Origin of the sequence: Otariodibacter sp. (assembly GCF_029256985.1) — a bacterium.
GTDB lineage: Bacteria > Pseudomonadota > Gammaproteobacteria > Enterobacterales > Pasteurellaceae > Otariodibacter.
Window position 1 is genome coordinate 1 of the sequence record NZ_JARIDQ010000008.1, and the last position, 45461, is coordinate 45461.

At 35.4% G+C, this 45461-nt stretch carries 49 protein-coding genes and 3 tRNA genes; 43 read left to right on the top strand and 9 right to left on the bottom strand.

Features of this window, described 5'->3' with window-relative positions; translation table 11 throughout:
- Positions 1-84 precede the first annotated feature (84 nt).
- On the top strand, positions 85-426 hold the full coding sequence (gene erpA, locus Q1J40_RS00860; protein ID WP_363321845.1) for an iron-sulfur cluster insertion protein ErpA: 342 nt from the start codon (positions 85-87) through the stop codon (positions 424-426).
- Positions 427-509: 83 nt separating this feature from the next.
- Here the strand turns inward: erpA and Q1J40_RS00865 are convergent, their stop codons facing one another.
- Positions 510-1415, bottom strand: a complete 906-nt coding sequence (locus tag Q1J40_RS00865; protein WP_301098154.1) for a 1,4-dihydroxy-2-naphthoate polyprenyltransferase — start codon at positions 1413-1415, stop codon at positions 510-512.
- 180 nt (positions 1416-1595) lie between these two features.
- On the opposite strand from Q1J40_RS00865, the gene Q1J40_RS00870 reads away from it, so the two are divergent.
- The 10 genes from Q1J40_RS00870 to Q1J40_RS00915 all read left to right on the top strand — a co-directional run bounded on the left by Q1J40_RS00870 (position 1596) and on the right by Q1J40_RS00915 (position 10669).
- Entirely contained in the window at positions 1596-1922 is a 327-nt protein-coding gene (locus Q1J40_RS00870) for a DMT family transporter (protein WP_301098155.1), read from the top strand.
- 44 nt (positions 1923-1966) lie between these two features.
- Positions 1967-2710, top strand: coding sequence for a tRNA (N6-threonylcarbamoyladenosine(37)-N6)-methyltransferase TrmO (tsaA, locus tag Q1J40_RS00875; RefSeq protein WP_301098156.1), 744 nt, complete (start codon positions 1967-1969; stop codon positions 2708-2710).
- A gap of 62 nt (positions 2711-2772) precedes the next feature.
- Positions 2773-3504, top strand: a complete 732-nt coding sequence (locus Q1J40_RS00880; RefSeq protein WP_301098157.1) for an SIMPL domain-containing protein — start codon at positions 2773-2775, stop codon at positions 3502-3504.
- A 6-nt stretch (positions 3505-3510) separates the two neighbouring features.
- Positions 3511-3669 carry a hypothetical protein gene (locus Q1J40_RS00885; RefSeq protein WP_301098158.1) on the top strand — a complete coding sequence of 53 codons (159 nt, stop codon included), beginning with the start codon at positions 3511-3513 and terminating at the stop codon, positions 3667-3669.
- Positions 3670-3774: 105 nt separating this feature from the next.
- The gene (slyD, locus tag Q1J40_RS00890; RefSeq protein WP_301098159.1) at positions 3775-4311 is read left to right on the top strand and encodes a peptidylprolyl isomerase; all 537 of its coding nucleotides are present in this window, start codon (positions 3775-3777) and stop codon (positions 4309-4311) included.
- Between the two features lie 19 nt (positions 4312-4330).
- Positions 4331-5860, top strand: coding sequence for a threonine ammonia-lyase, biosynthetic (gene ilvA, locus Q1J40_RS00895; RefSeq protein ID WP_301098160.1), 1530 nt, complete (start codon positions 4331-4333; stop codon positions 5858-5860).
- A gap of 92 nt (positions 5861-5952) precedes the next feature.
- Positions 5953-7287, top strand: a complete 1335-nt coding sequence (glmM, locus tag Q1J40_RS00900) for a phosphoglucosamine mutase (RefSeq protein WP_301098161.1) — start codon at positions 5953-5955, stop codon at positions 7285-7287.
- A 110-nt stretch (positions 7288-7397) separates the two neighbouring features.
- Complete coding sequence (gene rpiA / locus Q1J40_RS00905) at positions 7398-8057, top strand: ribose-5-phosphate isomerase RpiA (RefSeq protein WP_301098162.1); 660 nt, start codon at positions 7398-7400, stop codon at positions 8055-8057.
- Positions 8058-8084: 27 nt separating this feature from the next.
- On the top strand, positions 8085-9317 hold the full coding sequence (gene serA, locus Q1J40_RS00910; RefSeq protein WP_301098163.1) for a phosphoglycerate dehydrogenase: 1233 nt from the start codon (positions 8085-8087) through the stop codon (positions 9315-9317).
- Between the two features lie 116 nt (positions 9318-9433).
- Positions 9434-10669: a DUF2254 domain-containing protein gene (locus Q1J40_RS00915; RefSeq protein ID WP_301098164.1), complete on the top strand. Its 1236-nt coding sequence runs from the start codon at positions 9434-9436 to the stop codon at positions 10667-10669.
- A gap of 61 nt (positions 10670-10730) precedes the next feature.
- Here the strand turns inward: Q1J40_RS00915 and Q1J40_RS00920 are convergent, their stop codons facing one another.
- Positions 10731-12026 carry a hypothetical protein gene (locus Q1J40_RS00920; protein ID WP_301098165.1) on the bottom strand — a complete coding sequence of 432 codons (1296 nt, stop codon included), beginning with the start codon at positions 12024-12026 and terminating at the stop codon, positions 10731-10733.
- A 237-nt stretch (positions 12027-12263) separates the two neighbouring features.
- Positions 12264-12707: a peptidoglycan-binding protein LysM gene (gene lysM, locus Q1J40_RS00925; RefSeq protein WP_301098166.1), complete on the bottom strand. Its 444-nt coding sequence runs from the start codon at positions 12705-12707 to the stop codon at positions 12264-12266.
- A gap of 97 nt (positions 12708-12804) precedes the next feature.
- On the opposite strand from lysM, the gene Q1J40_RS00930 reads away from it, so the two are divergent.
- The 6 genes from Q1J40_RS00930 to Q1J40_RS00955 all read left to right on the top strand — a co-directional run bounded on the left by Q1J40_RS00930 (position 12805) and on the right by Q1J40_RS00955 (position 18916).
- Positions 12805-13263 (top strand): DIP1984 family protein, encoded by a 459-nt coding sequence (locus Q1J40_RS00930; RefSeq protein WP_301098167.1) that lies wholly within the window; start codon positions 12805-12807, stop codon positions 13261-13263.
- A 306-nt stretch (positions 13264-13569) separates the two neighbouring features.
- Positions 13570-14007, top strand: coding sequence for a DNA polymerase III subunit chi (locus tag Q1J40_RS00935; RefSeq protein WP_301098168.1), 438 nt, complete (start codon positions 13570-13572; stop codon positions 14005-14007).
- Between the two features lie 31 nt (positions 14008-14038).
- Positions 14039-14776, top strand: a complete 738-nt coding sequence (locus Q1J40_RS00940; protein ID WP_301098169.1) for a Fic family protein — start codon at positions 14039-14041, stop codon at positions 14774-14776.
- A gap of 44 nt (positions 14777-14820) precedes the next feature.
- Positions 14821-17685 (top strand): valine--tRNA ligase, encoded by a 2865-nt coding sequence (locus Q1J40_RS00945; protein WP_301098170.1) that lies wholly within the window; start codon positions 14821-14823, stop codon positions 17683-17685.
- A 70-nt stretch (positions 17686-17755) separates the two neighbouring features.
- Positions 17756-18652: a hypothetical protein gene (locus Q1J40_RS00950; RefSeq protein WP_301098171.1), complete on the top strand. Its 897-nt coding sequence runs from the start codon at positions 17756-17758 to the stop codon at positions 18650-18652.
- A 63-nt stretch (positions 18653-18715) separates the two neighbouring features.
- Complete coding sequence (locus tag Q1J40_RS00955) at positions 18716-18916, top strand: cysteine hydrolase family protein (RefSeq protein ID WP_301098172.1); 201 nt, start codon at positions 18716-18718, stop codon at positions 18914-18916.
- 24 nt (positions 18917-18940) lie between these two features.
- Here the strand turns inward: Q1J40_RS00955 and Q1J40_RS00960 are convergent, their stop codons facing one another.
- The 5 genes from Q1J40_RS00960 to hemL all read right to left on the bottom strand — a co-directional run bounded on the left by Q1J40_RS00960 (position 18941) and on the right by hemL (position 24485).
- Complete coding sequence (locus Q1J40_RS00960) at positions 18941-19171, bottom strand: zinc ribbon domain-containing protein (protein ID WP_301098173.1); 231 nt, start codon at positions 19169-19171, stop codon at positions 18941-18943.
- Position 19172: 1 nt separating this feature from the next.
- Positions 19173-19940 carry a 2-succinyl-6-hydroxy-2,4-cyclohexadiene-1-carboxylate synthase gene (gene menH / locus Q1J40_RS00965; protein ID WP_301098174.1) on the bottom strand — a complete coding sequence of 256 codons (768 nt, stop codon included), beginning with the start codon at positions 19938-19940 and terminating at the stop codon, positions 19173-19175.
- A 3-nt stretch (positions 19941-19943) separates the two neighbouring features.
- Positions 19944-21650, bottom strand: coding sequence for a 2-succinyl-5-enolpyruvyl-6-hydroxy-3-cyclohexene-1-carboxylic-acid synthase (menD, locus tag Q1J40_RS00970; protein WP_301098200.1), 1707 nt, complete (start codon positions 21648-21650; stop codon positions 19944-19946).
- Between the two features lie 154 nt (positions 21651-21804).
- Positions 21805-23010 (bottom strand): tryptophan synthase subunit beta, encoded by a 1206-nt coding sequence (trpB, locus tag Q1J40_RS00975; protein ID WP_301098175.1) that lies wholly within the window; start codon positions 23008-23010, stop codon positions 21805-21807.
- A 188-nt stretch (positions 23011-23198) separates the two neighbouring features.
- The gene (gene hemL, locus Q1J40_RS00980; protein WP_301098176.1) at positions 23199-24485 is read right to left on the bottom strand and encodes a glutamate-1-semialdehyde 2,1-aminomutase; all 1287 of its coding nucleotides are present in this window, start codon (positions 24483-24485) and stop codon (positions 23199-23201) included.
- Positions 24486-24636: 151 nt separating this feature from the next.
- On the opposite strand from hemL, the gene wecA reads away from it, so the two are divergent.
- From wecA to Q1J40_RS01020, 8 genes are read left to right on the top strand one after another with little or no spacing between them, the layout of a single operon-like run.
- Positions 24637-25701: a UDP-N-acetylglucosamine--undecaprenyl-phosphate N-acetylglucosaminephosphotransferase gene (gene wecA, locus Q1J40_RS00985; RefSeq protein WP_301098177.1), complete on the top strand. Its 1065-nt coding sequence runs from the start codon at positions 24637-24639 to the stop codon at positions 25699-25701.
- An 11-nt stretch (positions 25702-25712) separates the two neighbouring features.
- Positions 25713-26552 carry a transporter gene (locus Q1J40_RS00990; protein ID WP_301098178.1) on the top strand — a complete coding sequence of 280 codons (840 nt, stop codon included), beginning with the start codon at positions 25713-25715 and terminating at the stop codon, positions 26550-26552.
- Positions 26542-27681 carry a non-hydrolyzing UDP-N-acetylglucosamine 2-epimerase gene (wecB, locus tag Q1J40_RS00995; RefSeq protein ID WP_363321844.1) on the top strand — a complete coding sequence of 380 codons (1140 nt, stop codon included), beginning with the start codon at positions 26542-26544 and terminating at the stop codon, positions 27679-27681. Before Q1J40_RS00990 ends, wecB begins: the two co-directional genes overlap by 11 nt.
- A gap of 1 nt (position 27682) precedes the next feature.
- Positions 27683-28963: a UDP-N-acetyl-D-mannosamine dehydrogenase gene (gene wecC / locus Q1J40_RS01000; protein WP_301098179.1), complete on the top strand. Its 1281-nt coding sequence runs from the start codon at positions 27683-27685 to the stop codon at positions 28961-28963.
- Positions 28960-29655 carry a dTDP-4-amino-4,6-dideoxy-D-galactose acyltransferase gene (gene rffC / locus Q1J40_RS01005; RefSeq protein ID WP_301098180.1) on the top strand — a complete coding sequence of 232 codons (696 nt, stop codon included), beginning with the start codon at positions 28960-28962 and terminating at the stop codon, positions 29653-29655. Before wecC ends, rffC begins: the two co-directional genes overlap by 4 nt.
- The gene (gene rffA, locus Q1J40_RS01010) at positions 29649-30791 is read left to right on the top strand and encodes a dTDP-4-amino-4,6-dideoxygalactose transaminase (protein WP_301098181.1); all 1143 of its coding nucleotides are present in this window, start codon (positions 29649-29651) and stop codon (positions 30789-30791) included. The genes rffC and rffA overlap by 7 nt, the downstream gene beginning before the upstream one ends.
- Positions 30784-32049, top strand: coding sequence for a lipid III flippase WzxE (gene wzxE / locus Q1J40_RS01015; RefSeq protein ID WP_301098182.1), 1266 nt, complete (start codon positions 30784-30786; stop codon positions 32047-32049). Before rffA ends, wzxE begins: the two co-directional genes overlap by 8 nt.
- Positions 32046-33131: a TDP-N-acetylfucosamine:lipid II N-acetylfucosaminyltransferase family protein gene (locus Q1J40_RS01020; RefSeq protein ID WP_301098183.1), complete on the top strand. Its 1086-nt coding sequence runs from the start codon at positions 32046-32048 to the stop codon at positions 33129-33131. Before wzxE ends, Q1J40_RS01020 begins: the two co-directional genes overlap by 4 nt.
- A 29-nt stretch (positions 33132-33160) precedes the next feature.
- Here the strand turns inward: Q1J40_RS01020 and Q1J40_RS01025 are convergent, their stop codons facing one another.
- Positions 33161-33574, bottom strand: coding sequence for a MerR family transcriptional regulator (locus Q1J40_RS01025; protein WP_301098184.1), 414 nt, complete (start codon positions 33572-33574; stop codon positions 33161-33163).
- A 118-nt stretch (positions 33575-33692) separates the two neighbouring features.
- Here Q1J40_RS01025 and Q1J40_RS01030 point away from each other — a divergent pair, with 118 nt between their 5' ends.
- The 18 genes from Q1J40_RS01030 to Q1J40_RS01115 all read left to right on the top strand — a co-directional run bounded on the left by Q1J40_RS01030 (position 33693) and on the right by Q1J40_RS01115 (position 45270).
- On the top strand, positions 33693-34382 hold the full coding sequence (locus tag Q1J40_RS01030) for a DUF4198 domain-containing protein (protein ID WP_301098185.1): 690 nt from the start codon (positions 33693-33695) through the stop codon (positions 34380-34382).
- Positions 34382-34849 (top strand): HI_1622 family ECF transport-associated protein, encoded by a 468-nt coding sequence (locus Q1J40_RS01035; protein WP_301098202.1) that lies wholly within the window; start codon positions 34382-34384, stop codon positions 34847-34849. The genes Q1J40_RS01030 and Q1J40_RS01035 overlap by 1 nt, the downstream gene beginning before the upstream one ends.
- A gap of 16 nt (positions 34850-34865) precedes the next feature.
- A complete protein-coding gene (cbiM, locus tag Q1J40_RS01040; protein WP_301098186.1) occupies positions 34866-35477 on the top strand; it encodes a cobalt transporter CbiM in 612 nt (203 codons plus the stop codon).
- On the top strand, positions 35474-36109 hold the full coding sequence (locus Q1J40_RS01045) for an energy-coupling factor transporter transmembrane component T family protein (protein WP_301098187.1): 636 nt from the start codon (positions 35474-35476) through the stop codon (positions 36107-36109). Before cbiM ends, Q1J40_RS01045 begins: the two co-directional genes overlap by 4 nt.
- On the top strand, positions 36106-36738 hold the full coding sequence (locus Q1J40_RS01050) for an energy-coupling factor ABC transporter ATP-binding protein (RefSeq protein ID WP_301098188.1): 633 nt from the start codon (positions 36106-36108) through the stop codon (positions 36736-36738). The genes Q1J40_RS01045 and Q1J40_RS01050 overlap by 4 nt, the downstream gene beginning before the upstream one ends.
- Before the next feature lie 115 nt (positions 36739-36853).
- Entirely contained in the window at positions 36854-37156 is a 303-nt protein-coding gene (ureA, locus tag Q1J40_RS01055) for an urease subunit gamma (RefSeq protein ID WP_301098189.1), read from the top strand.
- 12 nt (positions 37157-37168) lie between these two features.
- Complete coding sequence (gene ureB / locus Q1J40_RS01060) at positions 37169-37483, top strand: urease subunit beta (RefSeq protein WP_301098190.1); 315 nt, start codon at positions 37169-37171, stop codon at positions 37481-37483.
- On the top strand, positions 37483-39204 hold the full coding sequence (ureC, locus tag Q1J40_RS01065) for an urease subunit alpha (protein WP_301098191.1): 1722 nt from the start codon (positions 37483-37485) through the stop codon (positions 39202-39204). Before ureB ends, ureC begins: the two co-directional genes overlap by 1 nt.
- A 62-nt stretch (positions 39205-39266) precedes the next feature.
- A complete protein-coding gene (gene ureE / locus Q1J40_RS01070; protein WP_301098192.1) occupies positions 39267-39851 on the top strand; it encodes an urease accessory protein UreE in 585 nt (194 codons plus the stop codon).
- Complete coding sequence (locus Q1J40_RS01075; protein ID WP_301098193.1) at positions 39836-40531, top strand: urease accessory protein UreF; 696 nt, start codon at positions 39836-39838, stop codon at positions 40529-40531. Before ureE ends, Q1J40_RS01075 begins: the two co-directional genes overlap by 16 nt.
- A gap of 33 nt (positions 40532-40564) precedes the next feature.
- Positions 40565-41200, top strand: a complete 636-nt coding sequence (gene ureG, locus Q1J40_RS01080) for an urease accessory protein UreG (RefSeq protein WP_301098194.1) — start codon at positions 40565-40567, stop codon at positions 41198-41200.
- Positions 41201-41254: 54 nt separating this feature from the next.
- Positions 41255-42052 (top strand): urease accessory protein UreD, encoded by a 798-nt coding sequence (locus Q1J40_RS01085; RefSeq protein ID WP_301098195.1) that lies wholly within the window; start codon positions 41255-41257, stop codon positions 42050-42052.
- A 229-nt stretch (positions 42053-42281) separates the two neighbouring features.
- Positions 42282-42767 carry a PM1805 family lipoprotein gene (locus tag Q1J40_RS01090; protein WP_301098197.1) on the top strand — a complete coding sequence of 162 codons (486 nt, stop codon included), beginning with the start codon at positions 42282-42284 and terminating at the stop codon, positions 42765-42767.
- Positions 42768-42815: 48 nt separating this feature from the next.
- Positions 42816-44138, top strand: coding sequence for an ECA oligosaccharide polymerase (wzyE, locus tag Q1J40_RS01095; protein WP_301098198.1), 1323 nt, complete (start codon positions 42816-42818; stop codon positions 44136-44138).
- Positions 44131-44856 carry a lipopolysaccharide N-acetylmannosaminouronosyltransferase gene (gene wecG / locus Q1J40_RS01100; RefSeq protein ID WP_301098199.1) on the top strand — a complete coding sequence of 242 codons (726 nt, stop codon included), beginning with the start codon at positions 44131-44133 and terminating at the stop codon, positions 44854-44856. Before wzyE ends, wecG begins: the two co-directional genes overlap by 8 nt.
- Positions 44857-44988: 132 nt before the next feature.
- Positions 44989-45065, top strand: a tRNA-Arg gene (locus Q1J40_RS01105).
- A gap of 31 nt (positions 45066-45096) precedes the next feature.
- Positions 45097-45172, top strand: a tRNA-His gene (locus Q1J40_RS01110).
- 21 nt (positions 45173-45193) lie between these two features.
- Positions 45194-45270, top strand: a tRNA-Pro gene (locus tag Q1J40_RS01115).
- Positions 45271-45461: the final 191 nt, after the last annotated feature.

The window sequence follows — 45461 nt, forward strand, 5'->3', positions numbered from 1 at the left end:
TTGTCTTACATCAAATTCTTGATTGAATCTAGCACTTGTTACATAATAGATGAATAAATTTTAATTTTTATATAGGTGTATATGATGAGTGATATAAATGTGCCGATTATTTTTACAGATGCGGCCGCCAATAAGGTTAAAAACCTAATTGAAGGGGAAGATAATCCAAACCTACGATTAAGGGTATATATTACTGGTGGCGGTTGCAGTGGCTTCCAGTATGGTTTTACTTTTGATGAACAAGTGAATGATGGTGATTTAACTATCGAAAATCAGAGTGTAGGACTAGTAGTTGATCCAATGAGTTTACAATACTTAATTGGGGGAACTGTAGATTATATTGAAGGGTTAGAAGGTTCTCGTTTTGTTGTTAATAACCCTAATGCAAGTTCTACATGCGGATGTGGTTCTTCATTTAGCGTATAAAAATCAATTTATCTTATTTAAAAGACCGTCTGTATTGTGGGGTACAAGCGGTCTTTTACTTTATTTATTTTGCAAATATTGATTTACAGTGAAATACCTAATCCAAATAATAAATTGGTGAGTAAAGCTAAGGCTGCCATTTGTCCTAAAAAAGGACGTAGCTCTGTTGGTTCCTTGTGTTTATAAACAGTTTTACCTTGCTTGATAAAAATTGGTGTAGTTAATAAAAATAAGTAGTTATAAATATGTTCAAAGTGGAATACTACAAAGAGTAGGTAAGAGAATATCGCTAGACCAAGTAAAATAACATGGTAAATTCGCCCATTATCTCGACCAATACGTACGATCAACGTATTTTTTCCTGCCGCTTTGTCTTGATAAATATCTCTTAAATTGTTGATATTGAGAACGGCAACAGCGAGCAAACCACATCCTAATGCAGGCAGAAAAATCTGTGTAGGTAAAGTATGTGCTTGTAAATAGAAAGTCCCCCCTACTGCAAGAAACCCAAAGAAAATCAGAACGGAAACGTCACCTAATCCTATGTATCCATAAGGTTTTTTCCCTACAGTATAAGTAATTGCAGCAATAATGGCCAGAATACCAAGAATAGTGAAAACGACGAGATCTTGCCAACTTTCATATGAATACCCAATCAAAAAGGCGCCAGAAATTAAGCTTAATATCGCAAGAATAATCAATGCAGTTTTTAGCTGACTACCTGTAATTTGACCTTGTTGGATTGCTCTTAATGGACCTATACGTTGTGCAGTATCAGATCCCTTGACATGATCGCCATAATCATTCGCAAAATTAGATAAAACTTGTAGTAATAAAGTGGTTAATAAAGCTAACAATGTTGTTATTCCGTTAAATTTACCCACCCAACCAGCTAAGGCAGAGCCAACTAAAACAGATGCTAAGGCAAGAGGCAGGGTTCTTGGGCGAGCGGTACTTAACCAAACGGAGAAAGTAGAAGACTTTTTCATATCAATACATTTACTCATTTTTATATAGTTTTACTTTTAAAGCAGGGTATATTATTACACAATACGAAAAATCTTTTTGATCTTTTATGGAAAAACTTTAAATTTATATAAAATAGTGAGATAAATTTGTTACATTTAATCTTCTATTTAAAAGATTAAGAAGAGGTGAAATTGTAGAAAATGAATTGGATATTATTAATCATAGCAGGGTTATTTGAAACAGCTTTTGCGACTTGCCTTGGTAAAGCAAAGGAATCGATTGGAGTAGAAATGATTTACTGGTATATAGGATTTTTGGTTTGTTTACTTATCAGTATGTCTCTTCTCGTTAAATCTACTCAACAATTACCCATTGGAACGGCTTATGCTGTTTGGACAGGTATAGGTGCAGTTGGGACGGTATTAATTGGGATTTTTCTATTTAAGGAACCCGCTACGTTTTGGCGATTGTTTTTTCTTACTTCGTTAATTGCCTCTATAATTGGCTTAAAGGTAGTTTCTCACTAATATAAATAAGATTTTTTGATCTTATATGGAAAACCTTTTAATTTATGCAAAACACTATTCAACCAGTAATATTTAATCCTATTGGTATTGTTGAAACACCCTATGGTGAAAAATTTGCTGTACCTCGGCAGCCTAATTTAGTTACAGAAGGGAAGGGGATTTTACGATTATTACCTCCTTATAATACTGCTGATGCAGTTAGAGGATTAGAACAATTTAGTCATATTTGGCTGATTTTTCAATTTGACAAAGTACCGGATAGAAATTGGCATGCTACAGTTCGACCACCTCGTTTAGGAGGGAATGAACGAATAGGGGTATTTGCCAGTCGAGCAACCCATCGTCCTAATCCTATCGGGTTATCTAAAGTTGCGTTGGAAAAAGTGGAAATCAATGGGGGCGAGGTTCTTCTTCATTTGGGGAGTGTTGATTTAGTTGATGGAACACCTATTTTAGATATTAAACCTTATGTAGTTTATGCAGATAGTGAGCCACAAGCTCATTCTGGATTTGCACAACATAAACCAATCGCTAAATTAGACGTTATTTTTTCAAATTCTGCTTTACAAGCGGTAAGTTTAAGTCCTTATTTTGCAAAATTTAATATTCAGGAACCACTAGAGTTTATTCGCCAAGTGATTGCACAAGATCCACGTCCTGCTTATCAACAAGGTAAGATAAGTTCTCGAGTATATGGTATGCATTTAGCGAACCATAATATTCTATGGAAAATCAATGAGCAAAAGCCCAATGTAGCAGAAGTGCTTAAGGTTACTTCATTGAATTAATTCAACTTATATTACTCTAAGTTTGAATATGATTTACCGATACTAATACTAAGGAATTTATAATGAAATTGCACCAATATCTCTCAATCTTACCGCTTGCATTGACAATGATGGATGTATCAGCAGAAGTTACTCAGCCTGTTAATCAGGTAATTGATAAACAAGGATCTATTTTTCATTTTTCCACAAAAGTAACACGTACAGTAGAAAAAGATTTGATGCGTGCACAAATTTATAGTCGCCAATCAGGGAAGAGCTTGTTAGATATAAAGAAAAAAGTATCTGTTAATCTCAATAAAGTACTGGAGAGCATAAAACAATACTCATCAATTAATGTATCGACCACTGGTATTAGTAATCGTGTTGATTATGATGATAAAGGAAAAGCCAAAGGTTGGGTTGCCGAGGGGCAAATTGTCCTCCAAAGTAAAGATTTTGAGATAATGGCTAAGGTATTAGAAACATTAGGTAATGATGTCGCAATTGATTATGTGAATTTTAGTATTTCACCCGAAAAAAGAGCATCATTAGAGGACGAAATGACAGTTGAGATCATTAATCAATTCAAACATAAAGCAGAAGTGATTCAACAAAGTTTACAAGCTAAAAATTATGTATTAAGTGAAATTACTTTAAATACTCCAAATAGTGGAGGACAATATCAACGCTCAATGCCTGTTATGTATGCAACAAAATCATTGTCTGCAATGGAAGATGATTCATTACCTTTAGAGGCAGGAACAGGTGAATTATCTGCTACAGCTTCAGGCAAAATTATTTTTAATCAGGAATAATGAATAATGAAGTACTTTGAGAGTGTATTTATAGTTATATTTTGTTTTTTATTGAGTGGATGTTTAGTTACAACTGTTGTTGGTGGGGCAGTATCTGCGGCAAGTACTGCTGTTGGAACAGCTGTTGATGTTGTTGATGCCGTTACACCAGATATTACGGATTAAATGTGATTTAATCTTTAACAAGCGGTAACTTTGTTAGGAAAATTTGCAAATCACGTATAACCCGATACAATGTTTACCGTTTTTATTTTTACCTAAGGAATTTATATGAAAATCGAAAAAAATGTTGTACCAAGTATTGCTTACCAAGTTCGTACTCAAGATGGCGTATTGGTTGATGAAGCACCAGTAGAGCAACCCCTTGAGTATCTACATGGTCATAATAACCTTGTTATTGGTCTAGAAAATGCATTAGAAGGCAAAACTGTTGGTGAAACGTTTGAAGTTCGAGTAAAACCAGAGGAAGGTTACGGTGACTATAATGAAAATATGGTTCAACGTGTACCGAAAGATGTATTCCAAGGGGTTGATGAATTAGAAGTCGGTATGCGCTTTATTGCAGATACTGATGTTGGTCCATTACCTGTTGTAATTACTGAGATTGATGGTAATGAAGTGATAGTTGATGGAAACCATATGTTAGCTGGTCAAGAGTTATTATTTAGTGTTGAGGTGGTTGCAACACGTGAAGCGACATTAGAAGAAATTGCTCATGGACATGTTCATCAAGCAGAAGCAGGTTGTTGTGGTGGCGATCATGATCATGAACACGGTCATCACTGTGGTTGTGGACATAATCACTAATTAAATACTGGTATAACTCATGGATAATGAGACATTTCTACAAACAGGCACGGATTATCTCCGTGCTATTCTAAGTTCAAAAATTTATGATCTTGCCCAAGTGACTCCATTACAAAAAATGGAAAAACTTTCTGATCGTTTGGGTAATCAAATTTATATCAAAAGAGAAGATCGTCAGCCGGTACATAGTTTTAAAGTACGTGGTGCCTATGCAATGATCTCAAGCCTTTCTACTGCACAAAAAAATGCAGGTGTTATTGCTGCCTCAGCAGGTAATCATGCACAAGGGGTAGCTCTTTCAGCAAAGCACTTAGGCTTAAGAGCCTTAATTGTAATGCCTCAAAAAACACCCTCAATTAAAGTTGATGCAGTGCGTTCTTTTGGTGGTGAAGTGTTGCTTTATGGCGCAAATTTTGATGAAGCAAAAGCAAAAGCAATAGAGCTTTCCCAAGAGTTAAATATGACCTTTGTTCATCCATTTGATCACCCTTTAGTGATTGCAGGACAAGGTTCAATTGGCTTGGAATTATTACAACAAAGCAATCATCTTGATTATGTTTTCGTTCCAGTTGGTGGTGGCGGCTTAGTCGCTGGAATTGCTGTGCTTATTAAACAATTAATGCCAGAAATTAAAATCATTGGGGTTGAAGCAAAAGATTCTGCATGCTTATATTCCGCATTAAAAGCGGGAGAGCCGATTGAATTAGATCGTGTTGGCTTATTTGCTGATGGCGTAGCTGTAAAACGTATTGGTGATGAAACCTTCCGTTTATGTCAGCAATATATTGATGATGTGGTTTTAGTTGATAATGATGAAGTGTGTGCGGCACTCAAAGATGTATTTGAAAATGTGCGTGCAATAGCAGAGCCTTCTGGTGCGTTATCATTGGCAGGTTTAAAAAAATACGTTAAACAACATCAGATAGAAAATAAAAATCTGACTTGCATTCTGTCTGGTGCAAATATGAATTTTCACACTTTGCGCTACGTTTCGGAACGTTGTGAAATTGGTGAAAAACACGAAGCGCTATTGGCCGTTACAATTCCAGAGCAAAAAGGAAGTTTCTTGAAATTCTGTGAAATTATTGGTAATCGTGCCGTAACCGAATTTAATTACCGTCATGCAGATGATAGTAAAGCTTGCATCTTCGTTGGGGTGAGAGTAAGTGGGCATAATGAGAAAATAGATATTATCAAAAGCTTACAAAATAATGGCTATGATGTGGCCGATCTTTCCGAAGATGATATTGCTAAAACACATATTCGCTATATGGTTGGTGGACGTACTTCTATGATACCAAACGAACAATTGTATAGCTTTGAGTTCCCTGAGCAAAAGGGAGCTTTACTTCACTTCTTAAAGACTTTGAGTAAGTGGGATATTTCGCTTTTTCATTATCGTGCCCATGGTGCGGATTATGGCGATATCTTAGCGGCATTTGTAATGGATGATCAGCAAAAATCAATCTTCAATGAAGATTTACAACAATTAGGCTATCGCTATCAAAATGTGAGTGAAAGTCCAGCTTATCAATATTTTTTAAAATAAATTTTATAAATCTACAAGCGGTCAGTTATTTAATAAATTTTGCAAAAAATAGAAAATAATAGATCGCTTGTCATAATAAAAGAGGCAATTTTATGGCAGAACGTAAATATTTTGGGACTGACGGTGTACGTGGTAAAGTCGGACAATTCCCAATTACTCCTGATTTCGCATTAAAGCTCGGATGGGCAGCAGGAAAGATACTGGCAACTCAAGGCTCTAAAAAAGTGTTAATTGGTAAAGATACACGTATTTCAGGCTATATGTTGGAATCTGCTTTAGAAGCAGGTCTAGCTGCGGCAGGATTATCTGCAGCTTTTACAGGACCAATGCCTACACCAGCGATTGCCTATTTAACCCGTACATTTCGTGCTGAAGCAGGAATTGTGATTTCTGCATCACATAACCCTTATGATGATAATGGAATTAAGTTTTTCTCGACTGCTGGAGAAAAATTACCTGATGAGGTAGAAGAGGCGATAGAGACATTACTTGAGCAACCAATGGATTGCGTAAGTTCTGCTGAATTGGGACGAGCAAGTCGTATTACAGATGCTGTAGGGCGTTACATTGAATTTTGTAAAAGCACCTTTCCAGCTCATTTAAGTTTAGATGGCTATAAAATTGTTGTAGATTGTGCCAATGGTGCAACTTATCATATTGCCCCTAATGTTATGCGAGAACTTGGTGCAGAAGTTATCGAAATTGGTACTCGCCCAGATGGTTTAAACATCAATGAAAAATGTGGTGCAACAGATATTAAAGCACTTCAAAATGTGGTGATTGAATCTGGAGCAGATGTTGGTTTAGCCTATGATGGTGATGGAGATCGTCTTATCATGGTCGATCATTTAGGTAACAAGGTTGATGGTGATCAGATCTTATTTGTTATTGCTAGAGAAGCACTACGTGCTGGTAAATTGCAAGGTGGTGTTGTAGGTACTTTAATGAGTAATATGAGCCTTGAAATTGCTTTAAAAAGTTTAGCGATCCCATTCGTGCGTGCCAAAGTGGGTGATCGCTATGTGCTTGAACAAATGAAAGAAAGAGGTTGGAAATTAGGTGGTGAAAATTCAGGGCATATTATTGTACTTGATAAAAATACAACAGGAGATGGTATTATTGCATCACTTGAAGTATTAAGTGCAATGGCTAAAAATAAATTAAGTTTGAATGAGCTAGTAAAAGCCGTACCATTATTCCCACAGGTACTGATTAATGTCCGTTTTGATGGTGGAGATAATCCACTTGAATGTGATGAAGTTAAAGCTGTTGCTAAAGAAGTTGAACAACGTTTAGCTGGAAAAGGTCGAATCTTATTGCGTAAATCTGGTACTGAACCACTTATTCGTGTCATGGTTGAGTGTGATGATGGCGAAATAGCCCAACGTTGTGCAGAAGAAATTGCTGAAGTAGTAAGACGTAATTAATCCTATTATCAAGCGGTCATTTTTGCTAAAAATTTTGTAAAACTGACCGCTTGTCTCTTTGCACTTTTATATTTAGAATTTAACGCAAACGTTTGCTTTTAGGAGAGCGTATGGATCAGTTAGAAATGAAAAAAATTGCAGCTCGTGCCGCATTAAAATATGTTAAACCAGATACTATTGTTGGCGTAGGTAGCGGTTCAACGGTAAATTGTTTTATTGAAGTATTGGGTGAAATGGCTCATCAAATTAAAGGAGCTGTTGCAGCATCAAAAAATTCAGAAGAATTATTAAAAAAACAAGGTATTGAAGTTTTTAATACGAATGAAGTTTCAGGATTAGATGTTTATATTGATGGAGCAGATGAAATTACGCCACAGGGCTATATGATTAAAGGTGGTGGAGCTGCTTTAACTCGCGAAAAAATTGTAAGCTCTCTCGCTAAAAAATTTATTTGTATTGTGGATGAAAGTAAACAAGTAGATGTTTTAGGTTCAACTTTTGCATTGCCTGTTGAAGTGATTCCAATGGCTCGCTCTTATGTTGCTCGTCAGTTAGTAGCATTAGGTGGCTCGCCTGAATACCGTGAAAATGTTGTGACTGATAATGGTAATGTGATTTTAGATGTGTATAACTTCAAGATTTTAGAACCATTAAAAATGGAACACACGATCAACAATATTGCAGGTGTTGTGACTAACGGAATTTTTGCTCAACGTTATGCAAATGTTACTATTGTTGGAACCCCAGAGGGTGCCAAAATTCTCGAATAATAATAAAGATGTAAATCAGGAAATAATATGGCAAACAAAGTTTCATTAGATAAATCAAAAATCAAATTTGTACTGCTTGAAGGCATTCATCAAAATGCAATTGATACTCTAAAAGCAGCAGGTTATACCAATATTGAATATCACAAAAAAGCATTAGATGGCGAAGAGTTAATTAATGCAATAAAAGATGCTCATTTTCTCGGTATTCGCTCTCGCACTTTTTTAACAGAAGAAGTGCTATCACATGCTAATAAACTCATTGCAATTGGTTGCTTTTGTATTGGAACAAACCAAGTCAATTTGGAAGTGGCTAAGCGTCGAGGAATCCCTGTATTTAACGCACCATTTTCTAATACACGTTCAGTTGCAGAGTTAGCGCTAGGTGAAATTCTGCTACTAATGCGTCAAGTCCCTAAAGCAAATGCTGAGGTTCATCGTGGTCTTTGGAATAAATCTGCCGCGGGTGCGAATGAAGTGCGTGGTAAGAATCTTGGGATTGTCGGTTATGGTCATATTGGATCACAGTTGAGCGTATTAGCTGAAGCTGTTGGGATGCGAGTTTATTTTTATGATATTGAAAATAAATTACCGTTAGGTAATGCACATCAAATTGGTTCTCTTGATGAGTTGCTTGCAATGAGTGATGCGATTTCACTTCATGTCCCAGAAAATGCTTCCACAAAAAATATTTTAAATGCTACAAATTTACCTAAAGTAAAACAAGGAGCAATAATTATTAATGCAGCTCGTGGTACTGTTGTTGATATCGATGCATTAGTTGATGTGTTGAAATCAGGTCATATTAGAGGAGCTGGCTTAGATGTATTTCCAACAGAACCTGCATCAATTAATGATCCTTTCGAATCTCCATTACGTGAATTTGATAATGTCATCTTGACCCCACATATTGGCGGTTCAACATCAGAAGCTCAAGCAAATATTGGTTCTGAAGTAGCAAGTAAGTTTGTAAAATACTCTGATAATGGCTCAACATTATCTGCCGTTAATTTCCCAGAAGTTTCGTTGCCGGAACATCATGGAACAAAACGTTTATTGCACATTCATACCAATAAGCCGGGTATTTTAAATAAAATTAACCAAATATTTGTTGATGCTGATGTAAATATTGCTGCTCAATTCTTACAAACTGATCCTACAATTGGTTACGTGGTTATTGATGTTGAATCAGAGCATACTGAGGATGCATTAAAACGTTTGAAGGCAATTGACGGTACTATCAAAGCTAGAGTGTTGTACTAAAAATTTCTTTATATACAATAAATACTTCAATATCAACTAATTATAAGGTGTTATTGGGGTATTTTTCTTTTATATAAACATATTCTGAATTTATTGAATTAAAGGAGAATAACATAATGATGTACCAGTGGCTTTTAGCATTTAATAAACCGAGTAATAGGCTATGGGTTACTCCTGCTTATTGGGCGTTATTAACTGTTATTTTTGTTTTATCATTGAGATTTGGGACACGTTTTTTTACAGAAGATATTTTTCCTGATATTTCTCATGATACATTAAGTAACTTACTTAATATTATTGCTTCAAGTATGCTAGCGGTTAGCACTTTTTCATTGTCTATTATGGTTTCAGCCTTTTCATCAGCGGCTAATAGTGCAACTCCTAGAGCGACGGATTTAGTAATGGGAGATGAGCATACTCGAACAGCAATTACCAGTTTTATTTGCGCCTTCATTTACGCAATTATTGCACAAACGGCTTTAGGTATGGGATTTTATGGGCAAAATGGGCGTTTTATTTTATTTATCAGCACTATTGCTGTACTTACTTACCTCATTGTTACTCTTATTCATTGGGTTTATACCTTGTCTCAACTAGGGCGATTAAGAAATACATTAACTAAGATTGAAAAGGTCGCATCAGATGCTTTGCAGACTTATCGCAGTCATCCTCAAATGGGGGCAACTTGGCAAGGAAATTTGACTTCTCGTGCGAAAAGTTTAAGTGCGGGAGTGAGCGGTTATTTAACTCACATTGATGTACAAACACTACAAAATAAAGCTGAAGATGCTAATTGTTATATTCATATTAATGTTCGACCTGGTGAGTTGATTGCACCAGATACTATTCTGTGCTTTATTGAAGGTAAGTTTGATGAACCTGAATCAATCAGACATAGTTTTGTATTTGATCAACAGCGAACTTTTGCTCAAGATCCTAATTGGGGAATGATTGTATTGAGTGAAGCTGCTCAAAAAGCACTATCACCGGGGATTAATGATCCTGGTACAGCAATCAATGTTATGATGATTATGACTTCTTTGTTGCTTAAAGATACCGATAAAGATAAGAACACTAAGAATTTTGATCGAATATCAATAAAATCAATTGATTGTGGTGAATGGATTAGAGATGCTTTTGCTCCTATTTCACGTGATGGTGCTACTATTTTAGAAGTAAATTTAGTGATGCAAAAAATGTTAGCAAGTATCTGGCGGAATGCACCGGAGCAAAAACTTTCTCAGGCTGCTTTTGATATGGCAGAATATGCGTTGGAAAGAGCAGTACAGCAAATTGGTTTTAAACCTGATGTGGAATTACTTAAACAAAAGCATAAGTCATTATTTCCATAGCTGTAGATTCGTCTTCACAAAAATAGGCACTTTTAAGTGCCTATTTTTACATAATCCATAATTATGCAATATTACTAGGTACTTCTGCACCATTTTCAATATTTAATCGTTGGCTATTTTTCCCTTTCACAAGAATTTGTCCAACACTCATTGAATGAATTTTGCCACCTTGTTTTACTTCAAGAGCGGTCACTTCATCTCCTAAGGTTTGTAAATTTCCAGCGATATTAATTTCTTCCGCTTCACCACCAGATTGAATAGAAAGTGCTGTTGGTTTTAATGTAAAAATTACACCTTTCACTAATGATTCACCTTCGCTACCATGAGTAGTGATATCCCCATGAACTGTTAATTTACCAATTTTTCTGCTTAATTGAATACCAATAGAACCATCGCCGTAAGTAGCAATATTATTGAATTCAATATTATCTACCGTCCCATCATATTGATTGTAGCCTCTTGCTCCCATACCATAGGTTGCAACATTGCCTTTTACCACAAAGTTACCGACTTTACCGAAGTTCACAAAGCCGATACCGCTTGGACCATAAGAGAGAATATCTTTTTCAGATAACCAATTCTCAACTGTTCCCCAAGTATCTAGTACCATATCATTTACACCATAAGTCACAATGTTATCATGATGAATTAACTCTTTAACAATTGCGCCATAAACAATAAATACACCTGCAGTAATAATATCAGGTACACCAAATGGAAGCTTACCGTTTGAATAAACTGCTTGAGTAGTAATACGATCAGCAACAACTTGACCACCCTCATCTCCAAAACCCGAAACAAATAAACCAGATCCCAATACAGGCGCATTTTTGCGACCGATAGTGATGTTATCAATTGTAAGATCGATACGGCTATCTTTTTGGCTATTAAAGTTATAAACCGTTAAAGCACCTTGGTAAACATTTACACCGTATTTTTGTGGCTGTTCAGGATAGTGACGAGCGTCACAAGCAATAATATCAATATCTTTTAGAGCTAATTTTGCAGATTTTGTACCGGAACGAGTAATGAATGAGAATTGACCTGTAAGTGTAAGATTTTCAAAACTGAACTCACCTAAATCGTCTTCCTGTAATATGTTATAGATTGCTCTTTGATTAGGTTCTGCTTGAATATTTAAGTGACTAATTTTATTGTTCTTTGTTAGTGCAACACCATCTGTACGAGAAAATGCTAATGTAGGCAGTTCGCCATTTTCTTGTGGTTTACCTTGCAAAGTCGTATTGGGTGGAAGGGTAAATGAATTGCTTACTAGAATGTTTCTACCGATAGTGATTTCTTTGTCACCATTTAAGATAGCTTTGACGAGATCTTGGTAGTTGTTAATTGTTTTCATTGTGGGACTCCTGTAATTATTTATAAATAGTTAGAGTGAAATGAGATGCCAGCCTATATTGAAAGGTGATGATTTACCAATTTGGCAGGAATCAAAACAGGTAAGCAATATTTAATACGTTAGTACATATTATTTAAAGGTAAGTTCAAGAAAATATTAGGAATTAACAATAATAGAAGATGTTCGCCTAGTAAAAATACGGTAAACGAACATCTTATGCACAATATAATTGTGGGATTATAAATTTTTAGGAATACGGATCTTCTGACCTGGGAAGATTTTATCCGCATCTTTGATGACTTCTTTGTTTGCTTCAACGATGGCTGTGTACTTAGCACCATTACCATAAGCTTTTTCAGCAATTTTCCAAAGTGTATCACCTTTTTCTATTACATAAAATTCGTCATCGGCTGCTAATGTCTCACCGTTTTCAAGTTTGACTCCATCAATATTTACATTGTTGATGCCTGCAATATTTCCTGCCATCAATACAGCTTTCTCAACAGCTGCTGCAGTTGAAGCTACGCCACTAATCTTTGCTGTACCATTTTCGACGGTAACTTTTACATCTTCAACACCCGGATTGTCTTCAGCTAAATGTTCAGTAACAGCTTTTGACGCATCTTCTTCTTTATCAAATAATTTTTTACCGATATCGGCAACAAAATCAAATAAACCCATTATTAAAGTCCTCTTATAAAAATACATTTTTTAGATTGAAATTATTCAATCAATTGATTAGATTACTCTAATTTAGAGAAGTTCCAAAGAGAAAAATATGAAACTTGCAGAAGCTTTGATAGAACGTGCAGATTTACAACGCCGTTTATTACAACTCAATCAACGTTTACAACAAAATGCTCAATATCAAGAAGGTGAAAAACCAACAGAAGATCCGAATGAATTGTTGTTGGAATATAGTGCTGTAGCTGAAAAATTAAAACAACTAATTGTTAAGATCAATTTAGCTAACAACAGTATCCAACTTGCGAATGGATTGGCAATGGTTGAAGCATTGGCAGAGCGAGATTTACTTAAAGCAAAACATTCTATGCTCATCAATCTTGCTGATGCAGCAATGCCAGAACAAACACGTTATAGTCGTAGTGAGATTAAGAGTTTGTCTGCAGTGAATGTTAAAGAAATAAGAAAACAAGCTGATGATGTGGCAAAAAAACATCGTGAATTAGATACGCAAATTCAACAAGCAAATTGGCTTAATGATATTGAATACTAAATAAGTAAAAAATTAGTGTAGCTATTATTTTAAGGCGAATACAAACCCTCGCTTAGGGAAAAAGCATAAATAGCAGAAACGAAGGGCAGTTTCATTTTTTGAACAGTGTAGCCTTGTACATGTTATTCTGTATTGATACGGCGTAAATTGTATAACCTTGTATTGATTAAAATAATAGTGAGGGTGGGATAGGGGATCAAGCGGTCAGATTTGCAAAATAATTTGCAGATCTGACCGCTTGTGTTTTCAATTTATTGATTATTCCGCTAAAATTGACCACTTATTTTTATCTAATTAGGATTTGCAGTGAGACAGGTGATTTTCTATTTACTCAGTCAGCACAATGAGGGTGAGCTATCCGCTCAAGCATTGCTTGCGTGTGATTTAGCTGCCAATGCTTGGCGACAAGGTAAGCGTGTTATCATCACTTGTGAAACAGAAGAACAGGCCTTATTGATTGATGAAGCGCTATGGGCAAGAGATCCCGATGATTTTGTGCCACACAATTTATCAGGCGAAGCGACGACTTATGCTACACCAATAGAAATATCATGGAAAGGTAAGCGTAATGCGCAACGTCGAGATGTATTGATTTCATTGCAAAAAGAATTGCCTGAATTTATCAACAGCTTTAATCAGATTATTGATTTTGTTCCTGTTGATGAAGCAGAAAAAGCACAAGCTAGAGAACGTTATAAGCAATATCGTCAGTTGGGATGGCAGTTGAGTACAGAACAACAATGAATCCAGTATCGTATATATAAAGATTCTTCAAATGAATATATTAGAAAAAATTGATGAACTAAAAAATAAATTAACACAATTGCGACCTCTTTCAATGGAAGAGGTCAAGCGTTTGCGTGAAGAGTTTATTATTGAAAGTAGTTATAATTCTAATGCCATTGAAGGAAATACGATTACGCTAAGAGAAACTGTCCTAATCTTAAAAGAAGGCATAACCATTGCAGAAAAACCAATTAGAGAACATTTAGATATTATTGGTTTTAAAGATGCATTTAATTATATTTATGAATTAGTTGCGAATAACGAATCCTTATCAGAACAGGTAATTAAAGATATTCATTCATTGGTATTAATGAATAGTGCTGAAAATCGAGGTATATATCGAAAAATTCCTGTAAAAATATTAGGGGCTGAAAACGAAACAACAGCACCTTACTTAATTGCAGAAAAAATGGCGGAATTAATTGTCATTTATCACTCTAAACTGACCGCTTGTCATCCACTCGAAGCTATTACTTGGTTACATTTAGCTTTTGAGAGTATCCATCCATTTATTGATGGAAATGGGAGAACGGGACGGTTGCTATTAAATTTTGAGTTATTAAAACAAGGGTATTTGCCTGTTGATATCAAGTTCTCAGATCGGGCAAAGTATTATCAATGTTTTGATGATTACCATAAAAATAATCAAGATATTCGTTCGCTACTCAGCTTAGTTAGCCATTATGAATTGAATGAGCTAGAACGGTATTTACAAATATTAGTTTAATTAACGAATCATTAATATTAAGCGTTTTAAAAAAGAGAAAACCAATGACTAAACAATTTGAAATGGCAGATAGATTTGATTCTTCTGCAGTAGAACAAGCACTTTATAAACACTGGGAAGAACAAGGTTATTTTAAACCTTCCCTTGATACCTCAAAACCGGGATATTGCATTGCGATTCCGCCACCGAATGTAACAGGTAGCTTACATATGGGACACGCTTTCCAACAAACATTAATGGATACCTTGATCCGTTTTAATCGTATGGAAGGTAATAATACCCTATGGCAAGCAGGTACAGACCACGCAGGGATTGCAACACAAATGGTGGTTGAGCGTAAGATTGCCGCAGAAGAAGGTAAAACTCGCCATGATTACGGACGTGAAGCGTTCATCAATAAAATTTGGGATTGGAAAGCCCATTCAGGTGGCACAATCAGCCAACAAATGCGTCGTTTAGGTAACTCGGTCGATTGGGAGCGTGAACGCTTTACAATGGATGAAGGCTTATCTAACGCAGTGAAAGAAGTCTTTGTTCGTTTGCACGAAGAAGGCTTAATTTATCGTGGGAAACGCTTAGTAAACTGGGATCCAAAATTACGTACCGCTATTTCTGATTTAGAAGTAGAAAACAAAGAGAGTAAAGGTAGTCTTTGGCATTTCCGCTATCCGCTCGCAAATGGAGCAAAAACGGCTGAAGGAAAAGATTATTTAATCGTTGCGACCACTCGTCCTGAAACAATGTTAGGCGATACAGCAGTGGCGGTGCATCCAGAAGATGAACGTTACCAAGATCTCATTGGTAAAACCGTGATGTTGCCATTAGCCAATCGTGAAATTCCTATTATTGCTGATGATTATGTGGATCGTGAATTTGGAACGGGTGTAGTAAAAATTACGCCTGCTCACGACTTTAACGACTACGAAGTGGGTAAACGTCACAATCTACCATTGGTTAATATTTTAACCTTAAATGCAGATATTCGTGATGAAGCAGAAATCTTTGGCTATAACAACAAGCCAATTGACAATTACCCTGCATTAATTCCCAACGATTATAAAGGCTTAGAACGTTTTGCTGCTCGTAAAAAAATCGTGGCTGATTTCGATGCTTTAGGTTTATTAGAAGAAATTAAACCACATGATCTCAAAGTGCCTTATGGCGACCGTGGCGGTGTGCCAATTGAACCAATGCTCACAGATCAATGGTATGTGAGCGTAAAACCACTTGCAGAAGTGGCGACTAAAGCAGTAGAAGATGGCGAAATCCAATTCGTACCAAAACAGTATGAAAACCTTTATTTCTCTTGGATGCGTGATATTCAAGACTGGTGTATTTCTCGTCAATTATGGTGGGGACATCGTATTCCTGCTTGGTACGATGAAGAAGGTAATATTTATGTGGCACGCAATGAAGAAGAAGTTCGTCAAAAACATAATTTACCTGCCGATCTCGTATTAAAACAAGATGAAGACGTATTAGATACGTGGTTCTCTTCAGGCTTGTGGACATTCTCTACATTGGGTTGGCCAGAGCAAACACCAGAATTAAAAATGTTTCACCCGACCGATGTATTGATTACGGGCTTTGACATCATTTTCTTCTGGGTTGCACGTATGATTATGTTTACGATGCACTTCATTAAAGATGAAAATGGTAAACCACAAGTACCATTCAAAACTGTGTATGTAACGGGCTTGATTCGTGATGAACAAGGTCAAAAAATGTCGAAATCAAAAGGGAATGTACTTGACCCAATTGATATGATCGATGGTATTAGCCTTGAGGCTCTTCTCGAAAAACGTACTGGTAATATGATGCAACCGCAACTTGCTGAGAAAATTGCCAAAGCAACTCGTAAAGAGTTTGCGGACGGTATTTCAGCACACGGTACAGATGCCTTACGCTTTACATTAGCTGCATTGGCAAGCAACGGACGCGATATCAACTGGGATATGAAACGTTTAGAAGGTTATCGTAATTTCTGTAATAAATTATGGAATGCGAGCCGTTTTGTACTCACCAATGAAAAATTGGATCTGAATGAGGGTGATGTTGAATATAGCTTAGCGGATCGTTGGATTAAATCTGAATTTAACCGTACGGTTGAGGCATTCCGTTCAGCATTGGCTCAATATCGTTTCGATCTTGCAGCGAATGCAATTTATGAATTTACTTGGAACCAATTCTGTGACTGGTATTTAGAGCTAACTAAACCGATTTTTGCACAGGGTACAGACGCACAAAAACGTGGTGCAAGCCGTACGCTTGTTCAAGTATTAGAGCAATTATTACGTTTAGCTCATCCAATTATGCCATTCATCACTGAAGAAATTTGGCAAAAAGTGAAAGGCTTTGCAGGCGTATCAGGCGATACCATTATGTTACAACCATTCCCTCAAGTTGATACGGCTAGCCTTGATGAAGAGGCAGAACAACAAATCGGTTGGATTAAAGAAGTAATTACTGCAGTGCGTAATATCCGTGCAGAAAGTAATATCGCTCCAAGTAAACCATTAGATCTGTTATTACGTCACGTCAGTGATGAAAATCGCAAAATTTTGGTAGAAAACGACCGCTTGTTAAAAACCTTAGCTAAACTTGAAACTATCCAAGTATTAGGTGCTGATGAAAAAGCCCCACTTTCTGTTACTAAGTTAGTTGGCAAAGCGGAATTATTTGTGCCAATGGCAGGCTTTATCAACAAAGACGCTGAACTCGCCCGTTTAAACAAAGAGATTGAAAAAATCCAAGGTGAAATTAAACGGATAGAAAACAAACTCAGCAATGAAGCCTTTGTTGCCAAAGCCCCAGAGCAAGTGATTGCGAAGGAAAAAGAAAAAATGCAAGGCTATCAAGAAGGACTAGAAAAACTGAGAATGCAGTTTAGCGAAATTGAAGCGTTGTAGGATGTTTTGAAAAATGCGGTCAGATTTATTTGACCGCATTTTTTTGTATAATATAGTTTAGGAGAATGTAATGAAAAGTATTTCTTTTGGTAGAATTTTTCTAAAAAAAGATTCTTTGAATGTATCGTCGGAATTAAAGCTATGTAAGAAGAATATTGGGTTTCTTAATCCTATTTTAAAGCAAACAACGGCAATTCAACAAAATGAAGATTTTTCTTCAATGATTGTTACTTTTTTTTATGGAAGCAGATTTGAAAAAACATTGTGTTATGAAGAATTATCTACATTAGCAGAATTATATACGTCAAAGGAAATATTAAAAAAAGATTTAAAAATTACGTCAGATAATTGCTTGAGTAGGATTGTGATAGCAACGGATGTAAAAGAAAATATTGATAATAATCTTTTAAAAAATTGTTCTTGGTATATTAGAAATTCAGAGACTTTGAAGGTAGAAGATTTTACATTACAAAATAATGAATTTAGATCTATTGATGGTAGAGGAATGGTTTTATTAACCAAATATCCTGATGATGAGCGGTACCAAGCTTGTCGTGGGATATTTCTAACAATGTTAGGATTAGCCTATTATTTAGCATTACAACAAGTCAGTGAAGAATTAGCATTCGTCTTAAAGGATACAAATAATATTGAAGAATTAAATAAACTCTATACTGAGGCAACTGTTTTTAATGCTCGCTATTATTTTCATAATCCTATTGAATTTTCTCGTTATCCAACATTCCAAGCATGGGAAGAGGTAAGAAATACTTATCAACTAGCAATAAAGAATAAAGAAGTTATCTCTCAATTAGGTCAAGTACACGGTATTATCAGTCGTATTCAAGAAAAAGTAGAACAACAGGATAATGATAGGAAAAATTTAAAACTGACTTTACTTGGTATAGTACTTTCATTATTTGGTCTTGTAGAAGTTATAGATACTCTGATAAATTGGTTTGAATAGCTTTTTATCGGATATGAGAATAATTAATTAAAGAATATGTAAATTAAAAAATGCAGAAGAAAATTGCGTTGTTATCTTAGAAAAATGGCGGGGAATTATGGTTATGTGACCTATCTGATTTCTGATGCGACGGCAACTTTTGATCGTATTGGGGTGAATGGCGAGCATTTTGATGCAGAACTTATCCATCAAACCACGTTAGCTAATCTACACAATGAGTTTGCTCAGGTTGTTGAGACAAAAACACTTTTAGCGATGGTATAAAGTTTAATAGTGCGTTATTTCGTTTTAACTAAATAATACGCTCGATAACCCAATCACCAATACAAAGATGAGCAACCAAATTAAATGAAATTTAATGCTTTTGCGATTAATTTCTGCATTTTCTTTACGACGCTGTTCGAGCTTTTGTCTATAAATTTCTAAATCGGCTTCTTTAAATGAAAAACCACAATGTAGACATTGTTCAATGGAATCGCTAATTTTTTTCCGACACTCTGGGCAATGATGTAATGCCATATTATTTCCTATTGATAATGTTAAGTAATGAATTTGCAAAACGTTCTGGACTTGCTTGATGAGTATTGTGTCCCACGTTATCGATTAATTGATAGGGTAGCTTGTATTGTTTTGCCATGTTTTTAAATTTTTCGTCTTTTTCGCCAATAAGGAAATGAATAATGCTCTTATTCCACGAGTAATTACCATAAAAATTTTGTTTAGCTAGACTGGTTGCTTCAAGCATAGGGGCGATCTGTTTTCCCTCATTATTTTTTTGCCTTTTTTCGATTAGATCTAACCGCTTGTCAGGATCTAAATTGGCGAACACAGGTTGTTGATACCACTCTTTTAAAACATCACTGAAATTTTCTGTGCGAAAACGTTCAGCCCAAGCTTTATCATTATTCCAGCGTAATGCTTTTTCTTCATCAGTTTTCAAACCGATATTTGCACCTTCAAGGATTATGCCTAATAAGTTAGAGGGTTTCAGTTGAATGGTATAGTCAAGAGCAATACGTCCTCCAAGTGAGTAACCGACTAACCAAAATGGTTGTTGAGCTAATAGATGATTGAGCGTTTTGTCTAAAATAGCTCTCATTTCTTGAAAATCTTGGCAGTGAATATTTTTACTGAAAGCGTGAAAAGGAAGATCGAGAGTAAGCGGTCGGATATTCGGAATATTTTGCAAATATTGAATCACTCCAACCCAATCTTGTTGAGAACCCAGTAACCCGTGGAGAAATACCACGGGTGTACCTGATGTTTTATGCCATTGATAAGCGAGCATATATTAATCAATGTGTGCGCGAGAGATCTGTTCTAATAAGGATTTAAATAGGCTACTACCTTCTTGATCATTGACTTTGATCTCAACGATCGTAACGCCTTTTCGAACATAAGCTTGTTTCAATTTAGTGCTTAAATCTGCCCAAGTATAAGGGCGAAGATAATCTAAACCAAACATCGCTGCAATTTGAGAGAATTCTAAATTGTGTGATAAACGGTAGTATTTTTCTTTAACCTTGGGATCGACTGGTAAAATATCAAAAATCGCACCACCATTGTTATTAATCACAAATAAAATGGTAGGTACTGTGATTTGACGAAAGAGTGCAACAGAATTGAGATCGTGTAATGCAGATACATCGCCAATAAATCCGATAGTTGGAACCCCACTCCCCTTAGCGACACCAGCCATGGTTGCAATTAAGCCATCAATACCACTTGCTCCACGGTTTGTGTAAACAGGGTAGCCTTCAGGTAATTTGCATAATGCATCCACTAAACGCACAAATAAACTATTACCCAAGAACAGATTACCATTAGTTGGTAATACACGTTCAATATGGTGGGCAAGGGCTGCTTCGTTTAGATTACCACCGACTTGTTTCTCAATAAAATCTGCACAGAATTGAGATAATGCGAGAGGTTCAAGTAACCACGGTTTTTGACGAAGAGGGGGATGGACTCGTGTAAAGTGATGAGCCTTAGCCACAAAGCGAGTTTGATGATGAGCATTTGGATTGAGATAATCTTGCGATTCTTCTACCAGCCAATATTCACCTTTAAATGCAGTTAAAAATTTATTGACTCGTTTGCTAACGATTTGTGAACCAAATTGCACCACGATATCTGCTTGTAATAGACGCTGTTCAACAGTGTTATTTGATAACCAAATATCTGCATAAGGTAAGTTGGTTTCAACACCCGATTGAACATCCGTAATTAAACACCAACCGAGTGTTTCCGCCCATGATTTTAATCCCATACCTTGTTCTAGTGGAAGTTTACCTACAACAACGACACCACGTTTAGTTCGCCAGTAATCCCAATGTTCGTGCATTAATACGTCTTTTTGATTTGCTTGGCGATCTATCCATTGTGCCTTTGGCTGATTTAACCAACGGTGAATTGGCGCAAGCCAAGGATCTTGTTCAATTGCTTGTTCATCGGCTTCATATAATGGTTCTGCAAAAGGCGCATTGATATGAACAACGCCACTTTGTTGAGTTTGTTTCACACAAGCTTGTTCAACTACAGAAACAAGCCAGTTAGCACTAAAATCTGGATTCGGTTTCGGTAAATTCAACGATGCAACAGTGTATTCACCAAAAATATTTTGTTGTTGAATAGCTTGGTTTGCTCCGCAACCAATAAGTTCTGGCGGACGATCTGCGGTTAATACAATTAATTTATGATGTGTAAGTTGAGCTTCAATAATCGCAGGAAATAAATTTGCCACTGCTGTACCTGAAGTCACAATAATTGCAACAGGATCTTTCGTTGCTTTTGTTAAGCCAAGGGCATAAAAAGCAAGGCCTCTTTCATCGAAATGAGTATGACATTCTGCTAAATTTTGATTTTCTAAGTGTAAAGCTTCTAATGTCAATGGAGTAGAGCGTGAACCAGGGGCAATGCAAAAATGTTTGACTCCATATCTAAGTAGGGCATTCAATACAACTCTAGCCCAAGAACGGTTAAAGGTGCTGGTATTTATCATCATTTTCTTCCCTTTAATTTTGTAAAATATAAGCGGTTAGATTGTAACAAATTTTTGCAAAAATAAGATCGAATTTAACCGCTTATTGAAAATAAATCCAGTATTATGTCATAAATTCTATAAGAATACGTCGTATGACTATTTTTAGAAATTAAAGGTTAATTTGGGTTAAGACAAAATCAATATCTTTATCACCACGTCCTGATAAATTAACTAATAAACGTTTTTCTGGTCCAAGTTCGTTAGCTCTGCGTAGAGCATAAGCAACGGCGTGGGAGCTTTCTAATGCTGGAATGATACCTTCTTCACGAGATAGACGAAGGAAAGCATCTAAACATTCTTTATCAGTAGCAATTTCATATCGACCTCGACCAGTATCTTTTAAATAACAATGTTGGGGACCAACGCCAGGGTAGTCTAATCCAGAGGCAATAGAATGAACTTCTGAAGGGGTCCCATCTTCTTCTTGTAGATAATAACAATTAAAGCCTTGGATATTACCGAATTTACCCAATGAAAGTGTCGCTGCATGACGTCCTGCTTTGTCTAATCCTTCCCCAGCAGGCTCTACCCCAACAAGTTCTACTGATGATTCATCGATAAACGCATTGAATAACCCAATGGCATTGGAACCACCACCAACACAAGCAATCACTTCATCAGGTAATCCGCCGTATTGACTTTCAAATTGAGCTTTGGCTTCATGGCCTACGATGCTTTGGAAATAAGCCACCATTTCTGGATAAGGAGCAGGGCCTACAACAGATCCAATGGCAAACATACTGTCGTCTAATTGCTCCATATAAGAGGCAAAAGCACTATCTACTGCTTCTTTTAGTGTGCCAGCCCCTTCCGATACGGGAACTAATTTTGCACCTAAAATTTTCATACGAGAAACATTAGGATGCTCTTTTTGAATATCCACTACTCCCATGTGAATTTCGCATTCTAAGCCAAGTAATGCTGCAGCGGTGGCTAAAGCGACCCCATGCTGACCAGCACCAGTTTCTGCAATTACTTTTTTCTTACCCAATTTTTTAGCTAATAAAACTTCACCAATACAGTGATTGATTTTATGAGCGCCAGTGTGGTTGAGATCTTCTCTTTTTAGAAAAATTTGTGCACCTGATTGAGAAAGTGTTCTTGCGTGATAAATAGGACTTGGTCGTCCGACAAAAGTAGCCTGAAGACGTTTCATTTCAGCGATAAATTCTTCATCATGGATAATTTGGTGAAACCCTTCTTCTATTTCTGCTAATGCTTTGACTAGAGTTGGATGTTGAATTTTTCCTCCATGTTTCCCGATATTGCCGTTTTGATCTGGAGTGATAAATGGATTAAGTGATTCTTGAGTCATATTTCTTCCTTATAATTTAGTACTATTAAACTACTTTAATAGTACAATGGTATTTTAAAAGACTCAATAGCTGAGTGAAATTTTTATTAAATTTAATGAATTGATAATATATAACATAAAGGTAAGTAATGGTTTATGTCATAACTTACCTTTATTAATTAGGATAGATAAGAAATTTAAACTTTAATTTAGTTATTCATTTCTGCAAAAACTTGATCTGCCATAGCGAGAGTATAAGTAATATCTTCTTCACTATGGGCTAAAGACATAAAGCCAGCTTCAAAAGCGGATGGTGCTAGATAAATACCTTTATCTAGCATTTTATGGAAGAAGGTATTGAATGCGGTAACATTGCATTTCATAACATCTTGATAGCTTTCTACTTTATCTTGCTCGGTAAAGAATAAACCAAACATTCCACCTGCATATTGAGCTGTGAATGGAATGTTATGTTTAGTCGCTAATAATTTTAAGCCTTCCGCTAACATTTTAGTTTTGTCGGCAAGTAATTGTTCATTGCCTGATTTTGATAATTCCGTTAAACAAGCTAATCCAGCAGACATAGCTATCGGGTTACCCGATAATGTACCTGCTTGGTAAACTGGACCTGTTGGAGCAATGTATTCCATAATTTCTTTTTTACCACCAAAAGCACCGACAGGCATTCCACCACCAATAATTTTACCAAGAGTAGTTAAATCAGGGGTTACACCATAATAACTTTGTGCGCCACCTAATGCGACACGGAATCCAGTCATCACTTCATCAATAATAAAGACTGTACCGTATTGGGTGCAGAGTTCACGCAAGCCTTGTAAGAATCCTTCTTTTGGCGGAATACAGTTCATATTACCCGCTACAGGTTCAATAATTAAGCAAGCAATTTCATTTGGATATTGTTCAAAAGCTTGTTTCACTGATTCAAGATTATTGTATTCACAAGTAAGTGTGTGTTTAGCAAAGTCGGCAGGTACACCGGGAGAGCTTGGTTGTCCTAAGGTTAATGCTCCAGAACCAGCTTTAACTAATAATGAATCCGAGTGTCCATGATAACAACCTTCAAATTTGATGATTTTATCTCGTTGAGTATAACCACGTGCAAGGCGAATGGCAGACATTGTCGCCTCAGTACCAGAGCTTACCATTCTGACCAGTTCGATTGAGGGAACAAGTTTACAGACGAGTTCAGCTAATTCAATTTCGATCGCAGTTGGCGCTCCAAAGCTTAATCCATTAGGTACGGCTTTTAGCACTGCATCAATAATAGCGGGGTGGTTATGTCCTAATACCATCGGCCCCCAAGAGCCAACGTAATCAATATAGCGTTTTCCTTCACTATCAGTAATGTATGCTCCTTTGGCTTTTTCTATAAATACTGGTGTTCCCCCTACGCCCTTAAACGCTCTAACAGGTGAATTTACGCCACCAGGGATAACTTTTTGTGCTTTTTGAAAAAGAGAGAGTGATGATGTCATGGATTGTTTCCTTTCTTACTATTGATAGTAGATATTGTACTTTAAAAAGTAATAAATAAGGCTTATTTGGTGAAAAAAATTGAGAGTTTTGCTGATTATGCTATGCTTTCAGCCATTTTGATAGGTCATTTATAAGGATGAAACCTAGTCTATGTGGCTCACATTTCTTGTTGTATTTATTACATCCTTTGTTGCATTAATTGTAATGCGACCAGTGGCGGAATGGATAGGTTTAGTAGATAAACCTAATTTTAGAAAACGTCACCAAGGAGTGATTCCGTTAATTGGAGGGATAGCTTTATTTTTAGGAAATTTAGCATTCTATTTAATGCAATGGGATCAGATGCGGTTTCCTTTGCTCTACTTAAGCGCAGTAACTATTTTATTGATTATCGGTGTATTGGATGATCGCTTTGATATTAGCCCTTTGTTACGTGCAAGTATTCAAGCCATACTAGCTGGAGTTATGATATATAGTGGTCTTTCGATTGCAAGTTTAGGACAGTTAATTGCACCCTTCAGTTTAGAGTTAGGAGCGATTGGTGTGGTGCTTACTGTCTTTATCACTATTGCCATTATCAATGCCTTTAATATGATTGATGGAATAGATGGGCTACTTGCAGGCTTATCGAGTGTCAGCTTTGCAGGTATCGGCACACTTATGTGGTTAGATGAACAATATACTTTAGCTTATTGGTGCTTTAGTATTATTTTTGTGTTGTTACCTTATGCAATGTTCAATCTCAGTCTATTTGGTGCAAAATGGAAAGTCTTTATGGGAGATTCTGGTAGCACTTTAATTGGTTTCACTATTATCTGGATTTTACTGTTAAGCACTCAAGGACAAGGACATCCTATCAGCCCAATTACTGGTTTGTGGTTAATAGCAGTACCTCTTATTGATATGGTAGCCATTATTTTTAGACGATTGAAGAAGGGAAAGAGTCCCTTTAGACCAGATAGACTGCATATTCATCATTTAATGATGAGAGCAGGACTAACATCTAGACAAGCTTTAGTTGTTATAACGTTAGGTTCCGCAATTTGTGCTACATTGGGTGTGTTAGGAGAGATATATTATTGGAATCAATGGGTTATGTTTGTTGGTTTCATCTTTTTATTCTTTTTATATTCTTATTCTATTGCACGGGCATGGCGAATTACCCGTTTTATTCGTCGCTATAAACGCAGAATTAAGAAATCTAAATCTAAATAGAGAATTTATTTATGACAGAGCAAGCAACATATCAACCTGAAAGTCGAGTTGCTATTTTTTTTCGTAGCTTTTTTTTACTTATCTTATTTGTTGTTATTGGCGGTGGAATTGGGTGGGGTATTGCCACAAATCAACCACCTCAATGGAAAGTGACTGCTAAATTTGAACCGCCTAAGGTGGTAAATTTAGGTAATTATTATGATTTAGCTAGTACTTATTTATTACTACAAGGAGGCTCTACTGGTTTGGAGTCAACGGATAAAGTTATTGAAGAGCAGAGTTATAATGAATTTAAACGTAGCTTAAATTCACCAGATATTTTACAACAATTCTTACTACAAAATGATCAAGTAAATAAGTTAGCTAAAAATTATAAAGTTTCAATTGAAACAATGTCACAGCAACTTTTTGGACAATTTCAATTTAAAGATAAAGAGAATGTATTATCATTTTCATTTGATAATGCTGAGCTAAGTTATCAGATCTTGAATGATTATATTCAGTTTGTGACAGATCAAACTCGTTCTATATTAAATGGAGAATTAGTCGCTAAATGGCGAGTGCTATTTCAACAAGTTAAACTGGCAGCTGAAACAAACTTGGGGGCTATTCAACAAGGTAATCAAGTTGTTCAGCAAGATTGGGCGGGTAAATTAACCCTTATGCGTTCAGCGCAGCCACTTGATGATAAATTGGTACCATATCACTTTGTACAAAGCCCTGTGATGCCTTTATCACCATATTCTCCAGATAAACTATTATGGACAATGCTTGGAGCATTGGGTGGATTATTATTGGGTTTTTTTGTTATTTCTATTTCTAGTTTTTTTGCCAACGCTAATGAATCGTAAAATAAGAGTCCTAACCGTTTTTGGGACTCGACCTGAAGCAATCAAGATGGCTCCTGTGGCAAAATTGCTCACGCAAGATAGCCAATTTGAAACAAAAATTTGTGTCACGGGACAGCATCGCCAAATGTTAGATCAAGTATTAAATTTATTTGATCTCTCTCCTGATTTTGATCTTGATATTATGAAGAAAGGGCAGGATTTATCTGATATTACCGCCCAGATTTTATGTGATTTAAAAGTTGTATTAATAGAATTTAATCCAGACTTAGTGTTAGTTCATGGTGATACCACCACGACCTTTGCTACAACGCTAGCCAGTTATTACCAGCAAATACCTGTTGGGCATATTGAAGCAGGATTAAGAACAGGGAATTTGTATTCGCCCTATCCAGAAGAAGCGAATCGCCGTTTGACAAGTGTATTAGCAAAATACCATTTTTCGCCAACCACAAAGGCAAAACAAAATTTACTTGTAGAGGGAGTCAGCGAGAATAAAATTTGGGTAACAGGCAATACGGTTATAGATGCTTTATTTTCAGTTTTGCAAAAAATTCAAGATAACTTACCGCTTGCTAAAAAACTGGCAGAGCATTATTCATTTTTAGATGAAAACAAACGAATAATTTTAGTTACGGGACATCGTCGAGAAAGTTTTGGGCAAGGTTTTGAGCAGATTTGTTTAGCCTTAGCTAAAATAGCTCAAGCTCATCCTGATGTACAAATTGTCTATCCTGTTCATTTGAACCCAAATGTTTTAGAGCCTGTTAAACGCTTGCTCTCGAATATTGATAATATCTTTTTAATTGAACCGCAAGAATACCTTGCATTTACTTATTTAATGAATAAGGCTTATCTGATTTTAACCGATTCAGGTGGGATTCAAGAAGAAGCCCCATCTTTAGGTACACCCGTATTAGTGATGCGAGAGACCACCGAAAGACCAGAAGCAATAGAAATGGGGACGGTCAAACTTGTCGGGATAGATACTGATGAAATTATTCGATCCGTAAATCTATTGTTAGAAAACAATGAGGTTTACCAATCAATGAGCCGAGCAAATAATCCTTATGGGGATGGGCAATCTGCTCAACGAATTGTGGAAATTATTAGAGGGTTATTTAGTAAATAATATGTCTGTTTTTAATACGATTGCAGTGATTGGGCTTGGGTACATTGGATTGCCCACTTCGATAGCTTTTACGCAATCTGGAAAAAGAGTAATTGGTATCGATGTGAATCAACATATTGTTGATGAGTTGAACCAAGGCCGAGTGCATATTGAAGAACCAAATTTATTAGAAATGGTACAACAAGCGGTTCGATCCCAATCATTTTTTGCAACTACTGATTATCAAGAAGCTGATGCTTTTATTATTGCTGTGCCAACGCCTTTCGATTCTCAGCATCAACCTGATTTAAGTTATATCCAATCTGTTATTCAATCAATAGCTCCTTTTCTCAAGAAGGGAAATTTAGTTGTTTTAGAATCAACATCACCCGTTGGTACAACGGAAAAAATGGCTCATTGGTTACAAGCATTACGTCCTGATTTAGTTTTTCCTACTTCGGCTAAAAAAACTGAACAAACGGTCGATATTCACATTGCACATTGTCCAGAAAGAGTATTGCCCGGCAAGATTATGACTGAGCTGTTTGAGAATGATCGGATTATTGGCGGATTAACTTCTGAATGCACTCAACAAGCGGTCAGTTTGTACCAACTTTTTGTAAAAGGTGAATGTATTACCACCGATGCTCGCACGGCAGAAATGTGTAAACTCACTGAAAATAGTTTTCGTGATGTGAATATTGCTTTCGCTAATGAATTATCACTTATTTGTGACCGTTTAGAGATTAATGTATGGGAGCTAATTCGCCTAGCGAATCGCCATCCTCGAGTTAATATTTTACAACCGGGAGCCGGTGTTGGCGGACATTGTATTGCGGTTGATCCTTGGTTTATTGTGGCACAAGCACCAGAACAAGCTCAACTGATTAAAATGGCAAGAGCAGTCAATGATGGCAAGCCTCAATGGGTGATTGAAAAAGTAAAAACGGCTTTGGCAGATTGTGTTGTTAGCCGTAATGCGAAACCTAGTGAGATAAAAATTGCCTGTTTAGGTTTAGCCTTTAAAGCAGATGTGGACGATTTAAGAGAAAGCCCTGCTTTGGCTATTACTGAACAATTAGCAGAATGGCATACTGGTACGATTTTAGCCGTAGAACCTCATATTAAGCATTTACCGGTAAACTTAGAGCATAAAGCACAATTAGTGGCTTTTGAGCAAGCACTTTCTGACGCAGATATTTTAGTGTTATTGGTTGATCACTCAGAATTTAAGTCAGTTACTAGAGAACAATTAACCCAACAGTGGATTGTTGATACTCGAGGAGTATGGTCAAACAAATGAATCCAATAATTAGTTTGAATGAATGGGAATCTCAATTCTTTAACCGCAAGATCGGATCTTTGATTTTCGATCGTTCTGCTGTAAAGGATGCGACTCTTTCCGATCAAAATTATGATCTGATTACTGTAAAAGTATCCGCTGATGCGATAGACCAAATAGACTGGCTACAACAAAAGGGATTCGTGTTAGTTGAGGGGGGGGTTGAATTTTCATTAGATCTTGCAAATTATCAGGCAGATCTCACCGCTTGTTATCAAGCAGAAGAACAAGATCTCGCAAGCCTTTCATCGTTATTTTCAATCGCATTTCCTTGTAGTCGTTTTCGTCCACCTTATTTTTCAGAAGAAGAAAATCAACGGTTTTATCATCAATGGATCAGTAATTCACTCACAGGACAGTTTGATGATCTGTGTTTAGTTGAAAGAGATGAAAAGCAAAACATAGTCGGAGGGGTTAGTTTACGGGTTCGAGAGAATACTGCCCAAATCGGATTATTAGCAGTAGATGCTAATTGTCGAGGAAAAGGCATAGGCAAAAAATTAATGCAACAAGCGATAAGTTGGGCGATTTCTCAGCAAGCACAACAGCTAAAAATTGTGACCCAATTAAGCAATCTTGTAGGGATTAAACTTTATCAATCCTTTCAGGCGAAAATCACACAAACACACTATTGGTTTTATCGACAATGCTAGCTATTCCTTTTAATAAACCACCTATTGTAGGTACAGAACTTGATTATATTCAGCAGGCCATGCAAACCGATAAATTATCGGGTGATGGAAAATTTACTCGCTTATGTGAGCAATGGTTTACACAGCAATTTGGTTCGTTAAAAGTACTGCTTACCCCTTCTTGTACCGCAGCTTTAGAAATGGCAGCAATATTGCTCGATATTCAAGATGGCGATGAAGTGATTATGCCAAGTTATACCTTTGTTTCGACCGCTAATGCTTTTGTATTGCGAGGGGCAAAGATTGTATTTGTTGATATTCGTCCTGATACGATGAATATTGATGAAACGAAAATTGAGCAAGCACTTACTTCAAAAACAAAAGCCATTGTACCTGTGCATTATGCTGGTGTTGCCTGTGAAATGGATACGATTATGGCAATCGCCAAAAAGCACAATCTTTGCGTGGTTGAGGATGCTGCTCAAGGGGTAATGGCGAGTTATAAAGGACGAAAACTTGGCACGATAGGACATATTGGTTGTTATAGTTTTCACGAAACCAAAAATTATACCTCTGGCGGAGAGGGCGGTGCGATTTTAATTAACCAACCAGAGTTAGTGGAACGAGCTGAAATCATTCGAGAAAAAGGTACGAATCGTCATCAGTTCTTCCGTGGACAAGTCGATAAATACACTTGGCGTGATATTGGGTCAAGTTTTCTAATGTCAGAATTACAGTCGGCTTACCTTTATGCTCAATTACTTCAAGCTGAAAAAATTAATCAAAAGCGTTTAGCCATTTGGAATCGCTATTACAATACCTTTTTGTCTGTAGCTAGCCAAGGCCGTGTAGAAATTCCACATATTCCAGTTCAATGTGAGCATAATGCCCATCTTTTCTTTTTGAAATTACGAGATACCCAAGCTCGAGCTAATTTTATTCAGAAGATGCAAGAGCAAGGTATTTTAACGGTATTCCACTATATTCCATTACATTCGAGTCCAGCGGGAGAAAAGTTCGGCTATTTCAATGGTGAGGATATATTCACATCTTTAGAGAGCGAAAGATTAGTACGATTACCGCTTTTTTATAATATGACAGATGATGAATTAGAGCAGATCATTCAAACAGCTTTAGCGATATTAGATAATGAGTAAATTAGCTACAACCACCCTTTGGACAGTCAGTGCAACCGCAATCAAAATGATTGTTGGGCTTGTGATGATTAAGCTATTTACACTGCAATTTGGTACAGAGGGATTAGGATTAGCGGCTAATTTTATGACATTCTTAACCGTACTTGGTGTTTTATCAGGTGCTGGTATCTTTAATGGGGTTACAAAATTTGTTGCGTCTTTCGAGCATAATCCTAAAAAATTATCGGAAACGCTTTCTACGGCAAGTTGGATCATACTTTCATTTTCAATTTTTTTATTAGTTGTTTTAACTGCCTTTGCCAGTGAAATAAGCCAATGGCTTTTTTATTCAGATCAATATCAAATCATCATTCGTTATATTGCCATTATTCAAATTGGATTGGCTGTTGGCTATTATTTTTCAGCAATTCTAAAAGGCTTTCAGAATGCGAAAGGAAATGCGGTTAGTTTAATTATCAGTACTATCGTTGGTTTAGCACTTTTTCTAGGGCTACTATTTTGGGGCAATTATAACGGTGCAGTAATCGGGTTAGCGGTTGTCCCTCTGTTTGTTGCAATCCCAGCTAGTGTTTTTTTAAAACCAGTATTAAAGCAATTATTGCCACATTCTTTTTCCATTCCTTTAGCTAAACAATTACTAAAATATAGCGTGATGGTCGTTGTTACAGCAGTTACAATTCCATTGGCATACTTCTTGTTGCGTGATTTACTTTTCCAATATCATTCATTACAAGCGGTCGGTTTGTGGCAAGGAATGACAAAAATCTCCGATGCCTATTTGCAGTTTATTACCGCTATTTTTTCCGTTTATTTGTTACCTTTATTTGCTAAATCAAAAACAAAAATAGTGATTAAACAACAAGTAAAAAGTATGCTGATAAAGGTAGGTATTGCAATGATTGGTTTATCAATCTTTATCTATTTATTCCGTTCTTGGATCATTTTATTACTCTATTCAGCAGAGTTTTCATCAATTGAAAGTTTGTTTAGTTGGCAATTATTCGGTGATTTTTTTAAGGTGTTGAGTTATGTCTTTGGCTATTTAATTGTGGCTAAAACTGCATTAAGACTTTATGTTTTGGCGGAGATTTTTCAATTAGCATTGTTATTATTATTTGGCTATCTTTTCATTCCGAATGGGGCAGAGCTAGGTGCAACACAAGCTTATGGCTTAACTTATTTTTGCTATTTTATCTGTTGTTGTGTAGGCTTTTATTTGTATCAACAGAGAGGAAATGTGGGGAGTGAAACAGTATGACAATGATTTATCATATTTTAGGTTCAAACATTCCACATCACAATAAGACGGTTTTAGAGTTCTTCCAAAATGAATTATTACCTAAAGTTGAATCAAAGGCACATCAGTTTTGGGTGGTGGGAGAGAGTTCATTACAAACAGATTATCCCCATTTAGTATTGAAATATTTTTCGAATAAAAAACAGATTGCGAACGTATTGGTTCAGTTAGCTAAAACTCAACAAGATTGTTATTTTTTATTTCACGGACAATTTAATAGTTGGATTTGGCTTGCGATTTTGTTCAAGCAGTTACCCGTAGATCGTTGCATTTGGCATATTTGGGGGGCTGATTTATATGAAGAATCTTCCCAATGGAAATTTAAGTTATTTTATCCTTTACGACGCTTAGCTCAAAAACGGTTATCTCGTATTTGGGGCACAAAAGGTGATTTGCAATATGCTCATAAACATTTAAAACGAAATACAGAGTTAGATCGCTTGGTTTATTTCCCTACTCGTTTTCCTTCAGAAGCGTTGCCATCGCCAATATTACCTAATGCACAATTATCTATGAGTGATAAAAAAATTACTATCTTAGTAGGTAATTCTGGCGATAGTTCAAATCAACATATTTTAGCTTTACACCAAATTAAGCAGTCATTGGGTGAGCACATTAAATTGATCTTACCAATGGGCTATCCAACTAATAATCAGCAATATATTGAATCAGTCGAGAAAATCGCAAATGAACTTTTCCCTTCGGGTGTTGTAGATATACTTAAAGAACCAATGGATTTTACCGACTATCTCTTACTATTAGCAAAATGCGATTTAGGCTATTTTAATTTTCAACGACAACAAGGTATTGGAACAATTTGTTTGTTAATTCAACAAAATATTCCTGTCGTGCTTAACTCTCAAAATCCATTTTTATTGGATATGCAAGAAAGCAGAGTGCCGTGTTTAACTTCTGAACATTTTAATATTGAGTTAATAGAAAAGACACGACAAGACTTAGCTAATGTAGATAAAACCAATATTCTATTTTTCCCTTCTCATTATTTGACCCATTGGCGACATAATTTGTTGGAGTTGGGGTAAATTTGGTATTAGCACAGTAGATTTTTGTGCTATTTTAGGCGGATAAGGTGCATATCCTTATACTGAAATAAAGAGCTCATAAAGTTCGTATTGTCTTGAACATTAAGGCATTTATTTTGTAGATTCATTAATTCAATTCGTAAATGTTCTAATTCATGAATACGTGTTGCTATTTTTTTTATATGGCGATCTAATAATAATTTCATTTCTTGTTTTTGTTGTTCTGTTGATTTGTCTAACTCTAACAAAATGCGAATTTCATCTAAAGAAATATCTAATCCTCGGCAATAGCAAATAAAAGATAAACGGACTAGATGATCTTTATCATAAATTCTGAAATTACCCGCTGAGCGCATGGGTTTGGGAAGTAATCCTTTTTTTTCATAAAACCGAACCGTTTCTACGGTACAACCGACGGTTTTAGCTAACAATCCTATTTTCATTTTATTACAAATATATATTGACTCTTAAGTTACTTCATATTTTATCATTGTGTCCTGTGAGAAGATAGTTCTTCATGTATTTAGCTTAACAGTTCGATTAATTTCACTCAGGAGTAGTATGTTTATGAAAAAATTTATGGTGATTTCATCTGTGTTATTTGCGATGGTAAGTGCAAATGCTCATAATATTTGGCTAGAGCAAGATCCCAGTATGAAAGATAGCTATACCCTCAAATTTGGGCATGAAGAAACCGAGACTTATCCTGAATCTAAAGTTACTTCGATCAAATTATTAAGTACTGATGGTAGTGTAAAAGATGCTAAAACTATTTATCAAAATGGGGAAATTCATCTAAATGCAGAGGGAGCATCTATCATATTTATGCGTTTTAATAATGGTGTATGGTCAAAATTACCATCAGGAAAATACGTAGAAAAAACTAAAAAAGAAGCACCAGATGCAGAATTTAGTGTTAATCCTTTAAAAGAAGGAAAAGCAGTTCTTAATTGGGATGAACAAGCTTATAAACTCCATAATGTAGAGTATGAATTGGTTTTGCAATCTAAACCTATGGCGAATAAACCTGTTGATATTCTTGTACTTCATAATGGTAAGCCAGTAGAAGGCATTAAACTTGGGTTAGGTGAAGATAAACCTTTTGTATTAACTAATTCACAAGGTATTGCTGCCTTTACCCCAACAAAAGGTATTAATAAAGTTTGGGCTGAATTCGAAGAAGACATTCCAAATAATCCAGATTACACAAATCGTAGTATTGAATATATGCTAACTTTCGCTGCTGAATGATGAAAAGATTGCGTTTATTTATATTAATACTATCGGTCTTGTTTAGTTCAAATTTACTTGCTCATGGATTATTAGTTTTTGCTCAATATGATGGGCAAAAAATTATGGGTAAGTCTTACTATACAGACATGACCCCAGCAGCAGAAACTTATATTGAAGCTTATGCAGAAGATAATCCAAAGTTATTAGTGAGTGGAAAAACGGATCGTGAAGGTTTCTTTTCATTACCAGCTACAGGCGATCATAGCTATAAGGTTGTCATTGAAGGTATGGAAGGGCATAGGGCTGAAACCATTGCAAATAAAGTGAGTAGCTCTGAACAATCTGATAATCTATTACTTATTAGAGAAGATATAGCTAAATTACGAGATAAAATTTATTTACGGGATATTATTGGTGGAATTGGTTATATCTTCGGTATTATTGGATTATGGTCTCTTTGGCATTCTCGATCTTCTAAAAAATAAAAAATAAGGAAAATAGATGCATTTATCTGAGGGTGTTTTACATATACCTACTTTAGCTTGTGGTGTAGCTGTTGCAGTTATTGGTGTGATTATTGGGCTAAAAAAAATAGATTACCAGCAATTACCATTAACTGCGTTGTTTTCTGCAACATTTTTTGTAGCAAGTACGATACATGTACCTATAGGAATCGGTAGTGTTCATTTAATCCTTAATGGAATTGCGGGAATATTTTTAGGCTGGGCAGTATTTCCAGCCTTTCTTATCGCATTAGTATTACAAGCTTTTCTATTCTCTTTTGGTGGTCTTACTGTTTTAGGTATAAACCTTTGTATAATGGCATTACCAGCGGTATTGGTTCATTATCTATTTAACTACTTTAGACCCTCATCTTTAAGTTCAAAAACATGTATTATCTTTGGCATCATGGCTGGGGTTATTGGTATTGCTGGTTCTGCATTACTGGCATCTCTTGTCTTGATGTTAGATGGGGGAGCTGATTACAGTGATTTAATTACTTTATTATTAATTTCACATACACCAGTATTATTTATTGACAGCGCTATTGGTGCAACCGTATTAATTTTATTATTAAAAATGTACCCTTCAGCATTAAAAATAACAAAATGATAGAAAAAATATTCCAACCCCATTTACGTTTGATTTATATCTTTGTTTGGGGTTTTATTGTTAGTGCAATTAGTTATATCCCTTTTTTACTAGTCATCAATATCGCAATATACTTATTACTACTTACATTTTTAGTGATTAAGCAAGAAATTTTGAAGACATATATCACTCGTTGGTTAAAGTTTCATATTTTTACCTTCGTAATGTGGTTAACAATGAGCTGGAAAATAGGTGATAATGGTATTGAATTAAATCCACAAGGAATTCATCTTGTTTTAGTAATTACACTTAGATTAAATCTTTTACTCGGATCTATTTGGGTATTATTAATGAATATGAATGATTGTATTTTATTACAAGCAATACAATCATTACCTTTACCAAAGAAATTGACTCACCTTTTTGTTTTATCAATTCGTTATATAGGATTGTTGGGGAAACTCAATACACAAATTGAAATTGCAATGAAAGCAAGAGGATATTCTCCAAAATTTAATACTCGAACTATTTATATTATTTCTCAACGTGTTGCTTTATTACTTATTCATACTTTAATTAAAACAGAACAAGCTGAAATTGCATTAAAAGCGAGAGGATTTGATCTTTCAAAAAAATCGGAAAAAATAAGATGAACATATTAAATGTTACCGATCTACATATTCATAGAGAAAAAGTAAAAATAATTGAAAATCTATCTTTTCAGTTAAATGATAGCGAATGCCTTTTTTTATTGGGAGATATAGGAAAAGGAAAATCAACATTACTTTATACTTTACTTGGCTTCATTCCTTATCAACAAGGAGAAATTCAATGGTTTAATCAAACTTATTATAAAGAAAAAGATTTTGTACCATTAAGAGGTTCAGTGGTAGGGATTTGTTTTCAAAATGCATCCGATCAATTATTTGGACCAACGGTTCTTGATGATGTAGCTTTTGGTGTTTTGAATCAGGGTAAAACAAAAGAAGAAGCCTATCAAATTGCACTATCTCAATTAGAACGATTAGAGATTCTGCGGTTAAAAAATCGACCAGTAAATAAATTATCTGGTGGCGAACAAAATTTTACAGCCTTAGCTGGTGTATTAGCGATGCAACCTAAAGTTCTATTGCTTGATGAACCTACAACAGGATTGGATAAAAAAAATAAACAAAAACTAATCTCACTTTTAACAGATTTAAAATTACCAATGATTATTGCTTCTCATGAAGAAGATTTTGTAAATACTTTAGCTGATAATTGTATCCAAGTTAGTCGTTAGTTTATTTATTAATAAATTAACTGTCCCATAAAGTAAATTCAAATTTATTTCTTACCAAAAGTAAATATTTATTGATACTATTAATAGGTTTTAATCATTCAATGGAGATTAATAAATGCATTTAACATCAAGAGAACAAGAGAAATTAATGCTATTTCTTGCAGGAGAATTAGCAGAAAAACGTAAAAATAGAGGTGTAAAATTAAATTATCCTGAATCAATTGCTTATATAGCAAGCCATTTGCATGAAGCAGCAAGAGATGGGATGACTGTTGCTGAAGTAATGCAATACGGAGCAAAATTACTTAGTGTTGATGATGTAATGCCAGGTGTTGCGGAAATGATTCCAGAAGTTCAAATAGAGGCAACTTTCCCAGATGGGACTAAATTAGTTACTGTACATCATCCAATTCGTTAAATAGGAGAAAAAATGATTCCAGGTGAATATCAATTGTGTGATGATGATATTATCACAAATGTAGGACGTAAAACAGTAACAATAGACGTAATAAATACAGGAGATCGTCCAGTTCAAGTTGGCTCACATTATCATTTTTATGAGGTGAATAAAGCGCTTAGTTTTAATCGTGATTTAGCTTATGGAATGCGATTAAATGTGCCATCAGGTAATGCAGTGAGATTTGAACCAGGTGAACCGAAACAAGTGGAGTTAGTTGCTTTTGGTGGAAATAGAATAATTTATGGATTTCGTAATGAAATAAATAAACAACTGGAGGAAAAATAATGTCATTAAAGATTTCGCATAGTCAGTATGTAGCAAATTTTGGTCCAACAGTTGGAGATAAAATTCGTTTAGGTGATACTAATTTATGGGCAACAGTAGAAAAAGATTTATTAACCAAAGGTGATGAGTGTAAATTCGGTGGTGGAAAAAGTGTTAGAGATGGCATGGCACAATCGAGCACTGTAACGCGCGTTAATCCTAATGTTTTAGATTTCGTCATAACCAATGTTGTTATTATTGATGCTAAGTTAGGAATTATTAAAGCTGATATTGGTATTCGTGATGGTCGTATTGTTGGTATTGGTCAGTCTGGCAATCCAGATACAATGGATAATGTTACTGAAAATATGATTATTGGAGCAAGTACAGAAGTCCATAATGGTGCACATTTAATTGCTACAGCTGGCGGTATAGATACACATATTCATTTTATTTCTCCTCAACAAGCTACACATGCGATTGAAAGTGGTGTAACCACATTAATTGGAGGTGGTTCAGGCCCTACAGATGGTACACACGCTACAACCTGTTCTGCTGGTGAATGGAATATTAAACGGTTATTGCAATCGGCAGAATCGTTACCTGTAAATGTTGGGCTTTTAGCAAAAGGTAATTGTTCAACATTAGATCCTCTTAGAGAACAAGTGAAAGCAGGAGCATTAGGTTTAAAAATTCATGAGGATTGGGGGGCAACTCCAGCTGTAATAGATGCTGCATTAACAGTTGCGGATGAAATGGATGTTCAAGTTGCTATACATACGGATACGCTCAATGAAGGCGGATTCTTAGAAGATACCATGAATGCAATTAATGGTCGTGTTATTCATACCTTCCATACTGAAGGCGCTGGTGGTGGACATGCTCCAGATATCATTAAAGCTGCAATGTATTCAAACGTTTTACCAGCTTCAACTAATCCAACAAGACCATTTACAGTAAATACTATTGATGAACATTTAGATATGTTAATGGTATGCCATCATTTAGATAAGCGTTTACCGGAAGATGTTGCCTTTGCTGATAGTCGTATTCGTCCAGAAACAATTGCAGCAGAAGACATCTTACATGATTTGGGTGTCTTTTCTATCATGAGTTCCGATTCTCAAGCAATGGGACGAGTCGCTGAAGTTATAAGTCGAACATGGCAAACCGCAGATAAAATGAAAGCACAGCGTGGACCATTACCAGAAGATCCTAATTCAGACAATTTTCGAATTAAACGCTATATTGCAAAATACACAATTAATCCTGCAATCGCTCATGGTATAAGTCATTGTGTGGGATCATTAGAAATAGGAAAGTTAGCAGATATCGTACTTTGGAAACCGGGTTTCTTTGGCGTTAAACCAGAATGTGTAATTAAACAAGGGTTTATTAGTTATGCAAAAATGGGTGATCCAAATGCTTCAATTCCTACGCCTCAACCAATTCTTTACCGTCCAATGTTTGGGGCATTAGGAAAAGCAGTGACCAAAACAGCAGTATTTTTTGTATCTCAAGCAGGTGTTGATGATAATATTCGTGAAAAATATGGATTAGAAAAAGAAACAATAGCTGTAAAAGGTTGCAGAAATATTAGCAAAAAAGATCTTGTTCATAATGGTGAAACACCTGAAATTACAGTAGATCCAGAACGTTATGAAGTTAGAGTTAATGGTAAATTAATCACCTGTGAGCCCGCAGATAATTTACCTTTAGCACAACGTTATTTCTTATTTTAGTAATATGTTAGGCACGGATTTTTCCGTGCTTTTTAATAAAAGTTTTAAATAAAGGATTATTTATGCAAAAAATAAAATCTATTCTTCCCGTAGTAGAAAATGTAATTGGTCATTTAGATGAACTTGAAAAAAATGGAAAAATTAAAGGACAACAGATAGATTATATCTCATTAAACTGGTTCGAAAGTGAACGAAATATTTTGCGTAAAGTGAGCCAAGCTGGATATGAAATACTATTTAGAATCTTAAAAGAGGGAAGTCGGCTTACACATAATGATGTTGTGTTTCTCGATGAGAATTTAGCTGTAGTAATTAATATTATTCCCTCAGAAGTTATCGTTTTATCACCTAAAACTTTACCAGAAATGGCAAGGGCGTGTTATGAAATTGGTAATAAACATTCGCCCTTATTTTTAGATGGTGATGAAATATTACTACCTTATGATAAACCTATGTATGAATGGTTAGAAGCGGCTAATTTTAATCCAAAGCAAGAAACAAGACGATTAACAAATCCTCTAAGAGCTAATTCAGCACAAGGTCACGGGCATTCGCATAGTCACGGTGAACATACTCACACTCATAGTGAACATACTCATAATGAGCATTATCATCATCATGGAGACGGAAATTGGCACAAGCATTAGCAAGTTTGGGGGCGTTATTACATTTAGTTGATCCGACCTTGCCAATAGGTGGATTTAATCACTCCAATGGCTTAGAGACTTTCGTACAGCAAAAAAAAGTTAATTCAAAAGAAACATTGGAAGAATATGTAAGAACACAATTATTACAAAATTGGATATTTAATGATGGGGCTTATTTATCTCTTGCATTTGATGCAATGCGGCAAAATAACTTCTCAAAATTAATTGCATTAGATAAAGAATTAGCTGCAACTAAAGTTGCAAGAGAAACTAGAGAAGGAAGTTTTAAACTGGGTATGCGTTTATTGAAAATTTTTACTCGCTATGAAACCCATCCAATATTATTAGACTTTCAACAATCTATCATAGAGCAAAAGATCAAGGGCTTTTATCCAATAGTATTTGCAATGGTTGCAGTTGTAATGGGATTAGAAAAAGCAGAAACTCTCTATGCTTTTTACTACAATACGATGGTTGGTGTAGTAACAAATGGAGTGAAGCTAGTTCCGTTAAGCCAAATGGATGGACAGGATATACTATTTGATTCTCGTCAGTCTATAATTGAAGCGGTACAACAAAGTTTAAATCCTGATCCAGAATGGCTAGGTGCAGCAACATTATCAAGTGATATTCGTAGTATGCAACATGAAAAATTATACAGTCGCTTGTATATGTCATAAAAAAAAACGATAAATTTGAATAAAGGAATAAAAATGCGTAAATACATAAAAATAGGGGTAGCAGGACCTGTTGGAGCAGGGAAAACGGCACTAATTGAGCGTTTAACTCGAGAAATGGCAAGTAAATACAGTATTGCAGTTATAACAAATGATATTTATACACAAGAAGATGCTGAATTTTTAACAAAAAATAGCTTATTACCATCAGAACGAATTATGGGAGTCGAAACAGGAGGCTGTCCTCATACGGCTATTCGTGAAGATGCATCAATGAATTTAGAAGCAGTGGATGAAATGGTTATTCGCTTCCCTGATCTAGAAATCATTTTTATTGAATCGGGTGGCGATAATTTATCTGCTACATTTAGCCCTGATTTAGCTGATGTAACTATATTTGTGATTGATGTAGCTCAAGGTGAAAAAATTCCTAGAAAAGGAGGGCCTGGGATTACTCGCTCAGATCTTTTAGTTATTAACAAAACAGATTTAGCTCCTTTTGTTGGTGCTGATTTAAGCATAATGGAGTGCGATGCTCGAAGAATGCGACAAGGCGAACCTTTTATTTTTACTAATTTAGTTAAAAAAGAAAATTTAGATGGAGTAATTCAATGGATTGAAAAGTATGCATTATTAAAAAATATAGAGGATTCAAATAGTCTAATACGCTAATATGCCTGCTTATAACTGACGTAACTTAAATTAAAATAGGGTAGTAATTTATTTATGTATAGCAAATTGCTTATTTCGACCAAATTAACAAAACAAAATGCAACACAAATAGATGACTGCTTTGTGTCACCGCCATTTAAATTACATACATTACCAACTCACAGAGAAGGTTGGCAAAATGCTCTGAATGTAATACAAATGAGTTCATCGCCGGGTATATTATCTGGTGATGAACTGGATATTCAGATTTCTTTAGCTGAGAAAACAACGCTATCACTGAGTACACAAGCATTTACACGAGTACAGTCAATGAACATAGACGCATTTGCCTCACAAAATACAAAAATTTATTTAGCCTCTTCAAGTCGCCTTTTCTACCTTCCTCATCCTCTTGTTTTACACAAGGATAGTGCTTTTAAACAGAAAACACTCATTGAAATGGAAGATAATAGTGAATTGATTTATGGTGAAATAGTTGCAATTGGGCGAGTATTAAATGGTGAAAAATTTGAATTTCGTTTTTTCTCATCATATTTACGCATAACAAACGGAGAAAACATATTACTTTCTGATCGTATTCAATGGCATCCAAATAAAATGTCTCTAACGTCATTAAGTCAAATGGAAACCTTTTCTCATCAAGGAATGTTGCTGTATATTAATTTATCTTTAACTGAGATAGAGATAAAAAATATCGTTCAGGATTTACAAGAATGTTATAACATTACGAACAGTTTTTTAATTGGAATATCTCAATTAAATGAAGCAGGATTAATGATAAGAGTATTGGCAAATAGAGCAGATGTGATTGAAAATTTGTTTTATGAAATTGCAATAAATTTACAAAAATAAGTACTTACCTAAATAATGACTATAAATCTTATTTATGGCATATCATAATAAGAAAAGTTGTTATAATCCTGCTATATATTTCAAAGGATTATCTTGATTTGTGTTTAAGTGAATGCAAATGATGTTTTAATTAAAGTAACTTTAAAACTCAAATTTATTTTTTAACAATTAGAAGGTAATTTAATCAAGTTATCTAAAACAACCCTAAAATTTCTACTTAAGGATGATTATGCATTTTAAATCACTTTTTAAACCTATTTCACTCTTATTTTTTACATTAGTATTAATTGCTTGTAGTGCAACTGTTACCGATCCTAATATTGGTCGAGAAGATTTTTATCAATATATAAGATGGATGAATAGAATGGAAATTTCACTAGAAACAGTTGTGGATGATCAAGTGAGAAGTGCGGCTCCACAGGGTAAACCTTCATCAGAGCTACAAGAGACACTATCTTTAGTAATGAATCGTCAATTAGATAACAATATTAATACGTTAAAAGCACTGAATGTTCATTATGCTGAAGTTAAACAACTCAAAGAAGTAACACTTAATATGTTAACTCTTTCCAAGCAAATGATGCCATTACTTGCGAAAAAAGATAATGTGTCTAAAACTAAATTAGCTACTTTGGATAAAGCATTTAGTGCCGAAGAACAAAAAAGCTCAATTTTATTTAATACATTAGTACAACGCTTTGGACTACCAAAGTAAGACTTTGATATAACTTGTTATTTATTAGTCAAAGTAGAATCAATATAGATGATTGAATTTATTTTCCTAAACATATTTTATTTCCTCTCTATTTTACTGATAGTGGGGATAATTTATTATTCTTATTGTACCAAGTCTTTTTCTCTACATTTATTGTTCAGCTTAATTTATTTAGTCACTTTCTTTCTTGGTTTTCCATTCTCACTGATTTTAAATTTGAAATTTGGCGTGGCATTGGCAGATACGCATACACAATTTCTTACTTTGTTATGTGCCTTAGGTGGTTACCTGATTTATTTTATAAGCTATCAATGGGGACTCCCTCGTTATAATGCTCACTTAAACATAAAAATTGAATCATCAAATAATGCAAAATTTGAAGCTAAACTGACCGCTTATTTGTTATTTGCGATTGCTATTATTAGCGTAGGATATTTCTTATTTCTCAACGGTTTTTTGCTTTTTCGATTAGAAAAATATAGTCAGATTTTTTCTAGTTTTGTTCAAGGTATAGCATTAAAACGCTTTTTCTATTTTTTTATCCCCTCATTACTCATTTTCTATTTTGGTCGTACGACTAAAAATGCTTGGTGGACTTTTTTAATTATTGGAGTCAGTTTTGGTGTAGTGACCTACTTAGCGGTTGGTGGTACTCGTGCCAATATCGCCTTAATCGTGATTCTTTTCTTATTAGTTGGACTATATCATCACTACTTATCTATTGCTTGGATATTTATTGTAAGTAGTGTGATGGTACTAGTTATGTTTTACCTCGCATTGTGGCGATATAACCTAGATGTACAAGGTGAACAGATGTGGTTTACCTTTCTCTATTTAACTCGCGATACCTTCTCACCATGGGAAAATCTTTCGCGAATATTATCGAGTAACGTTGAGTTCCAAGGCTTAATGCCGGTTGTGCGCGACTTTTATGTCTTTATTCCTAAAAGTATATGGCCAGATAGACCAGATATAGCTTGGAATACTGCAAATTATTTCACTAAAGTAATCTTAGGTAATCAGTCTGGATTAGCCATCTCGCCAACTATATTAGGTTCTTTTTATCTTATGGGTGGCATTCCTATGATTATGATTGGAATGGGACTAATCGGTATTTTGATCAAATTAGGTGATAATGTTTTTGATTATGCCTGTGTACATGGGTATCTACCTTATTCTACAATTTTACAGGCATACTGCTTAGCAAATATTTTTAACCTTATCATTTTAGTCAGAGAAGGATTAGATGCGTTCGTATCACGTTTTTTCTTTTTTAGTTTTGTATTTTTTATTTGTTGGATGATCGCTAGATTTATTCAATTCCTAATATTACCAAACGCATCGAATGAAAGGAGAACACTAGATGAATAAAGTGCAGATCAGAGGAATTGATATTTTAGCTGCCCCTAACCAACAAACTTTGATTGAATATTTATTGGGGAATGGAAATGAAATCAAGAAAGGAAAATTGATAGCTATCAATGCAGAAAAAATCATTATCAGTGAATCTAATCCAATAATTCGAGATATATTGCACAATGCAGAGTATAACTATGCCGATGGAATTAGTATTGTTTTATCCATAAAAAAGAAGTATCCAGAATATGCAGATATTGAGCGTGTGGCGGGAGCAGATTTATGGGTAGGTTTGATGGAAAAGGCAAGTCAGTTTAATACACCAGTTTTTTTAGTTGGAGCACAAGCGGTCACTTTAGCTCAAACAAATGAAAAATTAGTACAAATGGGCGTAAATATAGTCGGTACCCAAGACGGCTATTTCTATAAAGAGAAGGAAGATGAGATTATTCAGCGTATAGCACAAAGCGGGGCTAAATTAATTACTGTCGCACTTGGTTCACCGAAACAAGAGTTATTTATTCAAAAAGCCCAAGCTATTTACTCAGACGCACTTTATATGGGGGTAGGTGGAACCTATGATGTTTTTATTGGTAAGGTAAAACGCGCTCCCAAATTTTGGCAAAATTTAGGACTAGAATGGTTATATCGATTATTATCACAACCTACACGTTGGAAGAGACAAGTAAGGCTAGTGAAATACGCCTGCTACTACTGGTTAAATAGGTTATAAATCAAACAAATTAGATAATTAATCGACGAGCTGGATAAATTAAAAGCAAGTGAGAATATTTTTTCAAAAAATGCTAGACAACAAAGTATGAAATCACTATCATACGCCTCCGTTGCGACGCACTACTAAAACGCGTTCGTAGCTCAGTTGGATAGAGCGTTGGCCTCCGGAGCCAAAGGTCGCAAGTTCGAATCTTGTCGAGCGCGCCAGAGTACTATGTTAGTCCAATGAAAGGAAGTGGTGGCTATAGCTCAGTTGGTAGAGCCCTGGATTGTGATTCCAGTTGTCGTGGGTTCGAATCCCATTAGCCACCCCATTTATAGAAATACAAATTTATCGGCGAGTAGCGCAGCTTGGTAGCGCAACTGGTTTGGGACCAGTGGGTCGTAGGTTCAAATCCTATCTCGCCGACCACTTTTTTTGCTCTTTAACAAACTATCAGACAATCTGTGTGGGCACTTGTTGATGATTGATTTTGAAATAATTTAATTTTGAAGTCTTAATAAGTGTCTATAACTTGAAAATTCATAAAGAATAACAAAGCTAGAAAACAGTTATTGAGCGATTAAACTTTTAATTGAAGAGTTTGATCATGGCTCAGATTG

What these genes read in the sequence shown, in the direction of transcription:
- Q1J40_RS01045 (WP_301098187.1), top strand. Translation starts at nt 35,474, where the DNA reads ATGATAGAAAAAATATTCCAACCCCATTTACGTTTGATTTATATCTTT.
- ilvA (WP_301098160.1), top strand. Translation starts at nt 4,331, where the DNA reads ATGGATAATGAGACATTTCTACAAACAGGCACGGATTATCTCCGTGCT.
- Q1J40_RS00920 (WP_301098165.1), bottom strand. Translation starts at nt 12,026, where the DNA reads ATGAAAACAATTAACAACTACCAAGATCTCGTCAAAGCTATCTTAAAT.
- Q1J40_RS01035 (WP_301098202.1), top strand. Translation starts at nt 34,382, where the DNA reads ATGAAAAGATTGCGTTTATTTATATTAATACTATCGGTCTTGTTTAGT.
- Q1J40_RS00880 (WP_301098157.1), top strand. Translation starts at nt 2,773, where the DNA reads ATGAAATTGCACCAATATCTCTCAATCTTACCGCTTGCATTGACAATG.
- Q1J40_RS01085 (WP_301098195.1), top strand. Translation starts at nt 41,255, where the DNA reads ATGTATAGCAAATTGCTTATTTCGACCAAATTAACAAAACAAAATGCA.
- ureC (WP_301098191.1), top strand. Translation starts at nt 37,483, where the DNA reads ATGTCATTAAAGATTTCGCATAGTCAGTATGTAGCAAATTTTGGTCCA.
- wecC (WP_301098179.1), top strand. Translation starts at nt 27,683, where the DNA reads ATGTCTGTTTTTAATACGATTGCAGTGATTGGGCTTGGGTACATTGGA.
- erpA (WP_363321845.1), top strand. Translation starts at nt 85, where the DNA reads ATGAGTGATATAAATGTGCCGATTATTTTTACAGATGCGGCCGCCAAT.
- wecG (WP_301098199.1), top strand. Translation starts at nt 44,131, where the DNA reads ATGAATAAAGTGCAGATCAGAGGAATTGATATTTTAGCTGCCCCTAAC.
- tsaA (WP_301098156.1), top strand. Translation starts at nt 1,967, where the DNA reads ATGCAAAACACTATTCAACCAGTAATATTTAATCCTATTGGTATTGTT.
- serA (WP_301098163.1), top strand. Translation starts at nt 8,085, where the DNA reads ATGGCAAACAAAGTTTCATTAGATAAATCAAAAATCAAATTTGTACTG.
- glmM (WP_301098161.1), top strand. Translation starts at nt 5,953, where the DNA reads ATGGCAGAACGTAAATATTTTGGGACTGACGGTGTACGTGGTAAAGTC.
- ureB (WP_301098190.1), top strand. Translation starts at nt 37,169, where the DNA reads ATGATTCCAGGTGAATATCAATTGTGTGATGATGATATTATCACAAAT.
- rpiA (WP_301098162.1), top strand. Translation starts at nt 7,398, where the DNA reads ATGGATCAGTTAGAAATGAAAAAAATTGCAGCTCGTGCCGCATTAAAA.
- Q1J40_RS00885 (WP_301098158.1), top strand. Translation starts at nt 3,511, where the DNA reads ATGAAGTACTTTGAGAGTGTATTTATAGTTATATTTTGTTTTTTATTG.
- rffA (WP_301098181.1), top strand. Translation starts at nt 29,649, where the DNA reads ATGCTAGCTATTCCTTTTAATAAACCACCTATTGTAGGTACAGAACTT.
- ureA (WP_301098189.1), top strand. Translation starts at nt 36,854, where the DNA reads ATGCATTTAACATCAAGAGAACAAGAGAAATTAATGCTATTTCTTGCA.
- Q1J40_RS00930 (WP_301098167.1), top strand. Translation starts at nt 12,805, where the DNA reads ATGAAACTTGCAGAAGCTTTGATAGAACGTGCAGATTTACAACGCCGT.
- Q1J40_RS01050 (WP_301098188.1), top strand. Translation starts at nt 36,106, where the DNA reads ATGAACATATTAAATGTTACCGATCTACATATTCATAGAGAAAAAGTA.
- Q1J40_RS01030 (WP_301098185.1), top strand. Translation starts at nt 33,693, where the DNA reads ATGTTTATGAAAAAATTTATGGTGATTTCATCTGTGTTATTTGCGATG.
- slyD (WP_301098159.1), top strand. Translation starts at nt 3,775, where the DNA reads ATGAAAATCGAAAAAAATGTTGTACCAAGTATTGCTTACCAAGTTCGT.
- Q1J40_RS00865 (WP_301098154.1), bottom strand. Translation starts at nt 1,415, where the DNA reads ATGAAAAAGTCTTCTACTTTCTCCGTTTGGTTAAGTACCGCTCGCCCA.
- Q1J40_RS00940 (WP_301098169.1), top strand. Translation starts at nt 14,039, where the DNA reads ATGAATATATTAGAAAAAATTGATGAACTAAAAAATAAATTAACACAA.
- hemL (WP_301098176.1), bottom strand. Translation starts at nt 24,485, where the DNA reads ATGACATCATCACTCTCTCTTTTTCAAAAAGCACAAAAAGTTATCCCT.
- Q1J40_RS00960 (WP_301098173.1), bottom strand. Translation starts at nt 19,171, where the DNA reads ATGGCATTACATCATTGCCCAGAGTGTCGGAAAAAAATTAGCGATTCC.
- cbiM (WP_301098186.1), top strand. Translation starts at nt 34,866, where the DNA reads ATGCATTTATCTGAGGGTGTTTTACATATACCTACTTTAGCTTGTGGT.
- Q1J40_RS00990 (WP_301098178.1), top strand. Translation starts at nt 25,713, where the DNA reads ATGACAGAGCAAGCAACATATCAACCTGAAAGTCGAGTTGCTATTTTT.
- Q1J40_RS01090 (WP_301098197.1), top strand. Translation starts at nt 42,282, where the DNA reads ATGCATTTTAAATCACTTTTTAAACCTATTTCACTCTTATTTTTTACA.
- Q1J40_RS00945 (WP_301098170.1), top strand. Translation starts at nt 14,821, where the DNA reads ATGACTAAACAATTTGAAATGGCAGATAGATTTGATTCTTCTGCAGTA.
- rffC (WP_301098180.1), top strand. Translation starts at nt 28,960, where the DNA reads ATGAATCCAATAATTAGTTTGAATGAATGGGAATCTCAATTCTTTAAC.
- menH (WP_301098174.1), bottom strand. Translation starts at nt 19,940, where the DNA reads ATGCTCGCTTATCAATGGCATAAAACATCAGGTACACCCGTGGTATTT.
- wecB (WP_363321844.1), top strand. Translation starts at nt 26,542, where the DNA reads ATGAATCGTAAAATAAGAGTCCTAACCGTTTTTGGGACTCGACCTGAA.
- wecA (WP_301098177.1), top strand. Translation starts at nt 24,637, where the DNA reads ATGTGGCTCACATTTCTTGTTGTATTTATTACATCCTTTGTTGCATTA.
- wzyE (WP_301098198.1), top strand. Translation starts at nt 42,816, where the DNA reads ATGATTGAATTTATTTTCCTAAACATATTTTATTTCCTCTCTATTTTA.
- Q1J40_RS01025 (WP_301098184.1), bottom strand. Translation starts at nt 33,574, where the DNA reads ATGAAAATAGGATTGTTAGCTAAAACCGTCGGTTGTACCGTAGAAACG.
- ureE (WP_301098192.1), top strand. Translation starts at nt 39,267, where the DNA reads ATGCAAAAAATAAAATCTATTCTTCCCGTAGTAGAAAATGTAATTGGT.
- lysM (WP_301098166.1), bottom strand. Translation starts at nt 12,707, where the DNA reads ATGGGTTTATTTGATTTTGTTGCCGATATCGGTAAAAAATTATTTGAT.
- trpB (WP_301098175.1), bottom strand. Translation starts at nt 23,010, where the DNA reads ATGACTCAAGAATCACTTAATCCATTTATCACTCCAGATCAAAACGGC.
- Q1J40_RS00950 (WP_301098171.1), top strand. Translation starts at nt 17,756, where the DNA reads ATGAAAAGTATTTCTTTTGGTAGAATTTTTCTAAAAAAAGATTCTTTG.
- wzxE (WP_301098182.1), top strand. Translation starts at nt 30,784, where the DNA reads ATGAGTAAATTAGCTACAACCACCCTTTGGACAGTCAGTGCAACCGCA.
- Q1J40_RS01020 (WP_301098183.1), top strand. Translation starts at nt 32,046, where the DNA reads ATGACAATGATTTATCATATTTTAGGTTCAAACATTCCACATCACAAT.
- Q1J40_RS00870 (WP_301098155.1), top strand. Translation starts at nt 1,596, where the DNA reads ATGAATTGGATATTATTAATCATAGCAGGGTTATTTGAAACAGCTTTT.
- Q1J40_RS00915 (WP_301098164.1), top strand. Translation starts at nt 9,434, where the DNA reads ATGATGTACCAGTGGCTTTTAGCATTTAATAAACCGAGTAATAGGCTA.
- ureG (WP_301098194.1), top strand. Translation starts at nt 40,565, where the DNA reads ATGCGTAAATACATAAAAATAGGGGTAGCAGGACCTGTTGGAGCAGGG.